The organism is Bradyrhizobium iriomotense (genome assembly GCF_018129405.1).
Lineage (GTDB): Bacteria > Pseudomonadota > Alphaproteobacteria > Rhizobiales > Xanthobacteraceae > Bradyrhizobium > Bradyrhizobium iriomotense_B.
Genome location: NZ_JAFCLP010000018.1, coordinates 1 through 54,949, shown reverse-complemented (window position 1 = coordinate 54,949; position 54,949 = coordinate 1). Strand labels below are relative to the sequence as shown.

Here is a 54,949-nt window from a genome sequence, read left to right as displayed (position 1 = left end):
ATCGCGCACGGTCTCGAAATATTTCTCGATCTGCTCGCTGCGCCCGGTGAAGACGCAGACCGTGCCCTTGCGGCCCGCCGGCGGCGCCCAGCGCGCGTAGCGCAGCTCGGCGCCATCGGGGGTCTTGATGGTGCCGCTGACGACGTTTTCGGGAACGGGGTTGGACGGGATCGAGAGCAGCGTCATGATTGGAGGGCTGGGCGCGAAGTGCTGCAAATCAAGGGGCGGGAGCGCCGAAAAGGCGCTGTTGCCGCCCTCTTGAACGCCGTCTCACCCCACCCATATCACCTTCGTGCAGGCCGCTACCAGTGTTTCGGAACCGGAACATCAGGCTGCACACAGAACTAAAGCCCGGCCCGATGGCGGGCGGGTTACTTAAGCAGTCGCTCAATGGAGGACTTGACCATGCGTACCTACGATCTCACCCCCTTCTATCGTTCCACCGTCGGCTTCGACCGTCTGTTCAACCTGCTCGACCAGGCCAGCTCTGACGGCAGCCCCGGCTATCCCCCCTACAATATCGAGCGCACCGGCGAGAACGCCTACCGCATCACCGTCGCGGTCTCTGGCTTTGCCAAGGACGAGCTCTCCATCGTCGCGAAGGAAAACACGCTGACGATCAAGGGCGAGAAAGTCGCCAATGAGAACTCGAAATCCGAAGTGCTCTACCGCGGCATCGCCGCGCGTGCCTTCGAGCGCGCCTTCCAGCTTGCCGATTTCGTGCAGGTGAAGGACGCCTCGCTCGAGAACGGCCTGCTTCACGTCGACCTCGTCCGCGAGATTCCCGAGGCCAAGAAGCCGCGCCAGATCGCGATCAACACCAGCGCGCAAGCCGCGAAGGTGATCGAAGGCTCGGCCGCGCAAGCCGCCTAAGCACACACGACTTCCAGGTTGCGAAAACGCCCCGGTGCCCCGGGGCGTTTTTTCGTTTTGCCCAACTTCCTCCCCGGTGTCGTCCTGGCGAAGGCCAGGACCCATTACCCCAGGGAGCTGTTTGGCGAAGATTCGTCATTCGGTACTTCTACCGCGCACCACCGATAGACCTCGCGGTATGGATCCTGGCCTTCGCCAGGACGACACCGGTGGTTAAGCGGCCTTCTCGCAAACATTGGACTGCTGCACCGCATCACAGACTGGTGAGCCGCGTAACGCCGCTGCCGCTTGCTCCGTCCTTTGGGCATCGACCCCAAAACAAGACGGAGAACGATGATGACCCTTTGGCGCAGCCTTTTCGTCGCCGCGAGCCTGCTGGCGGCCCCTCTCAGCCTCGCTCACGCGCAGACGCCGCAAACCGTGAAGGCAAAGAACGTCGTGCTGGTGCACGGCGCCTGGGCCGATGGCTCGAGCTGGTCGGAGGTGATCCCGATCCTTCAGGCGGCCGGCCTCAACGTCACCGCCGTGCAGAATCCGCTGTCGTCGCTTGCCGATTCCGTCGAAGCAACCAAGCGCGCGCTGGCCGAGCAGGATGGCCCGACCGTGCTGGTCGCGCATTCCTGGGGCGGCACCGTGATCAGCCAGGTCGGCACCGACCCGAAGGTCACCGGTCTCGTCTACGTCGCTGCACGCGCGCCCGATGCGAACGAGGATTTCGTCGCGCTGTCGAAGCAGTTTCCGACCGGCCCCGTGCGCGCCGGCATCGTCGAGCGCGACGGCTACACCAAGCTGTCGGAAGAATCCTTCCTGAAATATTTCGCCAATGGCGTGAAGCCGGAGCAGGCCAAGGAGCTCTACGCCGTGCAGTGGCCGACGGCGGCCTCGATCTTCGCCGGCCGCACCACGGAAGCGGCATGGCACAGCAAGCCGAGCTGGTACGCGGTGTCGAAGAGCGACTACACCATCAACCCCGATCTCGAACGCTTCCTTGCCAAGCGCATGAACGCCACCACGGTCGAGCTCGATGCCGGCCACCTCTCGCTGGTGTCGCATCCGAAGGAAGTGGCGAATTTGATCCTGGAGGCGGCGGGATATCCGCGGAGTTGAGGTGATTGCGTGAAAGCAAAAGGCGCCTGAAATCTCGGGCGCCTTTTGTTTTGCTCCAATGTCGTCCTGGCGAAAGCCAGGACCCATTACCCCAGGGAGTGGTTTGGCGAAGACCCTTCGCCCGGTACTCACACCGCCCGCAATCGATAGACCTCGCGGTATGGGTCCTGGCCCCCGTGCGCAATTGCGCACTAGGCCAGGACGACGCCGTGGGTGTGGCACGCGGCTCGCCTCTCACAGCGAGCCGATTATGAGCGCGCCTAATCCAGCCCCTGCGCGGCCGGCATCTCCTGCGTCGGCTGGATGGTCGGAGCAGGCTTGCCCTGGCCGACGGTTGGCGCAGTGGCTTGCGGCGCAGCCTCGGCGGGCTTTGCCTGCACGGCGGCGGCGGTCTGCTGGGCAGGTTGCGCCTGAGCGGGCTGAGCCTGCGGCGCTTGAGTCTGGGCCTGCTGTGCCGGCTCAGCCGGCTTCACCGCCGCGACCGGCGCCTCGCCGCGTGGCGGGGCGGCCTTGGGCAGCGGCACGGTGCGCCTCGCAACGTGTGGGATCGAGGCGGGCGGGCGTGGCGGGCCGCTGCGGATCGTGGTCGGCGGCGGCAGCGCGCTTTGCGGGCCATAAGGCGCGACCGCATGCTCCCCATAGGGCGGCGCCATGCCGTAGGCATCGGCCGCGGGCATGAAGCGGATGATCCGGCCGTCGCGGGCGTCGATCACGAGCCGGCCGTCGTCGCCGCGGCGGTCGATCACCGCGATGGTGTAGACGCTGCCGCGCAGCCGCGGGATGCCGAGCGGCGAGAAGCCGTTGTCGCGCAACACCGCGTACACCTCCGTCGACGGCAGCAGTGCCGGGGCCGGGCCGCGCTCTTCGTAGCCATAGCCGTAGCCATAGCGCGGCGGCGGAGGCGGCGCGGCTTCCGGGGGCGCATACGGCCCGTCGAAATCCGAGACCGCGATCATGGCCCCTCCCGAAATACCGCTCGCGGGAACTTGCGCTTGAGCCGTGCTTGCGGCCAGCGCCAGCGCGGCGGCGGCCACACATCCTGTGAAAAACTTCATGGTCGAGACGCTCCTGTCAGACCCCGGATGGAACGCGCTCTTTCGCTTCTTGCGGCGTGGCGCGCCTTCCGAAGGGCCGATCCGAAGCTTCATCGGGGATTTCGGCGTCCACAGGGCCGGATCAGGGCGCGTTTGCTTCAAAACCGGGGCCGCGCAACTTTCGGAAAGCGATTGATTGACATATCGGGAATCGGGACTTTCGCGCGCTTGTGTGCTAGACAAAAATTTGGCAAGGTGATGGTTAGGACAGGAAAGCTGTCTTAAATTTGCTTGCGGTTCCGGCATAGGGATTGCAACGAAAGTCGGTGCTCTCGAGCGCCAAGAAGGCAACAGGCAAAGCCGTTCTCGGGGACGTAGAACGCCTAGGCCTGAATTTAAGAAAATGCGGCTCGCAGCGGACGAGCGGTGACCCAGAGGCGGGTGCCGCGGAACGCCCAAGGTGCGCCGAAGAGAGCGGTGAGACAGCTTGCCGCATGGAGAGGACAGGAACAATGAACGGGTCGCAATTCGAGCGCGCAAACATCGTGGCAGAAGAGCTGTCGGCGACGGTCGCCTCGAAAACGACCGATCCGATTCAGGAGCACAATTCGCGCCCTCCCGCCGAAGGTCTCTACGATCCGAGCCTGGAGAAGGACTCCTGCGGCGTCGGCTTCATCGCCAACATCAAGGGCAAGAAGTCGCGCGAGATCGTCGCGGACGCGCTGAGCATCCTCTGCAACCTCGAGCATCGCGGCGCTGTCGGCGCCGACCCGCGCGCCGGTGACGGCGCCGGCATCCTGGTGCAGATCCCGCACAGCTTCTTCAGCCGCAAGGCCAAGGAGCTCGGCTTCACGCTGCCGGCGCCCGGCGAATATGCCATCGGCGCGCTGTTCATGCCGCGCGACACCGCCTGGCGCAACGTCATCAAGAGCATCATCGGCGACCAGATCAGGGACGAGGGTCTGACCCTGCTCGGCTGGCGCGACGTACCGACCGACAATTCCTCGCTCGGCGTCACCGTGAAGCCGACCGAGCCCGCCTGCATGCAGGTGTTCATCGGCCGCAACGGCACCGCCAAGACCGAGGACGAGTTCGAGCGCCGGCTCTACATCCTGCGCAAGTCGATCTCGCAGGCGATCTATCAGCGTCGCGACCGCGGCCTCTCCGGCTATTACCCGTGCTCGATGTCCTGCCGCACCGTGATCTACAAGGGCATGTTCCTCGCCGATCAGCTCGGCAAGTACTATCCCGATTTGCATGAGGCGGACTTCGAGAGCGCGCTCGCCCTCGTTCACCAGCGCTTCTCGACCAACACCTTCCCGGCGTGGTCGCTGGCGCATCCCTATCGCATGATCGCGCATAACGGCGAGATCAACACGCTGCGCGGCAACACCAACTGGATGGCGGCACGCCAGGCCTCGGTGAGCTCCGAGCTCTACGGCAAGGACATCAACCGGCTCTGGCCCATCTCCTATGAAGGCCAGTCGGACACCGCCTGCTTCGACAACGCGCTCGAATTCCTGGTGCAGGGCGGCTACTCGCTGCCGCACGCCGTCATGATGATGATTCCGGAGGCGTGGGCCGGCAATCCCTTGATGGATGAAAAGCGCCGCGCCTTCTACGAATATCATGCCGCACTGATGGAGCCGTGGGACGGCCCCGCCGCGATCGCCTTCACCGACGGCCGCCAGATCGGCGCCACGCTCGACCGCAACGGCCTCAGGCCCGCGCGCTATCTCGTGACCAAGGACGACCGCATCGTGATGGCGTCCGAGATGGGCGTGCTGACGATCCCCGAGGACCAGATCATCACCAAGTGGCGCCTGCAGCCCGGCAAGATGCTGCTGGTCGACCTCGAGCAGGGCCGCCTGATCCCGGACGACGAGATCAAGGCCGAGCTCGCCAGGAGCCACCCCTACAAGGAGTGGCTGGAGCGGACCCAGATCGTGCTGGAAGAGCTGCCGAAGGTGCCGACCACCGGCGTGCGCTCGAACCTGTCGCTGCTCGATCGCCAGCAGGCGTTCGGCTACAGCCAGGAAGACATCACCATCCTGATGACGCCGATGGCGGCCACGGGCGAGGAAGCCGCGGGCTCGATGGGCAACGACACGCCGATCTCGGCGCTGTCGGACAAGGCCAAGCCGCTGTTCACCTACTTCAAGCAGAACTTCGCGCAGGTCACCAACCCGCCGATCGACCCGATCCGCGAGGAGCTGGTGATGAGCCTCGTCTCCATCATCGGACCGCGGCCGAACCTGTTCGACCTGCAGGGCCTGGCCACGACCAAGCGCCTCGAAGTGCGCCAGCCGATCCTGACCGACGCGGACCTGGAAAAGATCCGCTCGATCTCTGATGTCGCCGACTCCCATTTCAAGTCGCGTACGCTGGACACCACCTTCCACGCCGGTCTCGGCGCGGCCGGCATGGACCAGGTGCTGGACGAGCTCTGCGCGCGCGCGGAAAGCGCGGTACGCGAGGGCGTCAACATCATCATCCTGTCCGACCGCATGGTCGGCACCGACCGCGTGCCGATCCCGGCACTGCTGGCCTGCGCCGCCGTGCATCATCATCTGATCCGCGTCGGACTGCGCACCTCGGTCGGTCTCGTCGTCGAATCCGGCGAGCCGCGCGAAGTGCATCACTTCGCCTGCCTTGCAGGCTACGGCGCCGAAGCGATCAATCCGTACCTGGCGTTCGAGACCATCATCGCGATGAAGGACCGCCTGCCCGGCTCGCTCGACGACTACGAGATCGTCAAGCGCTACATCAAGTCGATCGGCAAGGGCCTGCTCAAGGTGATGTCCAAGATGGGCATCTCGACCTACCAGTCCTATTGCGGCGCGCAGATCTTCGACGCCGTCGGCCTCAAGGCGGACTTCGTGTCGAAGTTCTTCGCCGGCACGCATACCCGCGTCGAGGGCGTCGGTCTCGCCGAGATCGCGGAAGAGGCCGTGCGCCGCCATGCCGACGCGTTCGGCGAGGCGCTGGTCTACAAGGGCGCGCTCGATGTCGGCGGCGAATATGCCTATCGCAGCCGCGGCGAGGACCATGCCTGGACCGCCGAATCGGTCTCGCTGCTGCAGCACGCCGCGCGCGGCAATTCGCAGGAGCGCTACCGCGCCTTCGCAAAGATCCTCAACGAGCAGTCGGAGCGCCTTTTGACGCTGCGCGGCCTGTTCCGGATCAAGAACGCCGAGGAAGAGAAGCGCAAGCCGATCCCGCTCGACCAGGTCGAGCCGGCCAAGGACATCGTCAGGCGTTTCGCCACGGGTGCGATGAGCTTCGGCTCGATCTCGCGCGAGGCGCACACTACGCTCGCGATCGCCATGAACCGGATCGGCGGCAAGTCGAACACCGGCGAAGGCGGCGAGGAAGCGGACCGCTTCAAGCCGATGCCGAACGGTGATTCCATGCGTTCGGCGATCAAGCAGGTCGCCTCGGGCCGCTTCGGCGTCACTACGGAGTATCTCGTCAACTCCGACATGATGCAGATCAAGATGGCGCAGGGTGCCAAGCCCGGCGAAGGCGGCCAGCTGCCCGGCCACAAGGTCGACGCCACCATCGCCAAGGTCCGGCACTCGACGCCGGGCGTCGGCCTGATCTCGCCGCCGCCGCACCACGACATCTATTCGATCGAGGATCTGGCGCAGCTCATCTACGACCTCAAGAACGTCAACCCGACGGGCGACGTTTCGGTCAAGCTCGTCTCCGAGATCGGCGTCGGCACGGTCGCCGCAGGCGTCGCCAAGGCGCGCGCCGACCATGTCACCATTGCGGGCTTCGAAGGCGGCACCGGCGCTTCGCCGCTGACCTCGATCAAGCATGCCGGCTCGCCGTGGGAGATCGGCCTTGCCGAAACCCACCAGACGCTGGTGCGCGAGCGGCTGCGCAGCCGCATCGTGGTCCAGGTCGACGGCGGCTTCCGCACCGGCCGTGACGTCGTGATCGGCGCGCTGCTCGGCGCCGACGAGTTCGGCTTCGCCACCGCGCCGCTGATCGCGGCCGGCTGCATCATGATGCGCAAGTGCCATCTCAACACCTGCCCGGTCGGCGTCGCCACCCAGGACCCCGTCCTGCGCAAGCGCTTCACCGGCCAGCCCGAGCACGTGATCAACTACTTCTTCTTCGTCGCGGAGGAAGTCCGCGAGATCATGGCCTCGCTCGGCTTCCGCACCTTCAACGAGATGGTCGGTCAGGTTCAGCTGCTCGACCAGACCCGCCTGGTCGCGCACTGGAAGGCCAAGGGCCTCGACTTCTCGAAGCTCTTCGTCAAGCAGAAGGAAGAGAAGGGCCAGAAGATCTATCACTCCGAGCGCCAGAACCATCATCTGGAAGCGGTGCTCGACCGCTCGCTGATCGAGAAGGCGACGCCTGCGCTCGACCGCGGCGCGCCGGTGAAGATCGAAGCTGCGATCAACAGCACCAACCGCTCCGCCGGTGCGATGCTGTCGGGCGCGGTCGCCAAGATCTACGGCCATGCCGGCCTGCCGCACGACACCATCCATGTCGGCCTCAAGGGCACCGCGGGTCAGGCCTTCGGCGCGTGGCTGGCGCAGGGCGTCACCTTCGAGCTCGAAGGCGAAGCCAACGACTATGTCGGCAAGGGCCTCTCGGGCGGCAAGATCATCGTCAAGCCGCCGGCGAACTCGGCAATCGTGCCCGAAGAGAGCATCATCGTCGGCAACACCGTGATGTACGGCGCGATCCAGGGCGAATGCTACTTCCGCGGCATCGCCGGCGAGCGCTTCGCCGTGCGTAACTCGGGTGCGGTCGCCGTGGTCGAGGGCGCGGGCGATCATTGCTGCGAATACATGACCGGCGGCATCGTGGTCGTGCTCGGCAAGACCGGGCGCAACTTCGCGGCCGGCATGTCGGGCGGCATTGCCTACGTGCTGGACGAGACCGGCGACTTCGACAAGCTGTGCAACATGGCAATGGTCGAACTCGAGCCGGTGCTGTCGGAAGAGCTGATCAACGCCGGCACCTATAACCACTCCGGTGACCTCGAGGCGCACGGCCGGGTCGACGTGTTCAAGAACCTGCTCGCCTCCGACGTCGAGCGGCTGCACGTCCTGATCTCGCGCCACGCCAAGGCGACCGGCTCCAAGCGCGCCGTCGAGATCCTTGCCAATTGGAAGGACTGGCTGCCCAAATTCCGCAAGGTGATGCCGGTCGAGTACCGGCGCGCGCTGCGCGAAATGGCCGCCAACGCGGACGCCGAGCCGAAAATCGCGATCGGGGCGTAACTCTCAACTCGCGTCATTCCGGGGCGCGCAAAGCGCGAACCCGGAATCTCGCAAAGATAACCTCCAGGTTCCGGGTCTGCGCGCGGCGCGCGCATCCCGGAACGACGGAAAAGAAAACGGCAGGGACTTCGGGTTTAATGGGCAAGATCACGGGTTTTCTGGAAATCGAACGGCACGACCGCAAGTACACCCCGGTCGCCGAGCGCGTGAAGCATTACAACGAGTTCGTCGTTCCCTTGAGCGAGAAGGAAGTGCGCGACCAGGCCGCGCGCTGCATGAACTGCGGCATTCCCTATTGCCACGGCACCGGCTCGGTCGCGCCCGGCACGCCCGGCTGCCCGGTCAACAACCAGATCCCCGACTGGAACGACCTCGTCTACCAGGGCAACTGGGAAGAGGCCTCGCGCAACCTGCACTCGACCAACAATTTCCCCGAGTTCACCGGGCGCATCTGCCCGGCGCCGTGCGAGGCGTCCTGCACGCTCAACATCGACGACAACCCTGTTACCATCAAGACCATCGAATGCGCGATCGTCGACCGCGCCTGGGACAATGGCTGGCTGAAGCCGGAAGTGGCCTCGGTGAAGACGGGCAAGAAGGTCGCCGTGATCGGCTCGGGTCCGGCCGGCATGGCCTGCGCGCAGCAGCTCGCGCGCGCCGGCCACGATGTGCATGTCTACGAGAAGTACGCCAAGGCCGGCGGCCTGCTCCGTTACGGCATCCCCGACTTCAAGATGGAGAAGGACGTCATCGACCGCCGCGTCAAGCAGATGGAAGGCGAAGGCGTCACCTTCCACTACAACAGCCATGTCGGCGCTGACGGCAACGTCGATCCGCGCGAGATGCTCAACGAGTATGACGCCGTGGCGCTGACCGGTGGCGCTGAAGCCCCGCGCGACCTGCCGATCCCCGGCCGCGATCTCGCCGGCATCCACTACGCCATGGACTTCCTGCCGCAGCAGAACCGCCGCGTCTCCAGCGAGCCCTTGAACGGCGTCCAGGAGATTTTGGCCGGCGGCAAGCATGTCGTCGTCATCGGCGGCGGCGACACCGGCTCGGACTGCATCGGCACCTCGCTGCGCCAGGGCGCGCTGTCGGTGACCCAGCTCGAGATCATGCCCGCCCCGCCCGAGCGCGAGAACAAGGGCCTGACCTGGCCGAACTGGCCGCTGAAGATGCGCACCTCCTCCAGCCAGGCCGAAGGCGCCATCCGCGAATACGCCGTGCTGACCCAGAAGTTTTCCGGCGAGAACGGCCAGATCAAGAAGCTGCACTGCGTCCACGTCGACGACAAGTTCAAGCCGATTGCCGGCACCGAGTTCGAGCTCGATGCCGAGCTCGTCCTGCTTGCCATGGGTTTTGTGCACCCCGTGCACGAGGGCCTCTTGAAGCTGCTATCGGTCGAGCTCGACCCGCGTGGCAACGTCAAGGCCAACACGCTCGACTACCAGACCTCGCGCCCGAATGTGTTCTCCGCCGGCGACATGCGCCGCGGCCAGTCGCTGGTGGTGTGGGCCATCCGCGAGGGCCGGCTGTGCGCCCGGTCGATTGATACGTTCCTGATGGGGAAGACGGATCTGCCGCGGTAGTCCACTGTGCAAGCTCGACGGCGGACAAACAATCCGCCGTCGTCCTGGCGAAAGCCAGGACCCATACCGCGGAATCTATCGATGGCAGTCGGTCGTAGTACCGAACTGCGAGCCTTCGCCAAACTACTCCCTCGGGTAATGGGTCCTGGCTTTCGCCAGGACGACACCTTGGCGCCGCCGGTGGTCACCGGCGGTAATCCTCAGTTCTGCAGCCTCACCCCGACCATCACCACCGTCCCCTGCGAGCTCGACCCCGCCTGGTTCGAATCCAGGATGTCGTGCCGCAGCGTGCCCTTGATCCAGACGTTGCGGTTGAGCTTGTAGATCAAATTGCCTTCGAGCGAGTAGGTTTTGTCGTTGCGGTTCTGGTTCTGGTAGTCGTAGGTGCCGTAGGTAAACTTGCCGATGGCGGTGAGCCAGCGGCGGAAGTCGTGGTCAACTTCGGCGGCATAGGTGTGCACGAGCACGCCGGATGAGCCGGGGACCGTGGTCTCGTTGATCTGCGTGTCGGTGAAGAATTTCACCGTGGTGAGGCCGCTCGCATTCCAGATCAGCGAGCCCGCGGTGAGGAAGCCGGAGAGCTGGCTGAGGCGCGGATCGACATAGTTGCGCGCGGAATAGCCGACCGAGATCTCGCCGGTGAGGATGCGCGAGAATTCGAAGGACGAGCCGACCTTGGCATAGCCGCCGTTTGAATCTCGGAAATAGCCGTTGCGGTCGGCGGCCTGGTCGTGGACGCGGGTGTCGCCCTGGATCTCGACGAACGGCTTCAGTCCCGGCTTCAGATCGTAGGAGAAGCGGCCGACGCCACCATACTGGTTGAAGTCGCGGTCGTCATTGCTGGAGGTCGAGCCGTCGGTGAGCTTTGAATCGGTGTAGGCGGTGCGATCGACGGTGGCGCCGGCGGCGACCTGGAAGCGGTTGAAGGTCTGGTCGAAGCCGATCGTCGTGCCATAGGTGGCATAGACCGGATATTTCTGCAGGCCGGCCTGCACGTTGGGGCTGCCGGGATTGTCCGTGGCGAGCCGCAGGCGCAGCTGCGAGGTCAGTTTGAGATCGCGGCTGACATCGACGCGGCCGTCGACATGGCCGGTGAAGTCAGGACGGTCGATCTCGACCGGCGAGGGCGAAGCAAAGCCGTTGATCGTCGCCGGCATGTTGTTGGTGTAGCCCGAGAACGAGCCGCGCAAATCCGCGACCAGCGCGTGGCGCTCCCAGTCGGACACGACAAGGAGATCGGGCGCGACGACATAGGCCGGCGAGCCGACCGGCATGTTCAGGCGCGCCGGGTTGGTGTCGTAGCCGGCGGAGAGTTCGAGCCCGCCCTTGATCAGGAAGCTGCCGGCGTAATCGCCGACCGCGCCGAACGCGTCGTCATCGGCCTTGAGGCGACGGCGCAGCGGCTGGCCGGGCACGTTGCCGGCCATCGCCGGCGGTACCGGTGTCTTGTGCGCATTCTCGGACGGCGGCGGCGCGATGCGCGGCGGACCCAGCGTCCTGACCGGCGTTGCCGGTGGCGGCGGCGAGCCGGGGCCGAGCGGGCGCTTCGGCTTGGCCTGGCCGGGATAGAGCTTTGGCTGCTGCCGCTTGCGGTTGAGCGAGTCGTAGCCGGAGCCGCTGGCGCCATTGGCAGCCGGCAGGCCGTAGGTCGGAACCTGCCCGACGCGCGAGGTTGCCGGCGCCTGCTGGCTCCTGCGCGGATCGGCATTGGGATCGGGCAGCACCGGCAGCGCGTCCGACGGCGCCTGCGGCACGGCCGCCGTGCGGCGCGTCGGCAGCGTGTCGGGCGAAGCAAAGCCGCCGCGGTTGGGATTGAACAGGTCGGGCGTGAGGCTCTGGGCCGCCGCCGGAATGGTGCCGAGGGCCGTCAGCGCGAGGCACGGCAAAGCGGCGCGCAGGAAATGCGCGCGTTTGCTCCGGCCCCTGCCTGGAGACGACCCCACGATAGAATAACTCCAACGAAATCAAACACTTCCAAGACGGCCTCCGACCGGCTGGCGGGAACCCATCGTTAATGGAGTTAAAACAATTATGGTTAATGACCGGTTGAGGGCATTAGGGCACTCGTCGCCTCGCCAGCCGGGGCGTGCTAAGCAGGCGCCAACGGGCGAACGCCCCTCCTCCCTGGACCTGGACATGCCGAGTTCGAAACCGCTGATGACCCAATCATCCGGCTCCATCCCCGATAGCGTCGAATCCGCGCTCCGCACCCTGGAGACGGAGAGCGGCGGCATCAACGCCCTCGCCGCCGCGCTGCGCGGCCCGCTGGGCGCGACCTTCGCGAGGGCGGTCGACCTGATCCGCAACGCCAAGGGCCGCGTCATCGTCACCGGGCTCGGCAAGTCCGGGCACATGGCGCGCAAGATCGCGGCGACGCTGGCCTCGACCGGCACGCCGGCCTTCTTCGTCCACACCGCGGAAGCCGCCCATGGCGACCTCGGCATGATCACCACTGATGACGTCATCATGGCGCTGTCCTGGTCCGGCGAGCAGCCGGAGATGAAGACGCTGGTGAACTATTCGGCGCGCTTTGCGATCCCGATGATCGCGGTGACCTCGAACGCTTCGTCCTCGCTGGGACAAGCCGCCGACATCGTGATCGAGCTGCCCAAGGCCCGCGAGGCCTGCCCGCACAATCTGGCGCCGACCACCTCGACCATGATGCAGGTCGCGATCGGCGATGCCATCGCGATCGCGCTGCTCGAAGGCCGCGGCTTCACCGCGCTGGAATTCGCGCATTTCCATCCCGGCGGCAAGCTGGGCGCGATGCTGAAATTCGTCCGCGACTACATGCGCACCGGCGCCGAGATCCCGCTCAAGCCTGAAGGCACAAAGATGTCGGACGCCGTGGTCGAGATGTCCGCCAAGGGCCTCGGCTGTGTCTGCATCGTCAACAACGCGGGCGAGGCCGTCGGCATCATCACCGACGGCGATCTGCGCCGCCACATGCGGCCCGACCTTCTGACGGTGACGGTCGACGAGATCATGACCAAGCAGCCGAAGTCCGTGCCGCCGTCGATGCTGGCGAGCGAGATGATCGAGGTGCTGAACACCCGCAAGATCACGACGCTGCTGGTGACGGAAGCGGACAAGGTGGTGGGCATCGTGCACCTGCACGACCTGCTGCGCGCGGGCGTGGCGTAGTTCCAAGCACAGTCATTCCGGGGCGATGCGAAGCATCGAACCCGGAATCTCGAGATTCCGGGTTCACGCTACGCGTGTCCCGGAATGACAGCGAGGGCTACGCCGGAAACCGCGCCGCCTTCTCCTCCAGCGGCAGCCGCAGCCCGTTCGCCAGATACGACACCGTGCGATAGAAGCCGCACAACAGCATGATCTCCAGGATCTGCGACTCGTCGTAATGCGCCGACAGCGCGGCGAATTCTTCATCGCTCAGCGTCGCACGGTGGTGCAGCGCGTCGACGGCGGTGATCAGCGCCTGCTCGGCCGCCGACCAGCAGGGTGAGGCCGCATTGCCCAGGACGGTGGCACGGATCTCCTCCTCGGTAAGCTTCGCCGGCCCGGCAAAGACGGCGACATGCACGCCCCATTCGTATTCGCATTTGTTGAGCGCGCAGGTGCGGTCGATGACGATCTCGCGTTCGCGGAGCGACAGCGGCCCGGTATCGAGCAGTCCGCCGGCGCGGAACTTGTCCCAGGCGCGGGCGTGGCCCGCCATCACCCGGAACAGCACCAGCGGCGGCGCGCCGCGCATGATGCGGTCGAACTGCGCCTGGATCTCCGGGGGATAAGGCGGGGTAAGCGGCGCGATGCGCGGCATGGCCTCGGACATGGCGGAAGACATCGGCAGTCTCCGTTGCTACAATTATCGTAGCAATACGCTACACTATTTGTAGCACAACGCAAGGGACCGCCGATGGCGAAACAGGCCGGCTCAAAGACACGCAGCGTCCGCGGCTCACGCACCGGGCGGCCGATCATGGCATTGCTCGACCTGCTCGGCCGGCGCTGGGCCTTGCGGATTCTCTGGGAATTGCGCGGCGAGCCCCTCACCTCCCGCGCCCTGCGCACGGCCTGCGACGAAGCCTCGCCCACGGTGCTGCAAGCGCGACTGACGGAGCTGCGCGAGGCGGGGTTCGTGGAGCTGGGCGACGGCGGAGGTTATGGACTGACGGCGCTGGGGCGGGAGCTGTGCGAGATGGTCATGCCGCTGCACCGGTTTGCGGAGAGGTGGAAGAGCTCTTCCCCCTCTCCCCGCTTGCGGGGCCGCGACGAGCCTCGCTCGCGCTGAGAGGGCGGGGTGAGGGGGAGCCTCCGCGCAGACGGTGAAAGTTGGACTCGCGGAGAGTCCCCCTCACCCGGATTGCATCCCAGATGCAATCCGGCCTCTCCCCGCAAGCGGGGAGAGGCGAAGAATCCTCACGCCGCCGCGACCGTCAGGTTGGCGCCGTCGACCTGCACCACCTTGACCCGCGTGCCCGCTGGCGTATCCGGGCCGGCAACGCGCCACACCGTGTCGTCGATGCGCACGGTGCCGCTGCCGTCGATGATCGGCTTCTCCAGCGTGAACTCACGCCCGAGCAGCGCCTCGGTGCGCTTGTTGAGGAACGGGCTTGCGCTTTCGTCGGGCTTCGGCCGTGCAAGGCGGCGCCAGACCGGAACGGCCGCTACCGCGAACACCGCGAACATCATGAGCTGGATCTGCCAGGACAGATGAACGGCGAACGAGATCAGGCCCACCAGCAAAGCGGCGAGCCCAAGCCAGAACAGAAAGACGCCCGGTGCGATCGTCTCCAGCGCCATCAGGATGAAGCCGAAGATCAGCCAGTTCCAGGTGCCGAGCGATACGAACATGTCGGTCATGACACGACCTCTCTAAAGGGACGCAGGCCCTTTATCCGAAAACCGGTACCCACTTTGCACTACCGTGGCCCTCCGGGTCGGGGGCATGCGCGTAGCCCCATTACTGCTGCGGCACCGACGGCGGCGTTGGACCCGACGACGGCACCGAGCCGGTGCGGCGAGCCGCGGCTGCCGCGGACACCGCACTTTCGCCGAACGTCGCCTTGGCGATCTCACCGATGCCGGCGAGCGAGCCGAGCATGCTGGTGGCTTCCATCGGCAGCATGATGATCTTCTGGTTCGGCGCTTCCGCGAACTGGCCGAATGCCTTGATATATTTGTCGGCGATAAAATAGTTCAACGCGGCGACGTCGCCCTTGGAGATGGCTTCGCTGACCATCTGCGTCGCCTTGGCTTCGGCCTCGGCGGACCGCTCGCGCGCTTCGGCATCGCGGAACGCAGCTTCCTTGCGGCCTTCCGCCTGGAGGATCTGGCCCTGCTTGGCGCCCTCGGCGCGCAGGATCTCGGACTGGCGCTGGCCCTCGGCGGCGAGGATGTCGGCGCGCTTGACGCGCTCGGCCTTCATCTGCCGGCCCATGGCCTCGACAAGGTCGGCCGGCGGCACGATGTCCTTGATCTCGATGCGGTTGACCTTGACGCCCCAGGGCGAGACCGCGGCATCGACGACGCGGAGCAGGCGCTCGTTGATCTCGTCGCGGTGCGACAGCACCTGGTCGAGGTCCATCGAGCCCATCACCGAGCGGATGTTGGTCATGGTCAGGACGGTGATGGCCTGGTTGAGGTTGGCGACCTCGTAGCTCGCCTTCGCGGCATCGAACACCTGGAAGAAGGCGACGCCATCCACCGTCACCGTGGCGTTGTCCTTGGTGATGACCTCCTGCTCGGGAATGTCGATCACCTGCTCCATCATGTTGATCTTGCGTCCGACGCGATCGAAATAGGGCACGATCAGGTTTAGCCCGGGGCTCAGCGTCTGGGTGTATTTGCCGAACCGCTCGATGGTCCAGTCATAGCCCTGCGGCACCGTCTTCACGCCGGCAACCAGCGTGACGATGACGAGCAAAACCAGAACAATCGCGAAAATGTCGAAACCGCTCATAGCTCCTCCAAGGCGGAAAAGAAGCCGGGAAAAGGCCCTTTCCGGCGCTGTCATTGGTCGGGATCACAACCCTACCGGTTCAGCGGTCGCAATTCACGTCGGTATCGGCGCAATTCCACACAAGACGCACAGCAAGAGAACGGTCACGATATGTATTTGCGACAGGCTCTTGAAAGCGTGCAGGCGCAGACCTAAAGCGCGATGAGATTTGGATGAATCGTCATCGCGCTTTAGGTTGTTGTTTACGCATGATCTTTCCGGAAAACCGCTTCGCACTTTTCCGGACATGCTTTGGCAGCGGAAATTAACGGATTCGGGCGAAGCGTCCGCCATGGACGGCTTCATTCGATCACGTCATTCGCAATTGCGAGCAGGCCCGGGGACAGCGTGACGCCGAGCGCCCTGGCCGCCTTGAGGTTGATCGCCAGCTCGAACTTGGTGGGGTTCTGGACCGGCAGATCGGCCGCCTGCGCGCCCTTGAGGATGCGGTCGATGTAGCCCGCGGCGCGCCGGAGCTGCTCGGCGCTGTCGGTGCTGTAGGACATCAGCCCGCCCTCCTCGACGAAGGTGCGGCTCCAGAACACCGCCGGCACGCGCGCCTCTCCGATCGCCGCAAGCAGATGCACGCGGTTGGCCATGGTGAAGAAGTCCGGCAGGATCAGCAGGCCGCCGTCTTGGCGCGAAGCCAGCGCCGCGATCGAAGCCGTATCATGGACCGGCGCGGGTTCGACCGTCACGTGAAGCGTCCGTGCGGCGTCCTCGATCGTGCGCAGCATCAGCGGCGCGAACGGCGCGGTGGCGGGATTGTAGACGACGGAGACGCGGGACACTTTTGGCGTGACCTGGGTCAGCATCTCCAGCCATTTGCCGGCCAGCGGGCCGTCGTAATCGGTGAAGCCGGTGATGTTGCCGCCGGGATGCGCGAGGTTCTGGACAAAGCCCTGGTTGACGGGATCGGTGACCACGGCGAACACGATCGGGACCGTCGTGGTGCGCCGGCGCAGCTCTTCCACCGAGGGCGTGCCGACCGCGAGCAGGATGTCGGGCTTGAGCGCGATCAGCTCGTCGGCAAGCCGCGCGATTCGCGTCCGGTCGCCCGCGCCGCTGCGCCAATCGATCCTGAGATTGTCGTGCTCCTTCCAGCCGTGGCGCCCGAGCGCCTCGACGAGGATGGCGCTGCGCGTCTGCCCGATTGCATCGTCGGCGGCCGTGACCGAGAGCACGCCGAGCCGGCGCGCGGGCTGCTGTGCCAGCACTGATGACGGCAGCGCCGCGATCATCCCAAGCGCCAGGAGCTCGCGGCGGTTCATGGGCACTCTCAGATCCAGCCCTGGAGCTCGCGCAGCACCAGGGAGCGGATCACGTCCATGCCTGGTTCGCTGTCGTTGAGGCAGGGGATCGCGGAAAACTGCTCGCCGCCATTGTGCTTAAAGATCTCGGCGTTCTCCTGCGCGATCTCCTCCAGCGTCTCCAGGCAGTCGGCGGAAAAGCCAGGCGTCACCACCGCGATGCGGCGCACGCCTTCCTTGCCGAGCCGCTCCATGGTCTTGTCGGTGTAGGGCTGCAGCCACTCGTCATTGCCGAAGCGCGACTGGAAGGTCAGCAGCAGGTTTGCCTCGTCCATGCCGAGGCGGCGGCGCAGTATCTCGGTAGTGGCGATGCAATGGCTTTGATAGGGATCGCCCTTATCGACATAGGATTTCGGCATGCCGTGGAACGAGGCGACGATCCGCTCCGGCTTGAACGGGAGCGTTGCCAGATGCGCCTCGATCGAGGTCGCGAGCGCCTCGATATAGGCTTCATCCTCGTAGTAAGGTGGCGTCACCCGCAGCGTCGGCTGGTTGCGCAGCTGCGCGAGCACGCGAAACACTTCGTCGCAGACGGTGGCCGAGGTCGAGGCGGAATATTGCGGATAGAGCGGCACGGCGAGAATGCGCTCGCACCCTTTCGCGATCAGCGCATCGATGCCCGCCTTGATCGAGGGATTGCCGTAGCGCATCGCCCAGTCGACGACGACGTGGTCGCAGTCCGACAGCGCGGCCGCGAGCTTGTCGCTTTGCGACCGCGTGATGGTCTTCAGCGGGGACTCGTTCTGCTCGGTGTTCCAGATCTTGCGGTAGTCGAGCGCCTTGGTGCGGGGACGGCTGCGCAGGATGATGCCGTTCAGCACGAACTTCCAGATCAGGCCCTGGTCCTCGATGACGCGGACGTCCGAGAGGAACTCCTTCAGGTAGACCCGGACGCCGGGCGCGTCGGCCGTATCGGGCGTGCCGAGATTGACCAGGAGCACGCCGACGCGCGGCAGGGCCGATCGGGTGGCCGGTTTCGCTGTCTCGACGGGGACGACGCTGTTCATGGCTCGTTGGGTCGCGCGTTGGTCCGAACTTGTCAAGATGAGGCCGGTTTCGCTAGGGTCGCACCCAAGCGGGGGGAGGGACGATGACGCTCGCGGAATGGTGCGTATTCGGGGCGCTGCTGCTCTATCTGTCCACGATCGCCTCGATCAAATGGATCAGGTTTCGCCGCTTCGACAATTCCCGGCCGCGCGATCCCGCCTTCTATGAGGACGCCATCGCGCAGCGCGCGCTGGGCGCCCACCAGAACGGCATCGAGACCTTCCCGTTCTTCGCCTTCGCGGTGCTGCTCGCCGAATTCCGGGACTCGCCGCAGCGGCTGATCGACGAGCTCGCCGCGCTGTTCCTGATCGTGCGGATCGCCTACGTGCTGACCTATCTCGGCAACCGCCCGACGCTGCGCTCGATCCTCTGGAGCATCGGCTTTGCGATCAATCTCGGGATCTTCTTCATGCCGATGCTGAAGCGGTTTTTGCCGGTGTGAGGTTTTGAACCGTAGCCCGGATGGAGCGAAGCGTAATCCGGGGGCTATCCGCGCTGATGCTGTCCCGGATTGCGCTTCGCTCCATCCGGGCTACGAAACCTGTGCCTCAAAAGCACGTCGTCCGTTCGGCCGCGATGTAGCCGAACAGGAGGCCGACGCCGAACAGCAGCACGAGGGCGGCGGCGCCGAATTCGATGCCGCGCATGAACAGTGCGCCGCCGCCGTCGCGGCCGGCGCTGAGGCGCGCGGCGACGTCCTTGGCGGAGACGGCGACGACCGCGATGGCCGCGACCGTGATCGCGGTGCCGAGCCCCATCAGGAAGGTCGCGGCGATGCCGGCCCAGAACAGGCCCTGGGCGAGTGCAAACACCAGCACCAGGATCGCGCCCGAGCAGGGGCGGATGCCGACGGTGAGGATCGCGGCAAACCCGCGCCGCCAGCCGCCGGGGCCGGCGAGCTCGCTCGGGGTGGGCCCGTGGGAATGGCCGCAATGCTCGTCATGGACGTGGTCGTGACCGTGGTGGTCGTGGGCATGGGCATGAGCATGATCGTGGTGATGATGATCGCGCTCATGATGATCATGCGCATCGTGATGATGGTGATGGCCGTGATCATGGTCATGCGGCACGCCCGCCATCGCCGGCACCGGCTGGGCCGCCTGCAGCGCGCGGAGGAAGGTGCGGCCCTTGACCCAGACGAGGCGCAGGCCGAACAGCGCGATCAGGGCGTAGCTTGCGATCTCGATCACCCCTTCCGCCTTGCACATGGTTTTCGCGGTCGCGTTCAGCACCCAGGCCGAGATGCCGACGATGAGGATCGCCACCAGCGACTGCATCAGCGCCGAGGCAAAGGACAGCGCGATGCCGCGCCGCGCGGTCTCGCGGTTGGCGACCAGGTAGGAGGCGATCACCGCCTTGCCGTGGCCGGGACCGGCGGCATGGAAGATGCCATAGGCGAACGAGATGAACAGCAGCGTCCACACCGCCGAGCCGTCGGACTTCGCGGCACGGATGGTCGACGACATCTGGCGATAGAATTCCGACTGCTTGGCCAGGAGCCAGCCGATGAGGCCGCTGGCCTCGGGCTCGGCCGCCTGCGCCGGCCGCGGCGCGCCGAACGGGTTTTGCGCGAGCAGATCGTGAAGCGCGGCATCGGCCACGATCACGACCAGCAGAACGGCCACGCAGGCGGTCAGCCCGCGGGTGAGCGGGGAAAGATGCTGCTTCAAGGGCAATCCACCGTGATCTTGTTGGCGAACATCATGCCGAAATTGCTGTTCTCGCCGTTCAGGAAGGTCTGCTCATTGAGCTTCTGGGCGGTGGCCGAGCCGTCGCTGGGACGGTCCAGCTTCATCTGGCACCCGGCGGGCGCACCGACCAGCTTGACCGGATTGTCCTTGGCCATCTGGAAGTCGATGAAGAAGGAGCGGTCGAACACTTCGAGCACCAATTGCCTGGGCTTGACCGGGTTCTTCAGCGGCAGCGTGAAGTGCAGGGTCAGCACCGTGTCCTTGTAGTCGAGGAAATAGTCGACCGGCTCGTTGAAGCGTTCCTTCTTGCCGTCGGCCTTGGCGAAGGTGAAATAGGCATATTCCTTCAGCGACTCGACATTGGTCTGCGCCAGCGGCCCGAGCTCCTCGCGCGTGTAGGCGCCCTTGGCCTTGCTCTCGAGCCCCTGCACCGCATAGGCCGAGAACATGTCGTCGAAAGTCCAGGCGTGGCGCACGCCGGTGATGCTGCCGTCGGCGGCGTAAAGCAATTCGCTGGTCGCGGTGATCCAGACATGCGGATGCGCGCTCGCCGCGGACGCTGCGAGCGTGAGGCCGACGGCGAGCAGCCCTCCGAACAGGCGGCGCATACTCATCAGGCCGCCTTGGCGTCGTCGAGCAGGCCGCGACGGCGCAGCAGCGCGTCGGGCTCCGGCGGGCGACCGCGGAAGGCCTCATAGGCGGCTTCCGGATCGACCGATCCGCCGCTCGAATAGATGTCGTCGTGCAGACGTTTTGCCACGGCAGGATCGAAGATGTCGCCGGCCTCCTCGAACGCGCCGAAGGCGTCGGCGTCCATCACCTCGGACCACATGTAGCTGTAATAGCCGGCGGCATAGTGGTCGCCGGTGAAGATGTGACCGAATTGCGTCGGACGGTGACGCAGCGCGATCTCCTCGGGCATGCCGATCTTCTCCAGCTCGCGTCTCTCGAAGGCGCGGACGTCCTGCGCGGCGGCGGCCGGCTGGGTGTGGAATTCGAGATCGACCAGCGCCGAGGAGACGAACTCGACCGTGGCAAAGCCCTGGTTGAATTTTCGCGCGGCGAGGAAGCGCTGGAGCAGGTCGTCGGGCAGCGGCTCGCCGGTCTGGTAGTGGCGGGCGAACTGCTGCAGCACCTCGGGCCGTTCCTGCCAGTGCTCGTAGAGCTGGGACGGCAGCTCGACGAAGTCGGTGAAGACGGAGGTGCCCGACAGCGACGGATAGGTCACGTTGGAGAGCATGCCGTGCAGGCCGTGGCCGAACTCGTGAAACAGGGTGCGGGCATCGTCGGGCGACAGCAGCGCGGGCTCGCCGCCGGCGCCCTTGGCGAAATTGCAGATGTTGAGAACCAGCGGCGCGACGTCGCCGTCGAGCTTCTGCTGGTCGCGCAGCGAGGTCATCCAGGCGCCCGAGCGCTTCGATGGCCGGGCGAAGTAGTCGCCATAGAACAGCGCCTTATGCTTGCCGTCCGGCCCCTTCATCTCCCAGACCCGGACGTCGGGGTGCCAGACCGGAACGTCCTTGCGCTCCTCGAAGGTGACGCCGAACAGGCGCGTGGCGCAGTCGAAGGCGGCGGCGATCATGTGGTCGAGCCCGAGATACGGCTTGATCGCGGAATCGTCGAAATTGGCGCGCTGAAGGCGCAGCTTTTCGGCGTAGAAGCGCCAGTCCCAGGGAGCGAGCTTGAAATTGCCGCCCTCCTCCGTGATCAGCGCCTGCATCTCGTCGCGGTCGGCGAGCGCCCGGGCGCGGGCCGGCTTCCAGACCCGCTCCAACAGGCTCCGCACCGCCTCCGGCGTCTTGGCCATGGAATCCTCGAGCCGGTAGGCGGCGTAGGTCGGGTAGCCCAGCAGGTTGGCGCTCTCCTCGCGCAGCTTCAGGATCTCGACGATGGTCGTGTTGTTGTCGTTGGCATTGCCGTTGTCGCCGCGGGCGATGAAGGCCTTGTAGACCTTCTCGCGCAGGTCGCGCCGTGCCGAACTCTTCAGGAACGTCTCGACCGAGGAGCGCGACAGCGTGACGATGGCCTTGCCTTCCATGCCGCGCTCTTCCGCCGCAGCCTTGGCGGCGGCGACAAAGCTCTCCGGCAGGCCCTGGCGATCGGCCTCCCCGAGCTCCATGAACCAGTCCTGCTCGTCACCGAGCAGATGATGGCTGAAGCCGGTGCCGAGCTGGGCCAGCCTCTCGTTGATCTCGGCCATCCGCACCTTGGTCTCTTCGGAGAGGCCGGCGCCGGCCCGGTGGAAGCGGGTGTAGGTGCGCTCGAGCAGTCGGAGCTGCTCCGGGTTCAGGCCCAGCGCCGCGCGGTTCTCGTGCAGCTGGGCGATGCGACCAAACAGCACGGCGTTCATCATGATCGGATTCCAGTGCCGGGCCATCCGCAAGGAGACGTCCTTGTCGATCTCCAGGATGGCCGGATTGGAATGCGCCGAGACGAGGTCGTAGAACACCGCCGCGACCTTGCTCAGCAGCTTGCCGGAGCGCTCCAGCGCCGTGATGGTGTTGGCGAAGTCGGGCGCGGCGGGATCGTTGGTGATCGCCGCGATCTCGGCCGAATGATCGGCGAAGGCCTGCTCGAAGGCCGGGAGGAAGTGCTCCGGATTGATCTCGTCGAAAGGCGGGGTCGCAAACGGCGTCACCCAGGCCTTCAGCAGCGGATTGATCCCGGAGTCCGTGGTTTGGCGGGGTTCTGACATCGCAAGTCCCGGTTTTTGTGGCTCGATTGCTGCGGCCAGCTATAGCACGCGATGGGGCTTTTTTGGGCCATTTGGCCTTGCTCCCGGCCGCCTTTTCGAGGAGATTGCGGCCCTCGAAGACACGGACCCCGAGCTCATGAACGCGACTTCTTCCTCGTCCCGCCAGATCGTCTGGCGCAGCGTCATCACCGTCATCAGCGCCGCCATCCTGATCGGCGCGGAGGTGTTCGGCGCAGCCTTTGCCGGCGGCTGGGCGCTCGCGATCCTGTTCGGTCTCGGCGATCAAGGCGCCCACATCCTGCAGGCCGTGCTGTTCGCGCTCGGTGTGCTCGTGATGACCGCCTTCATCCGCGGCGCTCAACGCGTCGAGCCCTTCACGAAGCGCGGCTGACGCTTCACGCGCGTGAGCAACACGCGCAGCGCAGCGAAAACTTAACGCTCGTTCATCTTCAGCGTCGCTCGCGCAACACCGCGCAAGCAGACGTTAGGCAATTCTGTCCGCAGCCTAAAAAAATTCTTGCGAAGCCGAGTCAAAACGCTTATGTGCGGACTTGCCCAATTTCGCACGTGCCTGTGGTCGTGTGTCAGTCGGTAGGTATCCGGACAAGAGGCCGGACAGCCGCCAAGGGGTGAAGAAGCCGAGGGGCTCTTCGGAAGTGTGGAAGTCGAGGACTGAAAAGTCGAGCGACCGAAGCAAACCCGGAGCGCCCAGCATCTCTCTCAAAGAGATGCCATGTCGAAGGTGACTTCGCCCTTTGCAACCGTGACTGGCAGCCGGAGGCGAACCGGCGCACCCCGCTCTCAACGGGGGACGCGACTTAAAGCAACGACGGATCGGGCTTTTTTGGTCTCTACCGGCAGTCCAACGCCGGCGCGGGCTACTGAAAAGGCTTGTCCTTCATTGCCAGGTGTGCGGGCGGGAATCTCTCCCAACCAATCCACGGCAGCACAGTCTGGTTTGAGTTTTTTGGCTTCAGCGCGCCTCCATCGCGCGATGTGGCCGAAGCACTCTCATCAGACGTCACGTTGATACGGCTCCCGTCGCTGGGACCGTTGGAGAGTGCCATGACCGAACGTATCCAGGAATTCCTGCGTAACCGCCGCAAGGAAGGTCTCGACACTGAGCCGTGCCTCGTCGTCGACCTCGAGGTCGTGCGTGACAATTACCAGAGCTTCGCCAAGGCACTGCCCGACAGCCGCGTGTTCTACGCCGTCAAGGCGAATCCGGCGCCGGAAGTGCTCTCGCTGCTGGCGTCCATGGGCTCCTGCTTCGACACCGCGACCGTCGCCGAGATCGAGATGGCGCTGGCCGCTGGTGCGACGCCCGACCGCATCTCCTTCGGCAACACGATCAAGAAGGAGCGCGACATCGCGCGCGCCTTCGCGCTCGGCATCCGGCTGTTCGCGGTGGATTGCGTCCCCGAGGTCGAGAAGGTCGCCCGTGCCGCTCCTGGCGCGAAGGTGTTCTGCCGCATCCTCTATGACTGCGCCGGCGCCGAATGGCCGCTGTCGCGCAAGTTCGGCTGCGACCCGGAAATGGCCGTCGAGGTGCTCGACGTCGCCAAGCGCCTGGGCCTCGAGCCGTGCGGCATCTCCTTCCATGTCGGCTCGCAGCAGCGCAAGGTGAAGGCGTGGGACCGTGCGCTGGCGATGGCCTCGCAGGTGTTCCGCGACTGCGCCGAGCGCGGCATCAACCTCTCCATGGTCAACATGGGCGGGGGCTTCCCGACCAAGTACCTGAAGGACGTGCCGCCGGTCGTCACCTACGGCCGTTCGATCTTCCGCGCGCTGCGCAAGCACTTCGGCAACCAGATTCCGGAGACCATCATCGAGCCGGGCCGCGGCATGGTGGGCAACGCCGGCATCATCGAATCCGAGGTCGTGCTCATCTCGAAGAAGAGCGACGAGGACGAGGTGCGCTGGGTGTATCTCGACATCGGCAAGTTCGGCGGTCTCGCCGAGACCATGGACGAGTCGATCCGTTACGCCATCCGCACCCCGCATGACGGCGCGGACATGACGCCGTGCGTGCTCGCAGGTCCGACCTGCGACAGCGCCGACGTGCTGTACGAGAAGAGCCCGTATCCGCTCCCCGTCACGCTCGAGATCGGTGACAAGCTGCTGATCGAAGGCACCGGGGCCTATACGTCGACTTACTCGGCGGTAGCGTTCAACGGCATCCCGCCGCTGAAGACCTACCACATCTAAACAGCCTCTCTTTTTCAGAGGCCTGACGAACCCGGGAGCCGGTCCGCCGGCTCCTCCCTGACATCTTCGATTTCTGACGACGTCTTGGACAGGCGTGCTTCTCGCACGCCGGTTCAAGCGGGGACTGACGTGCCATGACTGCTTTTCGGAAGCCACAAGTCGCCCTCACCTCGAAAGCCGCTCCGTTCGCGATCCGTGCGGAACGTGCTGTCGACGTCGCCGCCCGTGAAGCGCTGCTGGATGCCAGCTTTGGCGAGGACCGCCATGGCCGCACCTGCCAGCGCCTGCGCGACGGACGTGCACCTGCCGCAGGCCTTGCCCTGTCGGCGATGCGCGAGGGCAAGCTCGTGGGAACCGTGCGGTTGTGGCATGTCAGCGCCGGAGGCAGGCCCGCTCTGGTCCTAGGACCGCTGGCGGTCGACCCTGCCTGCCGCGAGCTCGGGATCGGCGCCGCGCTGATGCAACAAGCGCTGGCCGCCGCCCGGGCGCGCGGGCATGAAGCCGTGATCCTGCTCGGCGATGCCCCCTATTACGCCCGCTTCGGCTTCTCGGCCGAGAAGACGGCCGGGCTCTCCCTGCCCGGCCCGTTCGAGCGCGACCGCCTGCTGGCGATCGAATTCCAGGCCGGCGCGCTCGACGGCGCCGAGGGGATGATCGTCCCGACCGGCGCGGCCCTGTCCAAACGGAGGGTAGTTCGCGCCCTCCAGGCGCACGCGGCCTAACGGATCGCCCTCATAGCGACGACCGAAGCCGCATCGAGCGGCAATGCCCGGCCGCGCCTGCACCAAGCCCGTTCCTTTGGGGTTGCGCAGGCGCCGGAAACGCCCTTTAACCCCGCGAACTACCCCCTACAGTCGAGGCCCAGACCGATGTCCCGTCGCCTGATTTCCACCGGCTCCCCGCTCGAGAAGACCGTCGGCTACAGCCGCGCCGTGATCGACGGCGAGTTCGCCTTCGTCGCGGGAACCACCGGCTATGACTACACCTCGATGACGATGCCGGCCGATGTCACGAGCCAGTCACGCAACTGCTTCAAGACCATCGAAGCCGCCCTGAAGGAGGGCGGATTCGAGATGGCCGATATCGTCCGCGCGACCTACTACGTCACCGACGCCAGCTACATCGATGCCCACTTCGCCGTCTGCGGCGAGGTTCTCGGTGACATCAGGCCGGCTGCGACCTTGCTGGTCGTCAGCGCCCTCGCCAAGCCCGAGATGAAGGTCGAGATCGAAGTCACCGCCAAGCGCCGCAGCGCCTGATCCACCCCTCACTGCCAGCACTTTCCGGAGAATCTATCCCATGAGCCCTCCCTCGCAGATCTACGCGAAGATCACCGGCCCCATCGTCATGGTCGGCTTCGGCTCCATCGGCAAAGGCACGCTGCCGCTGATCGAGCGGCATCTCGACTATGACAAGTCGCGCATCACCGTGCTCGATCCCAAGGACGAGGGCCGCAAGGCGCTTTGCGAGAAGCACAATGTCCGCTTCATCCAGAAGGGCCTGACCAAGGACAATTATCGCGAGGTGCTGATCCCGCTGCTCACGGAAGGCGGCGGCCAGGGCTTTTGCGTCAATCTCTCTGTCGATACCGGCTCGACCGACATCATGGAGCTTTGCAACGAGCTCGGCGCGCTCTACATCGACACTGTCAACGAGCCCTGGCTCGGCTTCTATTTCGATGCGTCGAAGGGCCCGGAAGCCCGCTCCAACTACGCGCTGCGCGAAGTGACGCTGGCCGCCAAGAAGGCGCGCCCGGCGGGCTCGACCACGGCCGTCTCCTGCTGCGGCGCCAATCCCGGCATGGTCTCGTTTTTCGTCAAGCAGGCGCTGCTCAATGTCGCCGCCGATCTGAAGCTCAACGCTCCCCGGCCGAAGACCAAGGGCGAATGGGCGGACCTGATGCGGCAGGCCGGCGTCAAGGGCATCCACATCGCCGAACGCGACACCCAGCGCTCGAAGAAGCCGAAGGAGCCCGATGTCTTCGTCAACACCTGGTCGGTGGAAGGCTTCCTGTCGGAAGGCGTGCAGCCGTCCGAGCTCGGCTGGGGCACCCATGAGAAATGGATGCCCGAGAATGCGCGCACCCACGAAGCCGGCTGCGGCGCCGCCATCTATCTGATGCAGCCCGGCGCCAACACGCGCGTGCGCACCTGGTGCCCGACCCGCGGCGCGCAGTACGGCTTCCTAGTCACCCACAACGAATCGATCTCGATCTCCGACTACTTCACGGTGCGCGACGCATCGGGCAAGGCGATCTACCGGCCGACCTGCCACTACGCCTATCACCCGGCCGACGATGCCGTGCTGTCGCTGCATGAAATGTTCGGCCGCGCCGCGAAGATGCAGGAGAAGCACCACATCCTCGACGAGAACGAGATCGTCGACGGCATCGACGAGCTCGGCGTGCTGCTGTTCGGCCATGACAACAATGCCTATTGGTACGGCTCGCAGCTCTCCATCGAGGAGACTCGCGAGCTCGCGCCCTACCAGAACGCCACCGGCCTGCAGGTGACCTCCGCCGTGCTCGGCGGCATGGTGTGGGCGCTGGAAAACCCGAACGAGGGCATCGTCGAAGCCGACGAGATGGATTTCGATCGCCTGCTGGAAATCCAGTTGCCGTATCTGGGCCCGGTGAAGGGTTTCTACACCGACTGGACGCCGCTCACGGATCGTCCGGGACTGTTTCCGGAGGATATCGATACCAGCGATCCCTGGCAGTTCCGGAATATTCTGGTGCGGTGAGGGGGCGCAAAGCTTCTCGCCTCAAACTGGACTGTCATGCCCCGCGAAGGCGGGGCATCCAGTACGCCGCGGCTTCTCGGCCGATCACAACTGCCTCTGGAATACTGGATCCCCCGCCTTCGCGGGGATGACACCGAGTGCGTGGCTGGCGCGTGGCTGCCAGCTACTTCTTCTCAATCGGCGGCGCGATCTTCTCGGCGGGCGCCTGCGGCAGTGCCGGCCTGGTCGCCGCACCTTGTGTCTGCGGATCGGGGCGTGCAGGCTCGGGGGCCGGCGTGGTCGGCCGGTCGCCGCCGGGCTTGGACTCCGCGGGCATCTTGTCCTGATCGTTGGACGGAGTGCCCTGGAGCGGTGGCGTCCCCTGTGCCAACTCCAGTCGGCTTTCGGCGCGGATTTGTGCCAGCGACATCACCGACACCACGACGCCTGCTGCGAACAGCAAACCGGCAATTGTCAGGTCGAGCTTCAGTCTGCGCTTGTCATCTGGGCCGGGCATGTCGATCACCGCCTTTATCCGCGGAATCAACGAAGCTGGGGCGCGCCGGTTCCGAGACCAGGACGGCGGGAACCACCCATCACGCGCCAAAAGGCCGCGCTACTCCGTCGTACTGACTTCCCAGGTGGCGTGACGCACGCCCGGCAGATGCTGCAGATCGGTTGCCACCGCGTTCAGCTCGTTCGGATCGACCGCGGTCGCCACCAGCTTGGCGACGATTTCCAGGTTGTCCTCACCGATCTCGACCACCTCGATATCGGCCACCGGGTATTTCGCCGCTTCGAGCTTGTCGACGAGGCGGTCGCGCATGTCGGGCAAGGCGTCGGTCGCAACCGCGAGCTTGAAATAGTAGGTCGCCTCCAGCGCCTTCTCGTTCAGCGGGATGCGGTTGATGGCGTTGACCAGCGGCCGCAGCATGGTGTTGCCGGCGATGACGAAGACGGTGAGCGCGGCGGCCTGCGCGACCATGTCGGCCCCGGCGCAGGAGCCGACCGCGGCCGAGGCCCACAGCGTCGCCGCGGTGTTGAGCCCGCGGACGTCCATGCCCTGCTTCATGATGACGCCGGCGCCCAGGAAGCCGATGCCGGAGACGACATAGGAGATCACCCGCACCGCGCCGTCGGCGCCGTCCAGATGCATGGCGAGATCGACGAAGGCGGCCGCTCCCACCGCGACCAGCACATTGGTACGGAGGCCCGCCGTACGCTGGCGATATTGCCGCTCGGCGCCGATCAGCGTGCCCAGCACGAAGGCCGTGGTCAGGCTGACCAGCGTGTCGATGAAATCGGCAAGCTGGAAGGTCGTCAGAAAGCGCATGGTCCCCTATACGGCGGGAACCATGACAGATTAAAGCTCCAGCAGGCCGCCATCCCCATTTTCGTCCGCGAACGCCAGCAGCGTGCCCTTGGCGTTCCAGGCGAGCGCGGCCACCGGCGGGGTGCCGTTGCGGCGAACCAGGATCTCCGCGCCGTCCTCCAGCCTCACCATCAGCACGGTGCCGTCGCTGTAGCCGGCGGCGAGGATGTCGTTCCTGGGATGGCAGGCGACGACCGACACACGCGCCTGCAGCGGCGCGAGCATCGCGGGCTCCTTGCCCATCGGGCCGTCCTTGCTGGCGAACGGCCAGATGATGACGGTATCGGCGCCGGAGGTCGCGAGCCCCTTGCCGCCCGCGCTCCAGGACATCGAACGGACACGGCCGGGGTAGCCGGTCATGCGCATGTGCCTGTTGTCCGCAAGCCGCCAGCCATGCAGCGCCGGCTCGTGCATCGCGGTGACGAGGAATTTGTTGTCGGGGCTGAAGGTGACCGCGTGATGCGAGCCGGCCCAGGGCAGGAATTCGGCCGAGCCCTCCATGTTCGGAAACCACAGCGTGGCGCCGTTGTAATGCGCGATCGCGAGCCGCAGTCCCTTCGGCGCGAACGCAAGGCCGCCGACGGTCGAGGGCACGTCGAGCGACTTCTCCTCGTTCTTGCCGCTCTTGACTGTCGCCGTCTTGCCGGCCGACCACGCGAAGGCGCCATCGACGTGCAGCGCCACCGCATCGATCCAGCGCCGCTTGGGGTCGGTGGCGAGCAGCGTCACCTCGCCCTTGGCATCGAGCGAGACCACCTTGCCGTCGTCGCCGCCCATGACGATGCGCTTGCCGTCGGAGGCGGTCGAGAGGATGCCGCCGCTGTGCACGGCGACCGTCGTGATCTCGCCTTGGCTATCGACGAACGCGACGTTCTCCTCGCCGCCGACGAAGGCGGCGCGAGGTCCAAGGAAGTGCACGGAGGTCACGGCCATGCCGAGCGCGACGGGCTTGACGCGGTCGGTGACGGAGACGATCGAGGCGGAATCGGGGGGCGGCGTAAACTCTTTCATCACGAGACGATGCAGCTCTCAAAGCCCTTGCGGATTGCCTCTTCCGGCAATTCGCGGCCGATGAAGATGAGGCGGCTCTCGCGCGGCTCGCCCTCCTTCCACTTCCGCTGATGGTTGCCCTCCAGCATCATGTGCACGCCCTGGAAGACGTAGCGGTCGTCGTCGTCGTGGAAGGCGAGGATGCCCTTGGAGCGGAGGATCTTGCCGCCCTCGACCTGCACCAGGTTCTGCAGCCAGGGCATGAACATGTTGGGATCGAGCGGCTTGTCGGTCTTGAGCGAGAGCGACTGCATGTCCTCGTCGTGATAGTGCTTCAGGCCGTGGCTGTGATCATGGTGATGGTCGTGGCCGTGATGGTGATGATGATCATGGTCGTGGTCATGATCGTCGGCCTCGAGGAAATCCGGCTCGATGTCGAGGATGCGGTCGAGATCGAACGCGCCGCGGTCGAGCACGTCGGCCAGCGCGACCGAGCAGCGCTCGGTGCGATGGAGTTTCGCATAGGGGTTGATGCCGCGGATGCGCGCCTCGACCTCGGCGAGCTCGGGCTTGGTGACGAGATCGGTCTTGTTCAGCACGATGACGTCGGCAAACGCGATCTGGTTCTTGGCCTCGGGCGCGTCCTTGAGCCGGTCGGACAGCCATTTGGCGTCGGCGACCGTGACGACCGCGTCGAGGCGGGCGTTCTTCTGCACGTCCTCGTCGACGAAGAAGGTCTGGGCGACCGGTGCGGGATCGGCAAGGCCGGTGGTCTCGACGATGATGGCGTCGAACTTGCCCTTGCGCTTCATCAGGCCGTCCATGATGCGGACGAGATCGCCGCGCACGGTGCAGCAGATGCAGCCATTGTTCATCTCGAACACTTCCTCATCGGCGCCGATGATGAGGTCGTTGTCGATGCCGATCTCGCCGAACTCGTTGACGATGACGGCGTATTTCTTGCCGTGGTTCTCCGACAGGATGCGGTTCAAAAGCGTGGTCTTGCCGGCACCGAGATAGCCGGTCAGGACGGTCACGGGAATTTTCTGAGAGGTCGCTTCAGACATAACAACTCCGGACTTTAAGGCTTTTTCGCGCGACGCGAGGCGGGGTGGCCCCTGCCCTAATGGTCAAGCGCGCTGGTCAGGGCCTTTATATTGTGCCTGACCATGTCAATGTAAGTGGGTGCAGGCCCCTTTTCGCCGGTCAAACCGTCCGAAATCAGGGTCCCGCCGACCCTTGCGCCGGTCTCGGCGGCGATCCGCCGGATCAGCCGGTCATCGCTGATATTTTCCAGGAACACGGCCGGGATTTTCTGGGCCTTGATCTGGCCGATGATGGCCGCAATGTCCCGCGCGCTGGGCTCGGTTTCCGTGGAGACGCCCAGGGGGGCGATGAACTGGATGCCGTATTCGGCCGCGAAATACCCGAAGGCGTCGTGGGTGGAGATGACCTTGCGACGCTCCTGCGGGATTTTGCCAACGGTGTCGCGGACCTCGCGATCCAGCGTTTCGAGCTTTTCCAGATAGGCCTTGGCCTGGGCACGGAAGAACTCCGCGTCGTCCGGAGCAGCGACGGCCAGCGCATTGGCGATGTCGGTCACGTAGATCCTGGCATTGGGGACCGACTGCCAGGCATGGGGATCTGCGGCCGAGCCGAACTTCAGCGGCACGATACCCGTGCTCGCGGTGATCACCTGCGCCTTGCTGCCTGCGGACTGCACGAGGCGCGGCAGCCAGCCCTCCAGCCCGAGCCCGTTGACGATGACGAGCCTCGCTTCCGCGACCCGCTTCGCATCGCTTGGGGCCGGCGTATAGACGTGGACGTCGCTGTCGGGCCCGACCAGCGTCGTCAGATTGATGCGGTCGCCACCGACATTGCGAACGAAATCGCCGAGGATCGAGAAGCTCGCAACGACGTTGATCCGCTCCGCGGCGTGCAGCGGCGAGGCGATCATCAGCAAGGCAAGGAGCACGAGGAAGCGCATCGCGGTCACGCCTCCAGATGCCGGCCGGGAAACAGCTGCCGGACGATGCCGCCGACGCGCCCGAACAGGACGGAAACGACGTAGAGCACCGTCGCCACGAGAATGATCGCGGGGCCTGAGGGGACGCGGGTCTGGAACGACAGCACCAGGCCGGCATAGCCGGAGACAGCAGCGGTCACCACGGCGATGCAGATCATCGCGGTGAGATCGCGCGACCAGAACCTTGCGATGCCCGCGGGCAGGATCATCAGGCCCACCGCCAGCAGAGTACCCAGCGCCTGAAAGCCGTTGACGAGGTTGATGACGACCAGCGCCAGGAAGGCGAGATGCGCAGGGCCCCCGGCCCGGCTCACGGTGCGCAGGAACAGCGGATCGACACTCTCGATCACCAGTGGGCGGTAGATCACCGCGAGCACCAGCAGCGTCACCGTGGCGTTGAAAGCGACCACCAGCAGCGTCTGGTCGTCCATGGCGAGGATGTTGCCGAACAGCACGTGCAAGAGGTCGATATTGGTGCCCTTGATCGAGACGATGGTGACGCCAAGCGCCAGCGAGGCCAGATAGAAGGTCGCAAGCGAGGCGTCCTCCTTCAGCCCAGTCGAGCGCGCGACCACGCCGGCGAGGATCGCCACGGCAAAGCCGGCGATCAGGCCGCCGGCCGTCATCGCGAACAGGTTGAGACCGGAGAGCAGGAAGCCGACAGCGGCGCCGGGCAGGATCGCATGCGCCATGGCGTCGCCGACGAGGCTCATCCGCCGCAGCATCAGAAATACGCCGATCGGCGCGCCGGCCAGCGACAGCGCGATCACGGCGGCAAGCGCCCGCCGCATGAACTCGAATTCGGTGAACGGACCGATCAGCGCGTCATAGACCATCGGATATCAGGCCGCCCGCGAGCTGATATCATCGGCCGCGCAGGCCGCGGCGGTGTCGTCGAAGGCCTCGCACATCCGCATCGCGACCATCAGATTCTCCGGCGTCAGCACCTCCGCCGTCGGCCCCCAGGCCACGGGACCGCGCGCCAGCACCAGCGTCTCGGTGAAATGATTGCGCACCATCTCCATGTCGTGCAGCGCGGCGAGCACGGTGCGGCCCTCGCCATGCCAGTGCTTGACCAGCCCAAGCAGGTCGGCCGTGGTCTTGCTGTCGATGGCATTGAAAGGTTCGTCGAGCACGATCAGGCTGGCGTCCTGGAGCAGCACGCGCGCGAACAGCACGCGCTGCATCTGGCCGCCGGAGAGCGTGCCGATCGGACGATTCTCGAAGCCGTTGAGACCGACGGACGCGATCGCACGGAGAATCTTCTGGCGTGCGGCCTTGCCGATGCCGCCGAACAGGCCGGCGTTGCGCCACAGCCCGGTGCCGACGAAATCGAACACCGAAATCGGGAAGCTGCGGTCGATCTCCGCGCTCTGCGGCAGATAGGCGATGTCGCGGGCATCGAGCCCGCCGAGATGGATGTTGCCGTCGAGCGGCCTCAGGATGCCGACGATGCCGCGCAGCAGCGTCGACTTGCCGGCACCGTTCGGGCCGATCACGGCAACCAGCGCGCCTCGCGCAACCTCGCCGTTGAGATGGTGCACGGCAGGATGCCGGTCATAGCCCAGCGTGACGTTGTGGAAATGCAGCGCCGCCATCCTCACCTCATCGCCAGGAAGACGACGCCCCAGAGCACGGCGCAGACGGCGAGCGCAGCCGCGAAGCGGCCCGCCATGGTCATGCGCAGGATCGACCAGGGCGCCGCCTGGGCCGGATGCGGCGAGGCCGCATCGTGGACATGGGCGTGGGTGTGGTCGTGCCCATGCGCGTGGTCATGGGAATGGCCATGAGAGTGGCCATGCGCATGGTCGTGCTGGTGGGCGTGGGACGCGGCGGGAACCATCCCAGAACGTTATATTATAACATTACCCCTGTCCACGGGCCCACCTCGTCATTCCGGGATGGTCCGAAGGACCAGACCCGGAATCTCGAGATTCCGGGTTCGATGCTGCGCATCGCCCCGGAATGACGGTGGATGGAGGCCCGCTCAAGGCTTGCCGATCACCATGGCGATGGCGGCCGCCACGAAGGGGAACGGCACCGAGACGGCGCAGCGGAACCAGACGAAGCGGGCCGGCATGAACGGGATTTCCCACAAAATCACCCGCTGGAAGGCAAACAGCGCCCAGGCCACGACATAGGCGACCACCTGCGGCACCCCGCCGCCGGACTTCAGCGCCACCGTGCCGATGGAGAAGCCGATCACGGGGCCGCCGGGCGTGGCCGCACCGGCGACCACGGCGGTGGCAACCCCGAGCCAGCCGCTGTCCGGGCCGAGCCAGCCGGTGATCACCTCCTGCGGGATGATCGCGGCGATGTAGCCGGAGCCGATCACCCCTAGCGCAATCCGCGGCACGATGTTGATGAAGTCCATCGAGCCTTCGCGTAAGGATGCCTTGAACACCGGCGGGCCGCGGCGAAAGGCGATCAGGCCGACGCCAAGCACCGAGCCCCACAGCAGGACGTCGATCAGAAGCGCCGCGCTCAACTCTCGTCGTCCTTCGCGAGCGGCTTCGTATAGAGCCTGACATAGACGAAGCGGCCGAGGGCGCCTGCGAGCACCGGCAGCGGCAACGAGATCACGATCCGCCACAGCGTGAAATCGGTGCCCATGATCGGGATTTCCCAGGCCACCGCCCGGCCGTAGCCGATCAGCGTCCAGCTCACGACCATGGCGATGGTGGCGCCGAAATCGGCGCCGACCGCGAGCAGCGCGCTCGCCACCGGATAGGCGGTGAAGGGGCCGCCGGGCAGGATCGCGCCGAAGGCGGTGCCGATCAGAAGGCCCATCAGGCCGGATTTCGGCCCGAGCGAGCGCGAGACTTTTTCGTGCGGCAGGATCTCGGAGATGAAGGCCCCTAACAGGCAGCCGGCCAGCACGCGCGGCAGGATGCCGCCGAACAGGGAGAGATCGTGGGTGAGAATGTCCAGAACACCGTCGGTGCCGTCACGTCGCCACACCAGCGCCGCGCTCACCGCCACGAGGGCCGCGATGATGATGGTCGACCAGCCGATCGGCTTGCGCACGCGTCCCGGCCGCGGCTCGGACTCCGCGTCCTCGGCAGGCGCCGGGGCTTTCGGGGGAAGTTCTGACAATGGGTGTGGAGCGGCTCGAGGGTGATGCCCAACCTGATTAAGGGCGCCGCAAACGCGATGCAAACGGTACGATCACAGGCCGATACGCGCACCGCGCAGGGCAATTCCGCACAGCAAAAAGGCGGCCGCCGATGCGACCGCCTTGTCTGTCATTCCGGGGCGCGCGTAGCGCGAGCCCGGAATCCATTTCTCCATGCGGACTGACGCCCGATGGATTCCGGGCTCGGCGCTGACGCGCCGCCCCGGAATGACGAGGTGAGAACTCAGGCCTTCTCGAACAGGGACTCGACGTATTCCCAGTTCACGAGGTTCTCGACGAACGCCTTGAGATAGTCGGGACGGCGGTTGCGGTAGTCGATGTAGTAGGAGTGCTCCCAGACGTCGACGCCGAGGATCGGGGTGGCACCGTGCACCAGCGGATTCTCGCCATTCGGGGTCTTGGAGATCTCGAGCTTGCCGTTCTTGACCTGGAGCCAGGCCCAGCCGGAGCCGAACTGGCCGACGCCGGCCGCCTGGAAGTCGGTCTTGAACTTCTCGAAGCCGCCGAGGTCCTCGTTGATCTTCTTCTCGAGCTTGCCCGGCAGCTTGGTGCCGCCGCCATTGGGCTTCATCCAGCTCCAGAAGTGGATGTGATTGTAGTGCTGGCCGGCATTGTTGAACACGGCCGGGTTCTTGCCGAACGAGCCCTTGACGATCTCTTCAAGGGACTTGCCTTCCCATTCGGTCCCCTTGAGCGCGTTGTTGCCGTTGGTGACGTAGGCCTGATGATGCTTGTCGTGGTGATATTCCAGCGTCTCCTTCGACATGTACTGGCCGAGGGCGTCATAGGCGTAAGGGAGTGGGGGCAGCGTAAAGGTCATGGCTTCTTGTCCGCAACTGGTGGGGAACGTTCTAACGGTCACCCCTTATAGAAGGTTCCGTTGCCATTAAATACCTCAGAATTTGCGAAAAGGCGTGATGGGGTGACCTTCCCCGAATGCACAAATTCGTCGCAACGCGCCGCCGTCGATCAAACCTGCGGTTCGCCATAAAATATCATTGCCTTTGAAGCGCTTAAGACAGAACAAACGCGCCACGAAGCGGAGCTGTGAAGGACAACGCCATGAGCATCGAGATCGACATTTTGAACGGCGACGCCTCGTGGCCGATTGCGGAGCCGCTGCATCAGGCGGTCTGGGGACCGCAGTTGGTCGCAGACAAGCCCTGGGCTCACGTCAAATGGGAGAACGCCCATCTGCGCGTGCTGCTCGAGACGCCCGAGGACGGGCTCGTCTGCCATGTCGGCGTGTACTTCCGCACCGTGACCTGGAATGGACAGAAGGTTCACGTCGGCGGCATCGGCGGCGTCTGCACGCGCGAGGACCGGCGCGGCCGCGGCTACGCGACGATCGCGATCGACGCGGCGGTGCATACCATGCGCGCCAACGAGGCGGTCCGCTTCGGGCTGCTGTTCTGCGAACCGCACAATTTCGCGTTCTACGAGGCCCGCAAATGGCAACCGTTCAGAGGTGACGTCTATTGCGAGCAGCCGGAAGGGCGAATTCGCTTCGACTACATGGCACCCTACGTCTTCGACATCGTCCGCGCCCCGACGCTGGGCACCATCGACCTATGCGGCCTGCCCTGGTGAGCCCTGCGTGAGATGGGGGCTGGCGCGGGCCTCGCGCGCCCTATAATATGTCGATCATCATTCAATATTCCGCACCGTGGCACATGACGATCGACGCCCCGCTAGATGCCGTGCCGCCCCGAGCCCCGGCCGCCTCCCCCATCGCGAGCCTGCTGACCGCGCCGATCCTGCCGACGCTGTTGCGGCTCGCCATCCCCAACATGATCGCGATGGTCGGCAGCACGCTGGTCGCGATTGCCGAGACCTCCTATATCGGCCGGCTCGGCACCATCCCGCTGGCTGCGATCGCACTGGTGTTTCCGTTCGCGATGCTGACGCAGATGATGAGCGCGGGCGCGATGGGCGGCGGCGTGTCGTCGGCGATCAGCCGCGCCCTCGGCGCGGGAAATCGCGACCGCGCCGCGACGCTCGCGCTGCATGCCGCCATCATCGGCCTCTGCGGCGGACTGTTCTTCACGGCGATGATGCTGGTGTTCGGCCGCTCGTTCTTCACGCTGCTCGGCGGCCGCGAGCGCGTGCTCGAGGAAGCCAGCAGCTATTCACAGGTGCTGTTCTCCGGCGCGATCGCGATCTGGCTCGTGAATACGCTCGCCTCGGTGATCCGCGGCACCGGCGACATGCGCCTGCCGTCGATGACGCTCATCGGGGCGAGCGTGCTCCAGATCGCACTCGGCGGCACGCTGGGGCTCGGCCTGTTCGGCGTACCGCAATTCGGCATGCCCGGCGTTGCCGCCGGCCAGCTGATCGCCTTCAGCTGCGCCGCAATCTTCTTCCTCTGGTATCTCCTGTCCGGCCGCAGCCGGCTGCAGCTCGATTTCCGCGCGTTCCATTTCGAGCGCGCGATGTTCCTGGACATCCTCAAGGTCGGCGCGGTCGCCTGCCTCTCGCCGCTCCAGACCGTGCTCACCATCCTGATCTTCACGAAGATCCTCGCGACCTTCGGCACCGAGATGCTGGCCGGCTACGGCATCGGCTCGCGGCTGGAATTCTTGCTGATCCCGATCACCTTCGCGTTCGGCATCGCCTCGGTGCCGATGGTCGGCATGGCGATGGGCGCCGAACATGTCGCGCGCGCGCGGCGCGTGGCCTGGACGGCGGCTGCGGCCTCCGGCCTCACCGTCGGCACGATCGGCCTCGTCGTCGCGCTCGATCCCGCGCTGTGGGTGTCGCTGTTCACGCGCGATCCCGGCGTCACGGCGGCGGCGCACAGCTATTTCCACTGGGCTGGCCCCGCCTTCGTGTTCTTCGGCATGGGCGTATCGCTGTATTTCTCCTCGCAAGGCGCCGCACGCGTCGGCGGTCCGGTGCTGGCCTCCACCGCGCGGCTGCTGATCGTCGCGATCGGCGGGATCGGCCTCATGACCGCGCAGGCGCCGGCCTGGACCCTGTTCGCGCTGGTCGGCGGCGCCATGGTCGTGTTCGGGCTCTTGACCGCGGCTTCGGTCGCGTTCGTGCGCTGGGGCAAATGAGCGCAGGCAAATCGCGCGCAGGAATGTGATTCAATCCGGCGTTGCACTATCTTGCCGGGCTGCTATGGAAGCGCCTCCATTTTCGGGGCCGCTCCATGTTCAGCAGATTCGCCATCCTCTCCGTCATCCTGACTGCGCTGCTCGGCGCGACTGCCGCGCATGCGCAGAGCGCCGACGGGACCTGGCTCACCCAGGCCGGCGACGCCCGCGTCAGGATCGGCAAGTGCGGCGGCGGCCTCTGCGGTCACATCGTCTGGCTGCGCGAGCCCATGGACACCGCGACCGGCCAGCCCGCCACCGACAGCAAGAATCCCAATCCCGCGCTTGCAAAGCGCCCCATGATCGGCCTGCCGCTGTTCAACGGCATGCAGCCCTCAGGTCCGAACAAATGGTCGGGCCAGATCTACAATGCCGACGACGGCAGCACCTATGCGAGCAGCGTCACGGTGATGTCAGCGGATTCATTGCGGGTCGAAGGCTGCGTCGGCGCGCTCTGCGGCGGCGAGACCTGGACGCGCGCGGGGCGCTAACTCGCCGCCGTCATCATCGCCTTCAGCGCCGTCGCCGCCGAGGCGTAGCCGCCCCGCGCGCCGTCGATGAAATGGACGTGATCACTGCGCAGCGCGGACGGCGTGAAGCAGGTCATCATCGCGGCGTCCTGCTGGTAGAGGCCGTAGCGCACGATGCCGTCGCGCGCAGCCGTCGCGAGACGATCGCTCAACGCGCGCTCGAGCTGCGGCGTGCAGTCGAGAATCATGCGCAGGCCATCGTCATATTTGCGGAAGTCCGAGTTCTCGACGACCTGGCGCTTGTAGAGGCTGGGCACGAAGCCGCCGACCTTGAGGTCGAAACGCATGATCAGATAGGCGAACAGCGTATAGGCCAGCACACTGGCTCTGCGCGCGAGCAGCGGACCGCCGCGCCTGGCGCGGGCTTCGAAGTCCAGCCCCTGCGGCGGCCATTTCAGCGGCGGCCCCTGCGGCGGCACCGGGCGGCCGCCCTCCGGGCTGCGCTCGACGAGATGGATGATATCCTCAATCACCTTGCGGAAGGCATGCGGATCGACGCCGCGCGCCGGCATCACCAGCACCGACAGGATCAGGCCGCGCGCAGCCGGCATCACCTCGAAGCGGCACGACAGGCCGGATAAGTCAGGCTGCGTGCCCGCCGGAGCTTCCGTCACGGCGAACTCGCCGCGCTTCATCGCGGCATCGGCCCAGGCGAGCCCGCCACCGGAGAACATCGCATAGGACAGGTTCGGCGACGGACCGAAACGCGCGACGCGCACATCGAGACCCTGTGCCCGAATGGCGCTCACCGGCACCAGCGCGACGCGCATCTTCAGATCGAGGTCCTCGCGCACCCAGGTGGCGGTCGCCGCGAGCGCATCGCGGGCGCGGTCGAGATCGCCGGGCGCGACTGCAAAGCTCGCGCCGTCGCCGCCGAACACGAAGGGGAATTCCCGCCCCTCCAGCGCATTGGTCACCGCCGCGATCACGGCCGCGCCGGCCATGTTGACCGCCTTGTAGCGCTGCGCCGCGATCGCCTTGGTCGAATCGACGATGTCGGCGACACCGATGCTCCAATCATCCGGCAGCGGCGCATAGAGCGTGGGATCCATCAGGCTGGTGAAGCCGCGGAAGACGGAGATGCCGCCGTAGAAGGATTCGCCTGATGTCATCGGGTGACGCCGGGTGGTTGGGAAACGTCCGAAACCAGATACGTGGCAGGGTCGATCGGGGTTCGATTTTCCGATCATTGGCTGAAATGGAGCCGGACAACAAGATCGCGCCGCGCCGCAATGCCGCAGCTCGTCATTGATCAGCATCAAACAGCGGGCCGCAAATGACGTTTACGGTTGATGCATCTGTAACGGTCGCGCGGGGATGATCGGGGTGTCTGATTTCGGCAGCAAGGACTCCGCCTCGCCGGTGCGTCGGCGCACGGGGCTCGATGCGATTAGCGCGGTGAAAATGCCGGAGATGCTCACCGCCACCGTCGATGCCTGGGCCGAGGCCCATCAACTGTCGCGCTCGGATGCCATCTGCAAGCTGGTCGAGTTCGGCCTGAAGGTCGCGCCCACTGCCCCGACATCAGCACATTCGGTCGCAACGGACGCCACCCGGGTCGAGGAACTGGCGGTGCACGAGATCGAGGGCCTGCTCGATCCCGCATTGCCCGAGGATGAACGCGAGCGCCGCATCCGCCGCCTCACCGAGGGACCGCCTGAATTTTCACACGAACGGATTGACCTGCCGAAGCAGCATCGGACCTAGTGCAGCTTCTCGTCCTGGCGCTTGCGCAGCGCGGATGCGGGGACGTCGTGGCAACCGACCAGACGCACGAATTGCTGCGGATACATCTCGTGGCCGTGATCGCCGGAATTCTGATGCGACATCGGCGGACAGCGGACGTCATCCGGCTTCGCGCGCGATGGCTCGGTCAGAGCCTGACTTGACGCGGTCATGTTTGAAGTGGCCATCGACTGCTCCCCTTCGATTAGGGCAGATCGATTGACGTAACCCAATCGACTGCGAGGCATCTTACGACCAAATCCGGCGTGATGTCATTGCGCCTGATCAACTCAATTGTTGCAGCCCGGTTCCGCCTACGCCGTATTCCCCGCGTCGATCGTGAACACGGTGCCGGTGACGTTGCGGCCGCCCTCACCCAGGAGATATTCCACCATCCGCGCGACGTCATCCGTCTCCGGCAGACGGCGCAACGCGCTGCGCCCCGCGATGCGTTTGCGGCCTTCGTCGGAGAGATTATGCGTGAGCTCGGTGTCGATGAAGCCCGGCGCGATCGCATTCACGGTGATGCCGAGCTTGCCGACCTCGCGCGCGAGGGACCGGGTGAAGCCGGTCGCGGCCGCCTTGGTCGCGCCATAGACGGAGAGACCATTGTAGCCCGTGGTCGCGATGATCGAGGAGATGTTGATGATGCGGCCGGCGCCATCAGCCATCATCTGCCGCGCCACATATTTGGTGAGGATGATCGGCGACAGCACGTTGAGCTGCACCAGCGCCTCGATCTCGGAATTGTGCATGGTGGCGAGCAGGCCTTCGGTGCCGAGGCCGGCATTGTTGACGAGGCCATAGATCGGGCCGAACTCGTCGCGCACGAGCTTTGCGAAAGCGGGGATCGCGTCGATCACGGCGAGGTCGCAGGCACGGAAATGCAGCCGCCCCTCGGAGGCGGCAATGGCGGCCTTGAGCTCGTCGCTCTCGCGCCGCGCGGCCGCAATCACGTTGTAGCCGGCGCCGGCGAGGCGCGTTGCGATCGCAAGCCCAATGCCGCGGCTGCCGCCGGTGACAAGAACGTTATGCATCGGTGCGCGCCAGTTTTCCGGCCGGGGTGACGTCGAGCGCCTCGACGAAGCGGATCACCGCCGGCACCTTGTGGGATGCGAGTTGAGCGCGGCATTGCTCCAGGATCTGGTCGCGAATCTCCTTCACCCGCGCCTGATCCGTGCCCTCAGTGAGGATCACATCGGCGACGACGATACCGCCGGTGATCGGGCTCTTGCGCGATTTCGCCCGCGACATTCGCACATCCGGATGACGGTTGATCACCGCTTCGATCTCTTCAGGGTGGACCTTCAGTCCGCCGATATTGATGATACCGCCGCGGCGGCCGACAAAATAGTAGCGGTCGCCGCGCAATTCGACAATGTCGCCGCTGTCGACGAACCCATCAGCATCGGTGAGCGCTGCGGCATTGCGGCCGATATAGGCGTGGGCCGTGCGCGTCGAGCGGATGCGCAGCGAGCCGTCCACGACCTTCATCTCGACGCCATTGCGGCTGCCGAGATAGTCGGCCGGGAAACCTTCCAGCCCGTCATTGACGGCGAAGCCGACGCCGGCCTCGGTCGAGGCATAGGCGTGGCCGACGGAGGCATTCGGGAACGCCGCCTTGAGGCCATCGAGCACGGCCTGGTCGGCGATTTCCCCGGAGAGACGGACGTAACGTGGGGCGAATTGCGCGGCCGAACCGCTCATCAGCAGCTTGCGCCAATGCGAGGGCGTGCCGGAGATGTGCGAGACGCCGCGCGCGTTCAGCCGCGCGACGTGATCGGCGAGCGCTTCGTGCGGATCGGACAGCACCATCGAGCCGCCGGAGAGAACGGCGCGGAGGAATATCTGCAGGCCGCCGTAGCGGCGGATGTCGTAGAACGTCGCCCACACCGGCGCCGGACCGCGCGCGGGGCCTTCGGCAATGATGGCGCCGGTCAGCGCTTCCAGCGTATGGCCGGCGATTTTCGGCACGCCTGAGGTGCCCGACGTCAGCATCAGCCATTCGGTGGCGCGCTCGGTCTTGGCCGGCGCTGTGGCTTGAAGCGGCAAATGTGCGGTGACGACGAGCGGCACGCCGGTCTCCGCCCAGCGATCGGGTTCGTCGGTGACGACGGCATCGATCCCGGCATCGGCGATCAGGGTGTCGAGATGCGCCGGGTTGAGGTCCGGCGGGCACAGCAGCATGCGACGGGCGATGCCGTCGAGCTCGATCATGGCGAGGCCCGACCGGAGTTGGTCTGACAGCTTGAGCAGTACGGCGCGGCCGGACAATTCGTGCAGCCGGCCGCCCACGACCGTGTGCGACAGGATGTCGGTCAGCGACACGACATCGTGCGCATCGGAAATCGTGCGGCCCTTCAGCTCCGCGCCGAGATGGTCACGGAGCGCAAAGATCTCACGCGGGGACATTTTCATAGGCCCGCACGAAATCGCCCACCGTGGCGGGGAACGCGGCGTCCTCGGAAATGGTGAAGGGATCGACGCCGGTCTCGTCCTCCAGGCGGGCGACCAGGATCGCGAAGGCGAGCGAGTCAAAACCCGTCTCGTGCAGGGACAGATCGTCCGAGAGTGCGGGAAGCGTGACGTGCTGTTCCTTGGCGATCTGCTGGATCGCCTCAATGACCTTAGACCTTACCGACATGGCTGGCTCTCTTTTGTTATCGCTCGTCCGTGTTGCGGCGGCTCTTGATAACCGCCTCCCCATGGCCGTCTGTTTACCCGATAGAAGTAAATGGCTTCTTGGACAATTCAGATAAAATTGGAACTATCTGGCGGATTTTGGTTGCGACTACAGCCGGATCGTACCGTCGACGATATCAGCATAGGTATTGGAAGCGAGCGCGACATAGGCACCGGACTTCGGCTCGAGCATGAACAGCGGATCGGAGACCACGGCCGGGTCAAAGCCCTCGCGGGCGAGCTCGCCCTTCTTCTGCTTGAAGGTCTCGGTGGCATCGAGCTCGCGCGAGATGCGGATGAAGACCGGGCGGGCGTAGGCCGGCAGGCGCTGGGCGAGATGCGCAGGCATCGCGGTGATGTCAAAGCCCTCGTTGACGACGATCGCGCTCATGCCGGCGCGGCCGTCGGTACCGGGGATACTGACGCCGTAGGTGGTGGCGTCGACCACGCCGGTGAAATCGCGCACGGCATCGTTCACCTCCGAGGTCGCGACGTTCTCGCCCTTCCAGCGGAAGGTGTCGCCGATGCGGTCGACGAAATGAAAGAAGCCCTTGTCGTCGAGCCGCATCAGATCGCCGGTACGGAACCAGGCATCGCCCTTGGCGTAGACGTCGCGCAGGATCTTCTTCTCGGTCTCGCCCGCATCGGTGTAGCCCTCGAAGCGGCCGCCGCCCTGGTCCGCGGTCCCGATGCGGCCGATCGCTTCGCCGGCCTCGCCGCGGGCGCAGGCGAGGCAAAAGCCGTCTTCATTGCGCAGCGGTGATCCGCTATCGGGATCCAACTTGACGAGGCTTGCCGGAAAGCGATGCGCGAGCAGCGGCGGGATGCGTCCGATCGCGCCGACCTGGCCCTCGACGTTGAACAGCGAGAAATTGCCTTCGGTCGCCGCATAGAATTCGAGAATACGGGGGATGGCGAAACGGGCCTGAAAATCTTCCCATATGTCGCCGCGCAGGCCGTTGCCGCAGGCGACGCGCAGCCGATGCCGGTTCTCGTATTCCGACGGCGGCGCCTTGAGCAGGTAACGGCAGAGCTCGCCGATATACTGGAACAGCGTGCAGTCGTGCCGCACGATGTCGGGCCAGAAATGCGAGGCCGAGAATTTTTCGGCGATCACCACCGCGCCGCCGGCAGCCAACATGCTGCACGGCGCGACGATGCCGCCGACCGAGTGGAACAGCGGCAGGCAGTCGTAGAGCCGGTCCTGCGGGCTCGCGCCGGTAAGGCCCGCGAACCAGAAACCCCAATTGAGGATGCGGCGATGGCTGATGCTGGCCGCCTTGGGCAGGCCAGTGGTGCCGGAGGTGTAGATCAGCAGCGCGCGGTCGTCGATGGTGACGTCGCCATGCTCCTCCGCCAGGAGCGGACCGTCGTCGAGCGCGGTGAGCGCGACGTCGATGGCGCGCTCGCTGCAGGCATCGCCATGGGTCCAGATCTTCGCCTCTGTCTTCAGATGCGGCTTCGCGCTCTCCAGCGTCGCCACCAGATCATGCGCCACGATGATGTGCAGAGGCTTCGCGACATCGAGGCAATGCGCGAGCGATTGGCCGACCAGCTTGGTGTTGATCAGCGCAACCACACCGCCGATCCGGCTGATGCCGAGCCAGGCGGCGACATAGTCGATGCCGTTGGGCATGATCAACGCAACGGTATCGCCCTTGGCCACGCCGACCGAGCGCGCCCAGCGCGCATAGCGGTTGATCCGTTTCGACAGGCCGTCATAGTCGAGCGCGGCATTGTCCGTGACCAGCGCGACGCGGCCGGGCTGGCGCCGCGCCCAATCGTCGACGACGTCGGCGAACAGGCGGCCCGGCAGCGTCTCGATCCGCGCGGTGAGCTCGATGGCCTTCAGCCAGATCTTGGATGCCGACGGCGCACGCGCGGCTTTCGGTTGCTCGATGACGCCGGTGGTCATGCCGTTCATTCTTTCGGAACGTGTCTGCTGGTGGCGGCAGCTTAGCTCGCGCGCCCTGCCCAGGCGTTAAGAGACAAGGTAAAAGCCGGTTAGTGCGTGATTAACTCTAGTCATCCTTTACCAAGCCGGCGGGAACGGCGTGCGGCCTGGTGCGATTCTTGCGATAGCAAATCCAGTCATTCGGGCGCGCTGCGCGTGTCCCCTCTCCCCGCAAGCGGGGATCAGGAAGGAATGGCGTGGCTAGGCGATCCCGGGCAAACGGGCTATTCTTTTCTACCCTGCGTTGTCGGAGTTGAAAGGGAGGCGACCCGTGGCTCTCGATCCGTCAGAGTTTCCTGTCCAGGCCGCACCGTTCGAGCAGCCACTGACGAATTTCGCCGGCCGAGTGAGAGATGGGCAGGCCAGGGTGGTCGCGATCGGCTCGTCGACCACGGCGGGCGAAGGAGGCATCGCTCCCTATCCGCAGCGGCTGTTGGCGGATATTCGGATCAAATTTCCAAATGTCGCAATCGAGGTGATCAATCGGGGCGTGGGCGGCGAGGATGCTCCCTTGGAGCTGAAGCGGTTCGACCACGACGTCTTCGACCTGAAACCCGATCTCGTCATCTGGCAGGTCGGCACCAATTCGGTATGGCAAGCCGATGGCCCCTCATTCGCGGACACTACGAAAGCCATCCGTGAGGGTGTCGACCGACTGCTCCGCGCCGAACGGATCGATGTGATCCTGATGGACCTTCAATATGTGCCTGCGGTGCTGACACCGGCCAAGCGCAAGAAGGCGGAGGCCATGGTCGAGGCGATCAGTCAGATCGCGCACGAGAAGGGCGTCAACGTCTTCCGCCGCTTCGCACTGATGAAGGGCTGGTACGAGGTCGCGAAGATCTCATTCGACCGCCTGGTGGACCCGGGCGACGATACCAGGCTGCATGCCAGCGACTGGACCACCGACAAGATGACCTGGCAATTGGCCGACGCGATCACCAGCGCGACCAACGAGGCGCCTCACGGCACCTAAAGGGAAAGTTAGCCGCTTCTCCCGCGGCGCAGACGTGGCGACGGCGCGTTGACCGGATAATACGGATTGAGATCGCAGGTCGCGGCGCGGCCTGAAGCAGTGGCGCGGCATTGCGGCAGAGACGTGAAGGAGCAGTCGTACCACTCCCCACCACCGCCATTCGCGCCGGAATAGACGTGCATGCAGACGGGAAAACGGGGGTCGAAGGTCTGCGCGTGCGACGGCGTGGCCGCGAGCACCGCACTGAGGATCACGATCTGGCCGAACGAGATACGCATGACGAACGCTCCTGCGCTCCGGATCGCTCAATGCACCTTCTTGTAACGCTTGCGCGGAGGCGGCGGCGGTTCGTCGAAGGCGTAATAGGGATTGAGGTCGCAGCTCGCGGAGCGACCTGACGCCGTGGCGCGGCACTGCGGCAGCGAGGTGAAAGAGCAGTCGTAATAGTCGCCGCCGCCACCGCGGCCGCCTAGCGTATAGACGTGCATGCACACCGGATAGCGCGGATCATAGGTCTGCGCGCTGGCATCTGCCGCAGCAAACAGCGTGACAATCGCGGTGAGGGTCAGGATCGGCAAACGCATGGAGACATCCTCGAATCGATGGCGCCGGCACGTCCGATGCCGACGCCCTCCTATGGCATAACACGACCGCAGAGGCGACTGTTCCTGGGGACATATGACGGCAAGGTGAGGTGGACTTCTCGCGATGCACTCGTCATGGCCGGGCTTGAACCGGGCATGACGAGCAACGAAGCCGCGCGAAGCTAGCCCAGCCCCTGCAGCACCAGCCGGTTCAGCCTCGCCGCAAACGCCGCGGGGTCTTCCGGCAACTCGCCGTCCAGGATCTGCGCCTGCTCGAGCAGAAGCAGACTGAGATCGTCGACGTCCCCGGAGCCGGCCTGGGCCCTGGTGATCGCTCCCACCATCGGATGGCGCAAATTGATCTCGAGCACCGGCTTGGTGCGCATGCCGCGGTTCTGCTGCGACAGGATGCGCTCGAGCTCGCGGCTCGGGCCCTGGCTGTCGGCGACGAGACAGGAGGCCGAGCTGGTGAGCCGCGTCGAGGCCTTGACGTCGCTGACGCGCTCGCCGAGCGCGGCCTTGATCACGGCGATGGTGGCCGCTTCATCGGCGACGGGCTCGTCCTTCTTCGCCTCGTCCTTGTCGTCGAGGTGCGGGATCAGGTCGAGATTGAGATCGCCTTGGCTCAGCGACTTCAGCGGCTTGCCCTCGAACTCCGTCGGCATCGAGGTCCAGAAGGCATCGACCGGGTCGGACAGCAGCAGCACTTCGATGCCGCGCGCGGTCGCAGCTTCCAGCCGCGGGTTGGACTTCAGCCGCTCGATGCTGTCGCCGACGAGATAATAGATCTCGGTCTGGTTCGGCTTGAAATCGGCGACGACCTGCTTCAGCGACCGCTTCTCGCCCGTCGTGGTGGTGAAGCGCGACAGCGCCAGCAGCTTCTCGCGGCGCTCGAAATCCTCGTAGATGCCTTCCTTCAGCACCGCGCCGAAGGCATCCCAGATCTTTGCAAAATTCTCCGGGTCCTTGTCGGCGAGGCTTTCGAGCTCGGAGACGACGCGGGTCGCGACGGCTTTCCGGATCTGCGCCAGCTGCGGATTGTTCTGGAGCATCTCGCGCGAGATGTTGAGCGGAAGATCCTCGCTGTCGACGACGCCGCGGATGAAGCGCATATATCCCGGCAACAGGTCGGCATCGTCGGTGATGAAGACGCGGCGGACATAGAGCTTGACGCGGCCCTTGCGGTTCGGCTCGAACAGGTCGAACGGCTTGGTCGAGGGCGCGAACAGCAGCACGGCGTAGGAGTAGCGCCCTTCGGCGCGGTAGTGCAGCGTCATCGCGGGATCGTCGAAGGCCGAGGCGATCTGCTGATAGGCCTTCTTGTAGTCCTCAGCCGTGAGCTCGGATTTCGAACGCTGCCACAGCGCGCTCGCCGAGTTGATCTGGCGCGGCTCGCCCTCTTCCGGCACGAGCTCGATGGGAAACAGGATATTGTCGGAATAGGCGCTGACGATGCGCTCGATCTCGTAGGTTTCGAGATACTTCTTGGCGTCCTCCTTGAGGTGCAGGACGATCTCGGTCCCGCGCGCCACGCGCGCCGCGTCCTCCTCGCTGGCGCGTGCGATCTCGAAGCCGGAGCCGCCGGAAGACGTCCAGGTCCAGACGTCGCTCTCGCCGGCGCGGCGGCTGATGACAACGATCCTGTCGGCGACCATGAAGGCGGAATAGAAGCCGACGCCGAACTGGCCGATCAGGCCGAGACCGTCCTTGGCTTCCTTCAGCTTGGACACGAAGGCCTTGGTGCCGGAACGGGCGATGGTGCCGAGATGGTCGATCAGCTCCTGCCGCTCCATGCCGATGCCGTTGTCGGCGATCGTGAGCGTTCCGGCCGTCTTATTCGGGATGATGCGGATCTTGAGCGCGTCCCCCTCGCCCAGCAGCGCCGGCGTTGCGATCGCCTCGTAGCGCAACTTGTCGCAGGCATCCGAGGCGTTGGAGACGAGCTCGCGCAGGAAGATGTCGGTCTCCGAATAGACGGAATGCACCATGAGGTGCAGGAGCTCGGAAACCTCGGCCTGGAAGGGCTGCGTATGCACAGCCGTGTCTGACGTCGTCATGCGTTTACCCGGTCAAATCAAAGTGGAAAGCCCGGATATAACGCGATGAGAGGGCGGATCAAGAGGACGTGAAGCGGTTGGCCTACGCCTGCGGCGGAGGCGATCCTGCCCATGGACGTGGACGACGGGCGATCAGGTCACGCAACGGCCGGGCTGGAGCAGCTTGGCGACCTCGGTCAGCGAGCTGACCATCGGCTCGCAGGCGATCGTCGGCTTGTTGCGGCCTTGCTGCTTCTTCTGGTTCTGGAGCAGCACCGGCGGCTTGGCGTTGCCGGTTTCGATCACCGCGGGGACCCGCAGCAGCACCGAAGTATCGGCGAGATCGTTCAGCCGCATCGACACGGTGCGGGTAGGAACTGCCGCCTGCTTGAGCTCGGCCAGCCGGTCGGCCTTGCCGGCCCGATTGACGTTGTGACCCGGCTTGTCAGACTTGTCGGCGACCGCCTGCCAGCGGTCGGCCAGATCGTGGCCGGAGGCGAGCTGCACGGCACCGAGCGTCGTGGCAATCGCGAAGGCACCTAAAAATACCTTTTGAATCTGTGACATGGCTGTCGATCCCTGGCCCCATGGCGATCGCGGGAACAACGCGAGCGGAGGACCAGGGGTTCTCGGCCGTCACGATCACTTAACCGTGTGCGAAAAGGTCGGGGCGCCCATGCAAAAAAATTCGCAACCGCCTGGAACGACTCCCGCGCCTGGGAGTCGTCTCAACAGCCGGCTATTCCCCCCTGCCCCATAAGCCGGCGACGTAGGGCGCGACTGTGGTGATGCCAGTCGCGCCTTACTTTTGTCTGGGGCTCACTTCGTTTTCTTTTGTCTGGGGCTCACTTCGTTTTCCCCGCCAGCCAGTCCCGCCCCTCGCCGTAGAGCTTTTCGACTTCCGCACCGATGAGGCCCGGCATGTCGCGCTTGACCTTGTAGCCAATCAGCTCCTGCATGTAGGCGAGGTGGCGGTAGCCTTCGGGCAGCGCGGCGAGCGCTTTCTGGTCGAGTTGAAGCGTCGCGGCGGGATCGACCGGGTCGATGCGGTCCTTCTCGTAGATCGGCTGGCGGCGGACGATGCCCCAATTGCCAATACCTGATTGGTCATGCCGCTTCTCCAGGAAATCGTAGAAGCGGCCGGTGCAGACGACGTCGCAGAGCACGTCGTGGACAGGTGCGCGCTGCGAGATCGTCATCTTGGTCTGGGCGATGGCGCGCTCGCCGGACAGATCGATGCTGGTGCCGCCGAGGAAATGCAGGATGCGGACGCCCCTGGCGAACCCTTCTTGGCTGACGCGGATGAAATCCCGCGCCGGCCCCTGAAACCAGGTAGCGGACATCCAGCCCTCCTCGTGCCAGACGGTGGCAAAGCGCTCCCAATCACCCGCGTCGCGCCAGACCGCCCAGTTCTCGACGAGGTCGCGGATGGCGAGGCGATCGAGGAGCGTTTGGTCCATGGGTGCATCTCCGGCCGGGATCAATCCATGAGGTTTGAGCGGCGAATTCGATAGCCGTCAAGCACGGCCGACAGACATGAAAATCCGGCGTGCCTTACAGCACGCCGGATCAAATCATCATTGTCAGTGGCAGGCGAGCGGCGCTTCGTCAGGCCGCCGGCACCTTCGGCGCGCGGTTGCGTGAGTTGCGCTGGAAGAACAGCGCCTGGCTCGCCACCGCCGACACCATCGCCGGCTGGAACGGTTTTGAGATCAGGAACGCCGGCTCCGGGCGTTCGCCGGTGAGGAAGCGCTCGGGATAGGCGGTGATGAACACCACCGGCACCTCGAAGGTGCGCAGCAATTCATTGACGGCATCGAGCCCCGACGAGCCGTCGGCGAGCTGGATATCGGCGAGGATCAGGCCGGGCCGCTTGTTCTTGGCGAGCGCCACCGCGTCGGCATGGGTGCGCGCGACGCCGACGACATTGTGGCCGAGGTTCTTCACCAGGCTCTCGAGGTCCATGGCGATGAAGGTCTCGTCCTCAATGATCAGCACGTCGGTGGCGATCTCGGCCGCCATCTCGCGCCCTGCGGCGTCCGCGAGCCGCCGCGTCTCGGCAACGTCAGTGCTGAGGATGAAGGCGACTTCCTCTTCCGAAAATCCCTCCAGCGACAGCAGCAGGAATGCCTGCCGCGGCAGCGGCGTGATGTTCGACAGCCGCCGCTCGGGCGGCATCGGCAGGGTCGTCACCTCGGCATCGTCGTTGACCGAAACCGAATTCCAGATCTGGGTGAACAGCCGAAACAGGCCCGCACGCGGCCCATGGCTCTCGTCGAGCACCGACGGATCTCCCAGCATGGCTTCCAACATGGCTGCGACATAGGCATCGCCCGAGGCCTGGCTGCCCGTCAGGGCGCGTGCGTACCGGCGCAGCAACGGCAAGTGTTCAGCGACAAGCTGTGAACGGGACATCCCCACTCCATTCATCTTCGGGCCAACCTCAGAGAACAGGAACCAAGAGGGGAGGCCCGGGTTCCCCTGCTGGGCTGACTACGCCTCAGGACAAGAAAAGTTCCGCGAGAGGGGGAACTTTTTGTCGAACCTGGAATTGTGCCTATCCAGGGAACGGCTCCCGGTTGAGAAAACTTCTCGATTTTACAGTAACTTAACTCGGGGAAACGTGGAACAGGTCATGAAAGATCTCAAGTCTCAAGCCAGCAAAAGCACGACCCCCGGCAAGGGAGGCCTCACTCCGGAGATCCAATCCCGGATCGGGCATCAACTGCGCGCCATGTACGACGACGTCGTGCGGCAAGGGGTTCCGGACCGGTTCGCGGAACTGATCAAGAAACTTGATGCGCCGGGAGGCGCACCCCAAGTGGAAACTGATGGGGGCTCCAACGACAACAACAATGGGAGGGATTAATGCCTCTCACGGAATCCCTGCGTAACGACATCCTTGCGGCCGTGCCAAGTCTGCGCGCGTTCGCGATCTCGCTCAGCGGCAACGCAGACCGCGCCGACGATCTGGTTCAGGAAACGCTGTTGCGCGCGCTCGCCAACATCGACTCCTTCCAGCCCGGCTCCAACCTGCCGGCCTGGCTGTTCACGATCCTGCGCAACCTGTTTCGCTCCGATTATCGCAAGCGGCGGCGCGAGGTCGAGGATGCCGAGGGCAATTATGCGAAGACGCTGAAGACGCAGCCTTCGCAGAATGCGCATCTCGAGTTCGAGGAGTTTCGCGGCGCGCTCGAGAAGCTCCCGCAGGACCAGCGCGAGGCCTTGATCCTGGTCGGCGCCTCCGGCTTCTCCTATGAGGACGCGGCCTCGATCTGCGGCTGCGCGGTCGGCACCATCAAGAGCCGCGTCAATCGCGCGCGCTCGAAGCTCGCCGCGCTGCTCTATGTCGACGGCGCCGAAGACTTCGGGCCCGACGAGACCGTGCGCGCCGTGATCGGCGGCAGCGGCGGATAGAGGGTCCACGGCATACGTGTGAAGGCGGCCGTTCGCGCGGCCGCCTTCGTGCACGTCATCACTGCTCCACGAACGTCACCGTATCAGGCACGCTCGCGCGCGAGGTGCGGTAGCTGTTGACCTTGTGAGCATGGTCGGCATAGCCGAACGAGATGCCGCAGACGACGCGGCGGTCGTCCGGCAGATTGAAATGGCGGCGGATCAGGCCGGAATGGCGCGCCAGCGCCGCCTGGGGAATCGTGCCGAGCCCGAGCGCCTGCGCCGCCAGCATGAAATTCGAGACATAGGCGCCGCAATCGATCGCACCGTAGATGCCGAGCGGCTCGTTGGTGTGGATGACGGCGATATGCGGCGCGCCGAAGAAATTGTAGTTCTCCAGCGCCTGCTTGGCGTAGGCAGCCTTGTCGCCGCGGGCAATGCCGAGCGTATTGTAGAGCTGGAAGCCGCTCTCGCGGCGGCGCTCGAGATAGACGCCGACATATTCGCGCGGCGGGGTGAAATCGTAGTCGTCGCCGAGGCCTTTCGAGGCCTCCGCGTAGATCGCCTTGCGAAAGCGCTCCTTGGCCTCGCCGCTGGCGATGATGACCTGCCAGGGCTGGCTGTTGCACCAGGACGCGGTGCGCTGCGCGGTGGTCAGCACATGCGCGATGGTGGCGCGATCGACTTCCTTGGGCAGGAACGCGCGGACGGAGTAGCGCTCGTTGAGAAGCTCTTCGAGCACGCCGATGCGGTCGTTTTGTTTCACTTGTGCGTCCATGGATCAGCTCGCATTCTTCGTAGGGTGGGTTAGCCGAAGGCGTAACCCACCACTTCTGTCTCCGCGGAAACTAAAGAGGTGGGTTACGCTTCGCTAACCCACCCTACAAGACCATATCACCGCCCCTTCGTCGGGATCTTGTTATACGGCACATCCTTGTCGACACGAATATCGCCCGGCAGGCCCAGCACGCGCTCGGCAATGATGTTGCGCAAAATCTCGTCAGTACCGCCGGCAATGCGCATCGAGGGCGAGGACAGCAGCATCTGCTGGAACTGGCCTTGCGCCGTCTCCTCGTCCGTACCGGTCAGAACACCGGCCGCGCCCTGCAGGTCCATGGCGTAGGTCGCGAGGTCCTGGAGCATCATGCCCGACACCAGCTTGCCGATCGAGTTCTCCGGACCCGGCCGCTCGCCCTTCGACAGCGCCGAGATGGTGCGGTAGCTGGTGTATTTCAGCCCGCTCGATTTCGCCGCCCAGCTCGCAAGCTTCGAGCGAACCGCGGGATCGTCGATGGCAAGCCCCTCCTCCAGCATCAGGTTGGAGCAGAACTCGAACATCTCAGGCACGCCGGTCGCAAGCCGCGCGCCGATCGACATGCGCTCGTTCATCAGCGTGGTCAGCGACACGCTCCAGCCCTCGCCGACGGCGCCGAGCCGCTGGCTGTCGGGGATCACCACATCGGTAAAATAGACCTCGTTAAACTCCTGCATGCCATTGGCCTGCTTGATCGGACGGACCTCGACGCCGGGGCTCTTCATGTCCAGGAAGAACATGGTGAGGCCCTTGTGCTTGGGCACGTTCGGATCGGTACGCGCGATCAGAAGACCGTAGTCGGAGTAATGCGCGCCCGAGGTCCAGATCTTCTGGCCGTTGACGACCCAATTGTCGCCCTTCTTCTCCGCGCGCGTGCGCAGGCCTGCGACGTCGGAGCCGGCGGACGGCTCGGAGAACAGCTGGCACCAGATCTCCTCGCCCGAGGCGAGCTTCGGCAAGTACCGACGTTTTGCATCTTCGCTGCCGAAGGCCATCACGGTCGGCCCGCACATGCCCTCGCCGATCTGGAACGGCTGCGTCAGCTTGCCGTAGACGCCTTCCTCCTGCTGCCAGATCACCCGCTCGATCGGGCTCGCGCCGCGGCCGCCATATTCCTTCGGCCAGTGCAGGCAGGCCCAGTTGCCCTCGAACTTCTTCTTTTGCCAGGCCTTGCCGACATCGACGATGTCGTGCTTGGCAAGGCGAATGCGGCCGAGCGAGGATTTCGACAGCTCGGCATGCAGCTCCTTCGGCGCATTGGCCTCTACCCATTTGCGCGCGGTCTCGCGGAATGCGGCTTCCTGCGGTGTGTCGTCGAAATTCATGGCGCTTCCCTTTTATTGTCATTCCGGGGCGCGCAACGCGCGAACCCGGAATCCAGAGGTTACCTACACATCTCGAGATTCTCAGGTGCGCAACTGCGCACCAGAGTTCGGCTCTTCGAGCCGCCCCGGAATGACGGCTAGTTCCTTCCCTTGGTCGGGATCTTGTTGAACGGCACGTCCTTGTCGACACGGATATCGCCGGGCAGGCCCAGCACCCGCTCGGCGATGATGTTGCGCATGATCTCGTCGGTGCCGCCTTCGACACGCGTGCCCGGCGCACGCAGCAGCATGGCCTGGAAACGGCCGGCGAGTTCGGCATCCTCGCCGCTGATCACGCCGCTTGCACCCTGCAGATCCAGTGCATAGGTCGCAACGTCCTGGATCATCGAGCCCGCGACCAGCTTGCCGATGGAGTTTTCCGGCCCCGGCCGCTCGCCCTTCGATAGCGCCGAGATCGCGCGCATGCTGGTGTATTTCAGCCCGCTCGCCTTCACCGCCCAATTGGCGAGCTTCGAGCGCACCGCGCGATCCTCGATCGCCGGACCGTCGTCCAGCATCAGGCTGGAGCAATACTCGAATAGCTCCGGAAAACCGGTCGAGACGGCCGCGCCGATCGCGCTGCGCTCGTTCATCAGCGTCGTCAGCGAGACGTTCCAGCCGTCGCCGACCTCGCCGAGGCGCTGATGATCGGGAATGCGGACGTTGGTGAAATAGACCTCGTTAAACTCCTGCATGCCATTGGCCTGCTTGATCGGACGGACCTCGACGCCGGGGCTCTTCATGTCCAGGAAGAACATGGTGAGGCCCTTGTGCTTGGGCACG

Annotated in this window: 57 protein-coding genes (1 of these 57 cut by a window edge); 19 read left to right on the top strand and 38 right to left on the bottom strand. The window is 65.2% G+C overall.

From position 1 onward, the window contains the following. Positions 1–186 carry the 5' end (the start) of an alpha/beta hydrolase gene (locus tag JQ592_RS28825; protein ID WP_211406161.1) on the bottom strand. Its footprint begins 762 nt before the window's first position, so the window shows 186 of its 948 coding nt (coding positions 1–186); its start codon is at positions 184–186; the stop codon falls past the left edge of the window. A gap of 219 nt (positions 187–405) precedes the next feature. On the opposite strand from JQ592_RS28825, the gene JQ592_RS28820 reads away from it, so the two are divergent. Together JQ592_RS28820 and JQ592_RS28815 are read left to right on the top strand one after the other, a co-directional pair. After that, on the top strand, positions 406–873 hold the full coding sequence (locus JQ592_RS28820; protein WP_183242571.1) for an Hsp20 family protein: 468 nt from the start codon (positions 406–408) through the stop codon (positions 871–873). Positions 874–1,209: 336 nt separating this feature from the next. Then, positions 1,210–1,980, top strand: coding sequence for an alpha/beta fold hydrolase (locus tag JQ592_RS28815; RefSeq protein ID WP_211406160.1), 771 nt, complete (start codon positions 1,210–1,212; stop codon positions 1,978–1,980). A 260-nt stretch (positions 1,981–2,240) separates the two neighbouring features. Here JQ592_RS28815 and JQ592_RS28810 read toward each other — a convergent pair whose 3' ends face one another. After that, positions 2,241–3,035, bottom strand: coding sequence for a hypothetical protein (locus JQ592_RS28810; protein WP_211406159.1), 795 nt, complete (start codon positions 3,033–3,035; stop codon positions 2,241–2,243). Between the two features lie 491 nt (positions 3,036–3,526). Between JQ592_RS28810 and gltB the strand changes: the two genes are divergently transcribed. Together gltB and JQ592_RS28800 are read left to right on the top strand one after the other, a co-directional pair. Continuing rightward, positions 3,527–8,260 carry a glutamate synthase large subunit gene (gene gltB / locus JQ592_RS28805; RefSeq protein WP_211406158.1) on the top strand — a complete coding sequence of 1,578 codons (4,734 nt, stop codon included), beginning with the start codon at positions 3,527–3,529 and terminating at the stop codon, positions 8,258–8,260. Positions 8,261–8,397: 137 nt separating this feature from the next. Further along, positions 8,398–9,849 (top strand): glutamate synthase subunit beta, encoded by a 1,452-nt coding sequence (locus JQ592_RS28800; protein ID WP_211406157.1) that lies wholly within the window; start codon positions 8,398–8,400, stop codon positions 9,847–9,849. Between the two features lie 200 nt (positions 9,850–10,049). On the opposite strand, the gene JQ592_RS28795 is transcribed toward JQ592_RS28800, so the two are convergent. Next, positions 10,050–11,792, bottom strand: coding sequence for an outer membrane beta-barrel protein (locus JQ592_RS28795; RefSeq protein ID WP_211406156.1), 1,743 nt, complete (start codon positions 11,790–11,792; stop codon positions 10,050–10,052). A 193-nt stretch (positions 11,793–11,985) separates the two neighbouring features. Here JQ592_RS28795 and JQ592_RS28790 point away from each other — a divergent pair, with 193 nt between their 5' ends. Continuing rightward, entirely contained in the window at positions 11,986–12,993 is a 1,008-nt protein-coding gene (locus JQ592_RS28790) for a KpsF/GutQ family sugar-phosphate isomerase (RefSeq protein ID WP_211406155.1), read from the top strand. Positions 12,994–13,090: 97 nt separating this feature from the next. Here JQ592_RS28790 and JQ592_RS28785 read toward each other — a convergent pair whose 3' ends face one another. Next, entirely contained in the window at positions 13,091–13,642 is a 552-nt protein-coding gene (locus tag JQ592_RS28785; protein ID WP_211406256.1) for a carboxymuconolactone decarboxylase family protein, read from the bottom strand. An 84-nt stretch (positions 13,643–13,726) separates the two neighbouring features. On the opposite strand from JQ592_RS28785, the gene JQ592_RS28780 reads away from it, so the two are divergent. Beyond that, entirely contained in the window at positions 13,727–14,101 is a 375-nt protein-coding gene (locus tag JQ592_RS28780) for a winged helix-turn-helix transcriptional regulator (protein ID WP_211406154.1), read from the top strand. Between the two features lie 128 nt (positions 14,102–14,229). On the opposite strand, the gene JQ592_RS28775 is transcribed toward JQ592_RS28780, so the two are convergent. The 4 genes from JQ592_RS28775 to hemH all read right to left on the bottom strand — a co-directional run bounded on the left by JQ592_RS28775 (position 14,230) and on the right by hemH (position 18,128). Next, the gene (locus JQ592_RS28775) at positions 14,230–14,673 is read right to left on the bottom strand and encodes an NfeD family protein (RefSeq protein WP_211406153.1); all 444 of its coding nucleotides are present in this window, start codon (positions 14,671–14,673) and stop codon (positions 14,230–14,232) included. 100 nt (positions 14,674–14,773) lie between these two features. After that, positions 14,774–15,772 carry an SPFH domain-containing protein gene (locus tag JQ592_RS28770; RefSeq protein ID WP_211406152.1) on the bottom strand — a complete coding sequence of 333 codons (999 nt, stop codon included), beginning with the start codon at positions 15,770–15,772 and terminating at the stop codon, positions 14,774–14,776. Between the two features lie 341 nt (positions 15,773–16,113). Continuing rightward, the gene (locus JQ592_RS28765; RefSeq protein WP_211406151.1) at positions 16,114–17,082 is read right to left on the bottom strand and encodes an ABC transporter substrate-binding protein; all 969 of its coding nucleotides are present in this window, start codon (positions 17,080–17,082) and stop codon (positions 16,114–16,116) included. Positions 17,083–17,090: 8 nt separating this feature from the next. Continuing rightward, the gene (hemH, locus tag JQ592_RS28760; protein WP_211406150.1) at positions 17,091–18,128 is read right to left on the bottom strand and encodes a ferrochelatase; all 1,038 of its coding nucleotides are present in this window, start codon (positions 18,126–18,128) and stop codon (positions 17,091–17,093) included. Positions 18,129–18,211: 83 nt separating this feature from the next. Here hemH and JQ592_RS28755 point away from each other — a divergent pair, with 83 nt between their 5' ends. Beyond that, positions 18,212–18,610, top strand: coding sequence for an MAPEG family protein (locus tag JQ592_RS28755; protein WP_211406149.1), 399 nt, complete (start codon positions 18,212–18,214; stop codon positions 18,608–18,610). Between the two features lie 106 nt (positions 18,611–18,716). On the opposite strand, the gene JQ592_RS28750 is transcribed toward JQ592_RS28755, so the two are convergent. Genes JQ592_RS28750 through JQ592_RS28740 form a run of 3 tightly spaced genes read right to left on the bottom strand, consistent with a single transcriptional unit; the run spans position 18,717 to position 22,554 of the window. Then, on the bottom strand, positions 18,717–19,838 hold the full coding sequence (locus JQ592_RS28750; RefSeq protein ID WP_211406148.1) for a nickel/cobalt transporter: 1,122 nt from the start codon (positions 19,836–19,838) through the stop codon (positions 18,717–18,719). Continuing rightward, complete coding sequence (locus JQ592_RS28745) at positions 19,835–20,473, bottom strand: DUF1007 family protein (protein WP_211406147.1); 639 nt, start codon at positions 20,471–20,473, stop codon at positions 19,835–19,837. Before JQ592_RS28745 ends, JQ592_RS28750 begins: the two co-directional genes overlap by 4 nt. Next, entirely contained in the window at positions 20,473–22,554 is a 2,082-nt protein-coding gene (locus tag JQ592_RS28740) for a M3 family metallopeptidase (protein WP_211406146.1), read from the bottom strand. Before JQ592_RS28740 ends, JQ592_RS28745 begins: the two co-directional genes overlap by 1 nt. A gap of 136 nt (positions 22,555–22,690) precedes the next feature. Between JQ592_RS28740 and JQ592_RS28735 the strand changes: the two genes are divergently transcribed. From JQ592_RS28735 to JQ592_RS28715, 5 genes are all read left to right on the top strand, one after another. Then, a complete protein-coding gene (locus JQ592_RS28735; RefSeq protein ID WP_211406145.1) occupies positions 22,691–22,945 on the top strand; it encodes a hypothetical protein in 255 nt (84 codons plus the stop codon). A 674-nt stretch (positions 22,946–23,619) separates the two neighbouring features. Continuing rightward, positions 23,620–24,762 carry a type III PLP-dependent enzyme gene (locus tag JQ592_RS28730; RefSeq protein WP_211406144.1) on the top strand — a complete coding sequence of 381 codons (1,143 nt, stop codon included), beginning with the start codon at positions 23,620–23,622 and terminating at the stop codon, positions 24,760–24,762. Between the two features lie 134 nt (positions 24,763–24,896). Further along, a complete protein-coding gene (locus JQ592_RS28725; RefSeq protein ID WP_211406143.1) occupies positions 24,897–25,484 on the top strand; it encodes a GNAT family N-acetyltransferase in 588 nt (195 codons plus the stop codon). 147 nt (positions 25,485–25,631) lie between these two features. After that, positions 25,632–26,021 (top strand): RidA family protein, encoded by a 390-nt coding sequence (locus JQ592_RS28720; RefSeq protein ID WP_211406142.1) that lies wholly within the window; start codon positions 25,632–25,634, stop codon positions 26,019–26,021. Positions 26,022–26,061: 40 nt separating this feature from the next. Then, complete coding sequence (locus JQ592_RS28715) at positions 26,062–27,504, top strand: homospermidine synthase (RefSeq protein WP_211406141.1); 1,443 nt, start codon at positions 26,062–26,064, stop codon at positions 27,502–27,504. Between the two features lie 163 nt (positions 27,505–27,667). Here JQ592_RS28715 and JQ592_RS28710 read toward each other — a convergent pair whose 3' ends face one another. The 12 genes from JQ592_RS28710 to JQ592_RS28660 form a co-directional block, all read right to left on the bottom strand. After that, positions 27,668–28,000: a hypothetical protein gene (locus JQ592_RS28710; RefSeq protein ID WP_211406140.1), complete on the bottom strand. Its 333-nt coding sequence runs from the start codon at positions 27,998–28,000 to the stop codon at positions 27,668–27,670. A gap of 99 nt (positions 28,001–28,099) precedes the next feature. Continuing rightward, positions 28,100–28,816, bottom strand: coding sequence for an MgtC/SapB family protein (locus JQ592_RS28705; RefSeq protein ID WP_211406139.1), 717 nt, complete (start codon positions 28,814–28,816; stop codon positions 28,100–28,102). A gap of 30 nt (positions 28,817–28,846) precedes the next feature. Beyond that, positions 28,847–29,866, bottom strand: coding sequence for a WD40 repeat domain-containing protein (locus tag JQ592_RS28700; protein ID WP_211406255.1), 1,020 nt, complete (start codon positions 29,864–29,866; stop codon positions 28,847–28,849). After that, positions 29,866–30,912, bottom strand: coding sequence for a CobW family GTP-binding protein (locus tag JQ592_RS28695; RefSeq protein ID WP_211406138.1), 1,047 nt, complete (start codon positions 30,910–30,912; stop codon positions 29,866–29,868). Before JQ592_RS28695 ends, JQ592_RS28700 begins: the two co-directional genes overlap by 1 nt. Positions 30,913–30,968: 56 nt before the next feature. Beyond that, positions 30,969–31,832 carry a metal ABC transporter substrate-binding protein gene (locus JQ592_RS28690; protein WP_211406254.1) on the bottom strand — a complete coding sequence of 288 codons (864 nt, stop codon included), beginning with the start codon at positions 31,830–31,832 and terminating at the stop codon, positions 30,969–30,971. A gap of 5 nt (positions 31,833–31,837) precedes the next feature. Further along, on the bottom strand, positions 31,838–32,707 hold the full coding sequence (locus JQ592_RS28685) for a metal ABC transporter permease (RefSeq protein ID WP_211406137.1): 870 nt from the start codon (positions 32,705–32,707) through the stop codon (positions 31,838–31,840). Positions 32,708–32,713: 6 nt separating this feature from the next. Beyond that, positions 32,714–33,469 carry a metal ABC transporter ATP-binding protein gene (locus JQ592_RS28680; RefSeq protein WP_211406136.1) on the bottom strand — a complete coding sequence of 252 codons (756 nt, stop codon included), beginning with the start codon at positions 33,467–33,469 and terminating at the stop codon, positions 32,714–32,716. 2 nt (positions 33,470–33,471) lie between these two features. Beyond that, positions 33,472–33,714, bottom strand: a complete 243-nt coding sequence (locus tag JQ592_RS28675) for a hypothetical protein (RefSeq protein WP_211406135.1) — start codon at positions 33,712–33,714, stop codon at positions 33,472–33,474. A 144-nt stretch (positions 33,715–33,858) separates the two neighbouring features. After that, positions 33,859–34,359, bottom strand: coding sequence for a hypothetical protein (locus tag JQ592_RS28670; protein ID WP_211406134.1), 501 nt, complete (start codon positions 34,357–34,359; stop codon positions 33,859–33,861). Further along, positions 34,356–34,967, bottom strand: a complete 612-nt coding sequence (locus JQ592_RS28665) for a permease (RefSeq protein WP_211406133.1) — start codon at positions 34,965–34,967, stop codon at positions 34,356–34,358. Before JQ592_RS28665 ends, JQ592_RS28670 begins: the two co-directional genes overlap by 4 nt. A 72-nt stretch (positions 34,968–35,039) precedes the next feature. Next, a complete protein-coding gene (locus JQ592_RS38620; RefSeq protein ID WP_283816194.1) occupies positions 35,040–35,162 on the bottom strand; it encodes a hypothetical protein in 123 nt (40 codons plus the stop codon). Positions 35,163–35,230: 68 nt separating this feature from the next. Then, positions 35,231–35,827 (bottom strand): superoxide dismutase, encoded by a 597-nt coding sequence (locus tag JQ592_RS28660; RefSeq protein WP_183242504.1) that lies wholly within the window; start codon positions 35,825–35,827, stop codon positions 35,231–35,233. Between the two features lie 242 nt (positions 35,828–36,069). On the opposite strand from JQ592_RS28660, the gene JQ592_RS28655 reads away from it, so the two are divergent. The 3 genes from JQ592_RS28655 to JQ592_RS28645 all read left to right on the top strand — a co-directional run bounded on the left by JQ592_RS28655 (position 36,070) and on the right by JQ592_RS28645 (position 38,596). Then, positions 36,070–36,597 carry a GNAT family N-acetyltransferase gene (locus JQ592_RS28655; protein ID WP_211406132.1) on the top strand — a complete coding sequence of 176 codons (528 nt, stop codon included), beginning with the start codon at positions 36,070–36,072 and terminating at the stop codon, positions 36,595–36,597. Between the two features lie 83 nt (positions 36,598–36,680). Continuing rightward, positions 36,681–38,066, top strand: coding sequence for an MATE family efflux transporter (locus JQ592_RS28650; protein ID WP_211406253.1), 1,386 nt, complete (start codon positions 36,681–36,683; stop codon positions 38,064–38,066). Positions 38,067–38,161: 95 nt separating this feature from the next. Continuing rightward, a complete protein-coding gene (locus tag JQ592_RS28645; RefSeq protein WP_211406131.1) occupies positions 38,162–38,596 on the top strand; it encodes a DUF2147 domain-containing protein in 435 nt (144 codons plus the stop codon). Here the strand turns inward: JQ592_RS28645 and JQ592_RS28640 are convergent. Further along, complete coding sequence (locus JQ592_RS28640; protein ID WP_211406130.1) at positions 38,593–39,747, bottom strand: DUF3095 domain-containing protein; 1,155 nt, start codon at positions 39,745–39,747, stop codon at positions 38,593–38,595. The genes JQ592_RS28645 and JQ592_RS28640 overlap by 4 nt on opposite strands. Before the next feature lie 205 nt (positions 39,748–39,952). On the opposite strand from JQ592_RS28640, the gene JQ592_RS28635 reads away from it, so the two are divergent. Further along, positions 39,953–40,342 (top strand): hypothetical protein, encoded by a 390-nt coding sequence (locus JQ592_RS28635; RefSeq protein ID WP_211406129.1) that lies wholly within the window; start codon positions 39,953–39,955, stop codon positions 40,340–40,342. On the opposite strand, the gene JQ592_RS28630 is transcribed toward JQ592_RS28635, so the two are convergent. The 5 genes from JQ592_RS28630 to JQ592_RS28610 form a co-directional block, all read right to left on the bottom strand. Then, the gene (locus tag JQ592_RS28630) at positions 40,339–40,548 is read right to left on the bottom strand and encodes a hypothetical protein (RefSeq protein ID WP_211406128.1); all 210 of its coding nucleotides are present in this window, start codon (positions 40,546–40,548) and stop codon (positions 40,339–40,341) included. The two genes, JQ592_RS28635 and JQ592_RS28630, sit on opposite strands and share 4 nt — an antisense overlap. 126 nt (positions 40,549–40,674) lie before the next feature. Continuing rightward, positions 40,675–41,397, bottom strand: a complete 723-nt coding sequence (locus JQ592_RS28625; RefSeq protein WP_211406127.1) for an SDR family NAD(P)-dependent oxidoreductase — start codon at positions 41,395–41,397, stop codon at positions 40,675–40,677. After that, positions 41,390–42,772 carry a class I adenylate-forming enzyme family protein gene (locus tag JQ592_RS28620; protein WP_211406126.1) on the bottom strand — a complete coding sequence of 461 codons (1,383 nt, stop codon included), beginning with the start codon at positions 42,770–42,772 and terminating at the stop codon, positions 41,390–41,392. Before JQ592_RS28620 ends, JQ592_RS28625 begins: the two co-directional genes overlap by 8 nt. Next, a complete protein-coding gene (locus JQ592_RS28615; protein WP_015688794.1) occupies positions 42,759–43,004 on the bottom strand; it encodes an acyl carrier protein in 246 nt (81 codons plus the stop codon). Before JQ592_RS28615 ends, JQ592_RS28620 begins: the two co-directional genes overlap by 14 nt. A gap of 147 nt (positions 43,005–43,151) precedes the next feature. After that, a complete protein-coding gene (locus tag JQ592_RS28610; RefSeq protein WP_211406125.1) occupies positions 43,152–44,966 on the bottom strand; it encodes a long-chain-acyl-CoA synthetase in 1,815 nt (604 codons plus the stop codon). Positions 44,967–45,267: 301 nt separating this feature from the next. Here JQ592_RS28610 and JQ592_RS28605 point away from each other — a divergent pair, with 301 nt between their 5' ends. Next, positions 45,268–45,972: an SGNH/GDSL hydrolase family protein gene (locus JQ592_RS28605; protein ID WP_211406124.1), complete on the top strand. Its 705-nt coding sequence runs from the start codon at positions 45,268–45,270 to the stop codon at positions 45,970–45,972. 8 nt (positions 45,973–45,980) lie between these two features. On the opposite strand, the gene JQ592_RS28600 is transcribed toward JQ592_RS28605, so the two are convergent. The 6 genes from JQ592_RS28600 to JQ592_RS28575 all read right to left on the bottom strand — a co-directional run bounded on the left by JQ592_RS28600 (position 45,981) and on the right by JQ592_RS28575 (position 51,007). After that, positions 45,981–46,250 (bottom strand): DUF3551 domain-containing protein, encoded by a 270-nt coding sequence (locus JQ592_RS28600; RefSeq protein ID WP_211406123.1) that lies wholly within the window; start codon positions 46,248–46,250, stop codon positions 45,981–45,983. Positions 46,251–46,277: 27 nt separating this feature from the next. Beyond that, complete coding sequence (locus JQ592_RS28595) at positions 46,278–46,556, bottom strand: DUF3551 domain-containing protein (protein WP_211406122.1); 279 nt, start codon at positions 46,554–46,556, stop codon at positions 46,278–46,280. 182 nt (positions 46,557–46,738) lie between these two features. Then, positions 46,739–48,613 carry a molecular chaperone HtpG gene (gene htpG / locus JQ592_RS28590; RefSeq protein WP_211406121.1) on the bottom strand — a complete coding sequence of 625 codons (1,875 nt, stop codon included), beginning with the start codon at positions 48,611–48,613 and terminating at the stop codon, positions 46,739–46,741. Between the two features lie 132 nt (positions 48,614–48,745). Further along, a complete protein-coding gene (locus JQ592_RS28585; protein WP_211406120.1) occupies positions 48,746–49,159 on the bottom strand; it encodes a hypothetical protein in 414 nt (137 codons plus the stop codon). A gap of 278 nt (positions 49,160–49,437) precedes the next feature. Then, on the bottom strand, positions 49,438–50,052 hold the full coding sequence (locus JQ592_RS28580; protein WP_211406119.1) for a nuclear transport factor 2 family protein: 615 nt from the start codon (positions 50,050–50,052) through the stop codon (positions 49,438–49,440). Between the two features lie 148 nt (positions 50,053–50,200). Further along, the gene (locus tag JQ592_RS28575) at positions 50,201–51,007 is read right to left on the bottom strand and encodes a response regulator (RefSeq protein ID WP_026312585.1); all 807 of its coding nucleotides are present in this window, start codon (positions 51,005–51,007) and stop codon (positions 50,201–50,203) included. A gap of 220 nt (positions 51,008–51,227) precedes the next feature. Here JQ592_RS28575 and JQ592_RS28570 point away from each other — a divergent pair, with 220 nt between their 5' ends. Both JQ592_RS28570 and JQ592_RS28565 read left to right on the top strand, forming a co-directional pair. After that, a complete protein-coding gene (locus JQ592_RS28570; RefSeq protein WP_080135209.1) occupies positions 51,228–51,461 on the top strand; it encodes a NepR family anti-sigma factor in 234 nt (77 codons plus the stop codon). Then, positions 51,461–52,009, top strand: a complete 549-nt coding sequence (locus JQ592_RS28565) for a sigma-70 family RNA polymerase sigma factor (RefSeq protein ID WP_018646832.1) — start codon at positions 51,461–51,463, stop codon at positions 52,007–52,009. The genes JQ592_RS28570 and JQ592_RS28565 overlap by 1 nt, the downstream gene beginning before the upstream one ends. Before the next feature lie 58 nt (positions 52,010–52,067). Here the strand turns inward: JQ592_RS28565 and JQ592_RS28560 are convergent, their stop codons facing one another. The 3 genes from JQ592_RS28560 to JQ592_RS28550 all read right to left on the bottom strand — a co-directional run. Next, positions 52,068–52,766, bottom strand: coding sequence for a nitroreductase (locus JQ592_RS28560; protein WP_211406118.1), 699 nt, complete (start codon positions 52,764–52,766; stop codon positions 52,068–52,070). 116 nt (positions 52,767–52,882) lie between these two features. Continuing rightward, positions 52,883–54,127 (bottom strand): acyl-CoA dehydrogenase, encoded by a 1,245-nt coding sequence (locus JQ592_RS28555; RefSeq protein WP_211406117.1) that lies wholly within the window; start codon positions 54,125–54,127, stop codon positions 52,883–52,885. Between the two features lie 137 nt (positions 54,128–54,264). Continuing rightward, a partial coding sequence (locus JQ592_RS28550) for an acyl-CoA dehydrogenase family protein (protein WP_283816193.1) occupies positions 54,265–54,949 on the bottom strand: 685 nt, incomplete at its 5' end.

What these genes read in the sequence shown, in the direction of transcription:
- JQ592_RS28700 (WP_211406255.1), bottom strand. Translation starts at nt 29,866, where the DNA reads ATGAAAGAGTTTACGCCGCCCCCCGATTCCGCCTCGATCGTCTCCGTC.
- JQ592_RS28735 (WP_211406145.1), top strand. Translation starts at nt 22,691, where the DNA reads ATGAACGCGACTTCTTCCTCGTCCCGCCAGATCGTCTGGCGCAGCGTC.
- JQ592_RS28570 (WP_080135209.1), top strand. Translation starts at nt 51,228, where the DNA reads ATGAAAGATCTCAAGTCTCAAGCCAGCAAAAGCACGACCCCCGGCAAG.
- JQ592_RS28615 (WP_015688794.1), bottom strand. Translation starts at nt 43,004, where the DNA reads ATGTCGGTAAGGTCTAAGGTCATTGAGGCGATCCAGCAGATCGCCAAG.
- JQ592_RS28610 (WP_211406125.1), bottom strand. Translation starts at nt 44,966, where the DNA reads ATGAACGGCATGACCACCGGCGTCATCGAGCAACCGAAAGCCGCGCGT.
- JQ592_RS28690 (WP_211406254.1), bottom strand. Translation starts at nt 31,832, where the DNA reads ATGCGCTTCCTCGTGCTCCTTGCCTTGCTGATGATCGCCTCGCCGCTG.
- JQ592_RS28645 (WP_211406131.1), top strand. Translation starts at nt 38,162, where the DNA reads ATGTTCAGCAGATTCGCCATCCTCTCCGTCATCCTGACTGCGCTGCTC.
- JQ592_RS28585 (WP_211406120.1), bottom strand. Translation starts at nt 49,159, where the DNA reads ATGTCACAGATTCAAAAGGTATTTTTAGGTGCCTTCGCGATTGCCACG.
- JQ592_RS28660 (WP_183242504.1), bottom strand. Translation starts at nt 35,827, where the DNA reads ATGACCTTTACGCTGCCCCCACTCCCTTACGCCTATGACGCCCTCGGC.
- JQ592_RS28635 (WP_211406129.1), top strand. Translation starts at nt 39,953, where the DNA reads ATGATCGGGGTGTCTGATTTCGGCAGCAAGGACTCCGCCTCGCCGGTG.
- JQ592_RS28755 (WP_211406149.1), top strand. Translation starts at nt 18,212, where the DNA reads ATGACGCTCGCGGAATGGTGCGTATTCGGGGCGCTGCTGCTCTATCTG.
- JQ592_RS28720 (WP_211406142.1), top strand. Translation starts at nt 25,632, where the DNA reads ATGTCCCGTCGCCTGATTTCCACCGGCTCCCCGCTCGAGAAGACCGTC.
- JQ592_RS28730 (WP_211406144.1), top strand. Translation starts at nt 23,620, where the DNA reads ATGACCGAACGTATCCAGGAATTCCTGCGTAACCGCCGCAAGGAAGGT.
- JQ592_RS28815 (WP_211406160.1), top strand. Translation starts at nt 1,210, where the DNA reads ATGACCCTTTGGCGCAGCCTTTTCGTCGCCGCGAGCCTGCTGGCGGCC.
- JQ592_RS28705 (WP_211406139.1), bottom strand. Translation starts at nt 28,816, where the DNA reads ATGCGCTTTCTGACGACCTTCCAGCTTGCCGATTTCATCGACACGCTG.
- JQ592_RS28650 (WP_211406253.1), top strand. Translation starts at nt 36,681, where the DNA reads ATGACGATCGACGCCCCGCTAGATGCCGTGCCGCCCCGAGCCCCGGCC.
- JQ592_RS28820 (WP_183242571.1), top strand. Translation starts at nt 406, where the DNA reads ATGCGTACCTACGATCTCACCCCCTTCTATCGTTCCACCGTCGGCTTC.
- JQ592_RS28655 (WP_211406132.1), top strand. Translation starts at nt 36,070, where the DNA reads ATGAGCATCGAGATCGACATTTTGAACGGCGACGCCTCGTGGCCGATT.
- JQ592_RS28785 (WP_211406256.1), bottom strand. Translation starts at nt 13,642, where the DNA reads ATGTCCGAGGCCATGCCGCGCATCGCGCCGCTTACCCCGCCTTATCCC.
- JQ592_RS28595 (WP_211406122.1), bottom strand. Translation starts at nt 46,556, where the DNA reads ATGCGTTTGCCGATCCTGACCCTCACCGCGATTGTCACGCTGTTTGCT.
- JQ592_RS28630 (WP_211406128.1), bottom strand. Translation starts at nt 40,548, where the DNA reads ATGGCCACTTCAAACATGACCGCGTCAAGTCAGGCTCTGACCGAGCCA.
- JQ592_RS28710 (WP_211406140.1), bottom strand. Translation starts at nt 28,000, where the DNA reads ATGCCCGGCCCAGATGACAAGCGCAGACTGAAGCTCGACCTGACAATT.
- JQ592_RS28575 (WP_026312585.1), bottom strand. Translation starts at nt 51,007, where the DNA reads ATGTCCCGTTCACAGCTTGTCGCTGAACACTTGCCGTTGCTGCGCCGG.
- JQ592_RS28800 (WP_211406157.1), top strand. Translation starts at nt 8,398, where the DNA reads ATGGGCAAGATCACGGGTTTTCTGGAAATCGAACGGCACGACCGCAAG.
- JQ592_RS28780 (WP_211406154.1), top strand. Translation starts at nt 13,727, where the DNA reads ATGGCGAAACAGGCCGGCTCAAAGACACGCAGCGTCCGCGGCTCACGC.
- JQ592_RS28745 (WP_211406147.1), bottom strand. Translation starts at nt 20,473, where the DNA reads ATGAGTATGCGCCGCCTGTTCGGAGGGCTGCTCGCCGTCGGCCTCACG.
- JQ592_RS28580 (WP_211406119.1), bottom strand. Translation starts at nt 50,052, where the DNA reads ATGGACCAAACGCTCCTCGATCGCCTCGCCATCCGCGACCTCGTCGAG.
- JQ592_RS38620 (WP_283816194.1), bottom strand. Translation starts at nt 35,162, where the DNA reads ATGGAGAAATGGATTCCGGGCTCGCGCTACGCGCGCCCCGGAATGACA.
- JQ592_RS28740 (WP_211406146.1), bottom strand. Translation starts at nt 22,554, where the DNA reads ATGTCAGAACCCCGCCAAACCACGGACTCCGGGATCAATCCGCTGCTG.
- JQ592_RS28790 (WP_211406155.1), top strand. Translation starts at nt 11,986, where the DNA reads ATGCCGAGTTCGAAACCGCTGATGACCCAATCATCCGGCTCCATCCCC.
- JQ592_RS28555 (WP_211406117.1), bottom strand. Translation starts at nt 54,127, where the DNA reads ATGAATTTCGACGACACACCGCAGGAAGCCGCATTCCGCGAGACCGCG.
- hemH (WP_211406150.1), bottom strand. Translation starts at nt 18,128, where the DNA reads ATGAACAGCGTCGTCCCCGTCGAGACAGCGAAACCGGCCACCCGATCG.
- JQ592_RS28565 (WP_018646832.1), top strand. Translation starts at nt 51,461, where the DNA reads ATGCCTCTCACGGAATCCCTGCGTAACGACATCCTTGCGGCCGTGCCA.
- JQ592_RS28680 (WP_211406136.1), bottom strand. Translation starts at nt 33,469, where the DNA reads ATGGCGGCGCTGCATTTCCACAACGTCACGCTGGGCTATGACCGGCAT.
- htpG (WP_211406121.1), bottom strand. Translation starts at nt 48,613, where the DNA reads ATGACGACGTCAGACACGGCTGTGCATACGCAGCCCTTCCAGGCCGAG.
- JQ592_RS28715 (WP_211406141.1), top strand. Translation starts at nt 26,062, where the DNA reads ATGAGCCCTCCCTCGCAGATCTACGCGAAGATCACCGGCCCCATCGTC.
- JQ592_RS28685 (WP_211406137.1), bottom strand. Translation starts at nt 32,707, where the DNA reads ATGGTCTATGACGCGCTGATCGGTCCGTTCACCGAATTCGAGTTCATG.
- JQ592_RS28695 (WP_211406138.1), bottom strand. Translation starts at nt 30,912, where the DNA reads ATGTCTGAAGCGACCTCTCAGAAAATTCCCGTGACCGTCCTGACCGGC.
- JQ592_RS28560 (WP_211406118.1), bottom strand. Translation starts at nt 52,766, where the DNA reads ATGGACGCACAAGTGAAACAAAACGACCGCATCGGCGTGCTCGAAGAG.
- JQ592_RS28675 (WP_211406135.1), bottom strand. Translation starts at nt 33,714, where the DNA reads ATGGTTCCCGCCGCGTCCCACGCCCACCAGCACGACCATGCGCATGGC.
- JQ592_RS28620 (WP_211406126.1), bottom strand. Translation starts at nt 42,772, where the DNA reads ATGTCCCCGCGTGAGATCTTTGCGCTCCGTGACCATCTCGGCGCGGAG.
- JQ592_RS28625 (WP_211406127.1), bottom strand. Translation starts at nt 41,397, where the DNA reads ATGCATAACGTTCTTGTCACCGGCGGCAGCCGCGGCATTGGGCTTGCG.
- JQ592_RS28770 (WP_211406152.1), bottom strand. Translation starts at nt 15,772, where the DNA reads ATGAGCGGTTTCGACATTTTCGCGATTGTTCTGGTTTTGCTCGTCATC.
- JQ592_RS28640 (WP_211406130.1), bottom strand. Translation starts at nt 39,747, where the DNA reads ATGACATCAGGCGAATCCTTCTACGGCGGCATCTCCGTCTTCCGCGGC.
- JQ592_RS28725 (WP_211406143.1), top strand. Translation starts at nt 24,897, where the DNA reads ATGACTGCTTTTCGGAAGCCACAAGTCGCCCTCACCTCGAAAGCCGCT.
- JQ592_RS28765 (WP_211406151.1), bottom strand. Translation starts at nt 17,082, where the DNA reads ATGAACCGCCGCGAGCTCCTGGCGCTTGGGATGATCGCGGCGCTGCCG.
- JQ592_RS28600 (WP_211406123.1), bottom strand. Translation starts at nt 46,250, where the DNA reads ATGCGTATCTCGTTCGGCCAGATCGTGATCCTCAGTGCGGTGCTCGCG.
- JQ592_RS28775 (WP_211406153.1), bottom strand. Translation starts at nt 14,673, where the DNA reads ATGACCGACATGTTCGTATCGCTCGGCACCTGGAACTGGCTGATCTTC.
- gltB (WP_211406158.1), top strand. Translation starts at nt 3,527, where the DNA reads ATGAACGGGTCGCAATTCGAGCGCGCAAACATCGTGGCAGAAGAGCTG.
- JQ592_RS28810 (WP_211406159.1), bottom strand. Translation starts at nt 3,035, where the DNA reads ATGAAGTTTTTCACAGGATGTGTGGCCGCCGCCGCGCTGGCGCTGGCC.